The sequence below is a fragment of the Peribacillus sp. TE19612 genome, assembly GCF_056279465.1.
The window spans coordinates 1-57,671 of the sequence record NZ_JBWCCL010000006.1 but is presented as its reverse complement, the minus strand read 5'-3'; the positions used below and the strand labels follow the sequence as shown (position 1 = coordinate 57,671).

Sequence of the window (57,671 nt, the reverse complement as noted above, 5' to 3'; positions counted from 1 at the left end):
GAGGCCGGGTCATTGAGATATATGGACCTGAAAGCTCCGGTAAAACGACTGTAGCATTACATGCCATTGCAGAGGTACAAAAGACTGGCGGGACGGCTGCATTCATTGATGCCGAGCATGCTTTAGATCCAGCATATTCAGAAAAACTTGGTGTGAATATCGATGAGTTACTGCTTTCACAGCCTGATACGGGTGAACAAGCCTTAGAGATTGCTGAAGCGTTAGTTCGAAGCGGAGCGGTAGATATCATTGTCATTGACTCGGTGGCAGCACTTGTTCCTAAAGCTGAAATCGAAGGCGAAATGGGAGATTCCCATATGGGTCTCCAAGCCCGGATGATGTCTCAGGCACTTAGAAAACTGTCTGGTTCCATTAATAAATCAAATACCATTGCCATTTTCATTAACCAAGTCCGTGAAAAAATCGGTGTTATGTTTGGGAATCCAGAAACGACTCCGGGAGGCCGGGCATTGAAGTTCTATTCAACTGTTCGTCTGGAAGTGCGCCGTGCGGAGCAATTAAAACAAGGCAATGAAATCGTGGGTAATAAAACGAAAATCAAAGTTGTAAAAAACAAGGTTGCTCCACCATTCCGCCAAGCAGAAGTTGACATCATGTATGGTCAAGGGATTTCACAGGAAGGTGAAATCATCGATATGGGTGCAGACCTTGATATCGTCCTTAAAAGCGGCTCATGGTATTCATACAATGAAGAGCGTGTCGGACAAGGCCGTGAAAATGCGAAGCTGTTCCTGAAAGAAAATCAGGATATCGCTCAGGAAATTTCTCAGAAAATCAGAGATCACTATAATCTTGATGGAGAGCATGAATTACCACCAGAAGAAAATGAAACAGAAGAGCATTTTGAATTGCTTGATTAATGATATTTGGAAAAGGCCTAAGCTTATTCGCTTAGGCCTTTTCTGTATATTTTAAGAAAAATGCGAAATTTTCAGCGGATTAAATGGCATTGTAATCAGATTTACAGACTTCTTCCATAATGAATGCTGTACATTATGATGGTTGATATTAAGAAAACTTGAATAATCATTGATACATAAGGGACAAACGCTTGACAATAAAAATTCTCAACTATACAATTAATATGTATATTTTACAATTTTTCAAACTAAAATTTTGAAAATTAAGTGCTGTATATTGAATTTATGTGCAATGTACTTGCCGACAGTTCAACATTTTATGTAAAAAGTTCATAGCAAGGGGAGGTGAAACGATGGAACCCATGACAATCATCTTCACTTTGCTTGGCCTAATCGTCGGTGCAGTTGTTGGTTATTTTATTCACAAATCAAAATTTGAGAGTAGAATAGCAGGGGCAAAGGGCTCTGCAGAACACATCCTTGAGGATGCAAAACGTGAAGCGGAAGCACTTAAGAAAGAAGCCTTGTTGGAAGCAAAAGATGAAATTCATAAAGTTCGTGCCGATTCGGATCGGGAAGCCCGTGAAAGAAGGAACGAATTACAAAAACAAGAAAATCGGTTATTGCAAAGAGAAGAGAATCTGGACCGTAAGGATGAAACGTTAGACAAACGTGAGAGCCTTTTGGAGAAAAAAGATGATTCTCTAAACCAAAGACAACAGCATATTGAAGAGATGGAAAGCAAAGTGGAAGAGATGGTTCGTAAGCAGCAAACAGAGCTTGAACGTGTTTCCGGTTTAACTCGTGAAGAGGCTAAAGCAATCATTATAGACCGAATGGAAAACGAGCTTGCTCACGATGTAGCGCTTATGATTAAAGAAAGTGATACCCGTGCCAAAGAAGAAGCTGATAAAAAAGCAAAAGAAGTCCTTTCTCTTGCCATTCAGCGTTGTGCGGCTGATCATGTTGCAGAGACCACCGTTTCTGTAGTAAATCTTCCAAACGATGAAATGAAAGGACGGATAATCGGACGTGAAGGACGAAATATCCGGACGTTAGAAACGCTAACAGGTATTGACCTTATTATTGATGATACTCCTGAAGCTGTCATTTTATCTGGATTCGATCCAATTAGACGGGAAACGGCACGCTTGGCTCTTGAGAAACTTGTTCAGGACGGACGGATCCATCCGGCTCGCATTGAAGAAATGGTTGACAAAGCAAGACGTGAGGTAGATGAACATATTCGTGAAATTGGTGAACAGACTACTTTTGAAGTTGGAGTTCACGGTCTCCATCCAGATCTCATCAAAATACTAGGACGTTTGAAATTCCGTACCAGTTATGGGCAAAACGTACTTAAACATTCAATTGAAGTGGCCCAGCTTTCAGGTTTACTGGCCGCTGAGCTTGGTGAGGATGAAGTTCTTGCCCGTCGTGCAGGTTTATTGCATGATATTGGGAAAGCGATCGATCATGAAGTGGAAGGCAGTCACGTTGAAATTGGCGTTGAATTAGCAACCAAATATAAAGAGCATCCAACTGTCATTAACAGCATCGCTTCACATCATGGCGATACGGAACCAACTTCCATCATTTCAGTGCTTGTGGCTGCCGCTGATGCATTATCAGCTGCAAGACCGGGAGCTAGAAGTGAAACGCTTGAAAATTACATTAGAAGACTTGAAAAGCTTGAGGAAATTTCCGAGTCCTATGATGGAGTGGAAAAATCTTTTGCGATTCAAGCCGGACGAGAAGTGCGGATTCTAGTGAAACCAGAACAAATCGATGATCTTTCGGCACATCGACTCGCACGTGATATCCGGAAAAGGATTGAAGAAGAGCTCGATTACCCAGGTCATATAAAAGTCACGGTCATCCGTGAAACAAGAGCAGTTGAATATGCCAAATAATTGTTAGTGAAAGACGAAGTGGTGCAAACCACTTCGTCTTTTCTTTTTCCGATATGAATCGTTAAGCGTAATTCTTATAATTACCCCAAATTATGTTACAATACATACTTGAATAATTCATATAATTAGGTGAATCCAGAAAGGGTTTTACAATGAAATTGCTATTTATAGGGGATGTAGTGGGATCTCCAGGTCGTGACATGATCCAAGAATACCTTCCTAAGTTAAAAGAAAAGTATCGTCCGCATATCACGGTCATCAATGGCGAGAATGCAGCAAGTGGCCGGGGGATTACAGAAAAGATTTACCGCTGTTTTTTAGAGTGGGGAGCGCAGGCAGTGACCATGGGAAACCATACATGGGATAATCGTGATATTTTCAACTTTATTGATGAAGCGAAATATCTTGTCCGTCCAGCAAACTTTCCAGACGGGGTACCCGGAGAAGGTATGAAATTTTTAAAATTGAACCAGCATGAAATAGCGGTCATCAATTTGCAAGCGAGAACGTTCATGCCGGATTTGGACTGTCCGTTCAAAAAGGCGGAAGAACTAGTGGCGGAGGCTCGAAAAAAGACACCGATCATCTTTGTCGATTTTCATGGTGAAGCGACAAGTGAAAAGCAAGCCATGGGGTGGTTCCTGGATGGTAAGGTTACAGCCGTCGTTGGTACACACACACACGTCCAGACAGCCGATAACCGTATATTACCTGCAGGCACCGCTTACATATCAGATGTAGGCATGACAGGACCATATGATGCCATCCTTGGTATGGAAAGAGAGGCAGTCATCCATCGGTTCCTGACCAGCCTGCCAGTTCGTTTCGAAGTCCCAAAAGAGGGACGGACCCTATTAAGTGGGGTTCTCCTTGAAATTGATGAGAAAACTGGCAAGGCAAAGAAGATAGAAAGGATCCTGATTAACGAAGATCATCCCTTTTACCATTGATTCGAACGGATGGACAGTCAAACTGCCATCCGTTTTTCCATTCTTTAATAAATGGTGTACAATCCCGGTTTTCTTTGTCATACAAGTTTTACTTGATGAATATAGTAGCAGTGGAAAGTGTTATAACTATTGAGCCAAGTTAGAATCGGCAGGGAAAACAAGGAGGACTAGGAATGGAAATATTAAAAGTTTCAGCAAAATCTAATCCTAATTCTGTAGCAGGCGCACTAGCGGGAGTGCTCAGGGAAAGAGGAGCAGCCGAAATTCAAGCAATCGGTGCAGGTGCGTTAAATCAAGCCGTCAAGGCAGTAGCAATCGCAAGAGGGTTTGTCGCACCTAGTGGAGTTGACTTGATTTGTATTCCTGCCTTTACAGATATACTTATTGATGGCGAAGAGAGAACGGCAATAAAACTAATCATTGAACCAAGATAATTGCATGTTTGGGTGTCCTGTTTGTCGGATGGCGAGCAGGCACTTTTTTGTCGTGACTTCCAAATGACGAAAGGTCCGTGTCGCTTTATAATGGTATATATAATCATAAAAAAGTACAGGAAGGGGGATTACATTGGAGATTTTTGATGCACATTGTGATGTGCTGATGAAGATGTTCATCGATCCGGATATTTCTTTTACAAATAGTGATAAATTACATATAACAAAGCGGGGTTTATTGGACGAAGGGGGAAAAGTCCAGTGTTTTGCCATATATATTCCTGAAAAAGTCCACCCTGATATGAGATTTCAAGCGGCTTTGGCGATGGTGGATATTTTTCATGAAAAGATTTTGTCGGAGCCGGAATTGAAATTTATAAAGACCAAGGCAGACATCGAATCTTTAAAAGAAAAGGAAATCGGTGCAATGCTAACTTTGGAGGGGTGCGATTGCATTGGGAATGATTTGTTGAAACTGAAAACCCTTATTCATCTTGGAGTATCCTCTGTAGGTCTGACTTGGAATTACGCTAACTTGGTAGCGGATGGAGCATTGGAAACAAGAGGGGGCGGCTTGACAGGATTTGGAACGGAGGTGGTCGCGCTACTGAACGAGAAGTCAATTTGGTGTGATTTATCCCATTTATCTGAAGCTGGATTTTGGGACACCCTAAAGTTGGCGAAATTCCCGATCGCCTCCCATTCGAATGCTTATCATCTTTGTCCGCATCCGCGAAATTTAAAGGATGGGCAGATAAAAGCCCTTTTACAGAAAAATGGGGTGATCGGCGTAACCTTTGTCCCGCAATTTCTAGCAAATGGCCCGGTTACGATAAAGGATATCTTGAAACATATAGAGCATATATGCAGTTTAGGCGGGGAAAGACAAATTGGATTAGGGTCCGACTTCGATGGAATCGATCATATGGTAGAGAATTTAACGTCATATAAGGATTATCATAACTTAATAAATGAATTGAACAGGCATTATTCCAGTGAGTTTGTAAAAGGTCTCCTTTTTGATAATTTCACTCGTAATTTTCCGCTTGAAAAGGATATATCTTAAGTGATTTTCAATTCTTACTATATAGATATGAATAAATATTCTGAAAATATAAAAAATAAAAGCAAAAAGGTTGCAATTTGATGATTTAACCGATAGAATTGAAAGCGTTTAGTACACCTTTCCTAAATTAGAACGATAATTATACATAGTTGAATGTTCTAAGAGAGGTGCGGTTAAATGCATTTATATACGAACGTCCTAAAGGAGTGTAAGACATGATCAATCAACTTTCATGGAAAGTTGGCGGACAACAAGGTGAAGGTATTGAAAGTACAGGAGAAATATTCTGTATTGCCCTCAATCGCTTAGGTTATTACTTGTATGGCTACCGTCATTTCTCATCCCGAATCAAGGGTGGACACACGAATAACAAAATTCGTGTAAGTACTACGGAAACTCGTGCTATCTCTGATGATTTAGACATCTTAGTTGCTTTTGACCAAGAAACAATTGACGTCAATTATAAAGAATTACATGAGGGTGGCATCATAATTGCAGATGCAAAATTCAAACCTGTCTGCCCAGAAGATACAAAGGCAGAATTATATATTGTTCCTTTTACGGAAATAGCAGCCGAATTAGGAACATCATTAATGAAAAATATGGTCGCCATCGGTGCGACATGTGCTGTTCTCGGAATGGAAATTTCCGTATTCAACGATGTGGTTGATGAAATATTCGGCCGTAAAGGTGAAGAAATCGTTAAGAAGAATATGGATGCCATTACTGCCGGATATAAGGCAATGGAAGTGTTGCTTGGAGAAAAACTGGGCGCAATGGAGCTGGAAAAGGCAGACGGTCAAAAACGAATGTTCATGATCGGAAACGATGCTATCGCTTTAGGCGCAGTTGCAGGCGGTTGCCGCTTCATGGCAGCTTACCCGATTACTCCGGCTTCGGAAATTATGGAATACTTAATTAAGAAACTTCCTCAATTTGGCGGGACGGTCATACAGACTGAAGATGAAATCGCGGCAGCCACAATGGCAATCGGTGCGAACTATGGCGGTGTACGTGCCATCACAGCTTCAGCTGGACCTGGGCTTTCCTTGAAAATGGAGGCGATTGGTTTAGCGGGCATTACCGAAACGCCAATTGTCATCGTCGATACTCAACGTGGAGGTCCATCTACGGGACTTCCTACAAAACAGGAGCAATCCGATTTAATGGCCATGATTTATGGTACACATGGTGAAATACCTAAAATCGTCATGGCTCCGAGTACTGTTGAGGAAGCTTTTTATGATACGGCAGAAGCATTCAACCTTGCAGAGGAATATCAATGTCCGGTTATCGTTTTATCCGACTTACAGCTATCATTAGGTAAACAGACGGTTCAGCCGCTTGATTACGGCAAAGTGGAGATAAGACGCGGAAAATTGGTTGACTTTGAAATTGAAGAGCCTGAAAACAAATCTTACTTCAAGCGTTATGAAGTAACGGAAGATGGAGTCTCACCACGGGTAGTGCCTGGTATGAAAAATGGAATTCACCATGTTACGGGTGTTGAACATGATGAAACGGGCAGACCTTCCGAGACGGCCTTGAATCGCAAATTGCAAATGGATAAACGGATGCGTAAGCTGAATAATTTAACTAACACATTCCAAACACCAGTATACAAAAACACACCGCATGAAGAAGCGGATTTATTAATTCTTGGTTTTAACTCAACACGCGGGACGATTGATGAAGCGATTGGCCGTTTAGAAACGGATGGAATGAAAGTGAATCATGCGCAAATCCGTTTGATTCATCCTTTCCCAGCTGATGAAGTCCTTTCATTGGTGCAAAGTGCTAAGAAAGTAGTAGTTATTGAAAATAATGCGACTGGACAATTGGCTAATATTATCAAGATGAATGTCGGACATGTTAATAAAATAAAAAGCATCCTAAAATATGATGGCAACCCATTCCTCCCGCATGAAATTCACACACAATGCAAGGAGATGTTCGAATATGGCAACGTTTAAAGATTTTCGGAATGATGTAAAACCAAACTGGTGTCCTGGCTGCGGAGATTTCTCCGTTCAGGCTGCCATGCAGCGTGCGGCAGCCAATGTGGGATTGGAGCCGGAGAATTTGGCCGTTGTTTCCGGTATCGGCTGTTCAGGGCGTATATCCGGTTACATCAAGTCATATGGTTTCCACGGCATCCATGGCCGCTCACTGCCAATTGCCCAAGGAGTAAAAATGGCCAACCGTGAATTGACCGTTATAGCTTCAGGCGGTGACGGAGATGGTTTTGCAATCGGGATGGGACACACCATCCATGCGATCCGCCGTAATATCGACATTACGTATATTGTCATGGATAACCAAATTTATGGATTGACAAAAGGCCAGACTTCTCCTAGATCCGCTGCTGGATTTAAAACGAAATCCACTCCAGAAGGATCAATAGAACAGGCTGTTTCACCTATGGAATTAGCATTGTCAGCTGGCGCTACGTTTGTCGCCCAAAGCTTTTCCACTGACTTGAAAGATCTTACTGCGATCATTGAAGCAGGGATAAACCATAAAGGATTCTCCTTTATCAATGTTTTCTCTCCTTGCGTAACATACAATAAGATCAATACGTATGATTGGTTTAAACAAAACTTAACTAAATTGAACAGTATTGAAGGCTATGATTCTTCAAATAAAGAACAGGCCATGCAGACTTTGATGCAGCATGACAGCCTTGTGACGGGGATCATTTATCAAGATTCTTCACGCCCTTCGTACCAGGAATTAGTGCCAGGGTATGCTGAAGATTCGTTAAATAAATCAGATCTGTCACTGGATCAAGCGCATTTTGATAAGCTTGTTGCTGAATTTATGTAAAAGTTAAAAGGTTCACCCCTTAAGATGGGGTGAACCTTTTTTTGTGATTAACTGGAAAGCTCAAGTAGAGAGAATCACTAGCCTCCTTGGATTAGCTTACCACCAACCGTTATTGAATCCACAGCCGAAGAAATTGCAACGATTCCTTCTGCGACAATTGCGGTCCCGATCACGGTCTCGATCACGGTCCCGATCGCGGTCGCGCCTATTGCAGCCCTTCACAGCACGACAAAAATCGTCTGCGATTCTATCGTTATCGCGGTCCCGATCGCGGTCCCGATCGCGGTCCCGATCACGATCCCGGTCCCGATCACGATCCCGGTCCCGATCACGATCCCGGTCCCGATCACGATCCCGGTCGCGGTCGCGCCTATTGCAGCCCCTCACAGCACGACAAAAATCGTCTGCGATTCTATCGTTATCTCTGTCCCGATCGCGGTCCCGATCATGATTATTGCATCCACATGACATATAAGTCACTCCTTCATTGTTTTTGTTGTACAAGATATCTTATTCGAGAGCGGACAAGATGCTATAGAAACATGGCCCATTTAACAAAAATGTACGAATGCCTAAAAATCATCATTATTAATGTGAAAAGGCCGGTACAAAAGGGATTATGGTATTTTTGTGATTGATTTTTCATATCTTTACATATTAAGGTAGATGAAAAAGAACAGCCCTATTTCAGGGGGAATGTACATGTTGAGAGGTAAAATGAATGCCATCGTCAAACACCACCGAGGTTTTGGGGCACAATTACAAGTTGTCGATATACCGGCCATTCGTGATGACGAGGTTTTGATTCGAGTGAAGATGACCTCGATCTGCGGAACGGATATTCATATTTTCACCTGGGATGAATGGTCACAAGGAAGGGTGAGCCCGCCATACGTATTTGGGCACGAATTTGCTGGGGAAGTAATCGAGATAGGAGCAAGTGTCAGCAATGTTTCGGTTGGTGATTGTGTATCTGCCGAAACACATATCGTTTGCGGTACATGCAGGCAGTGCTTAAGCGGGCAATTCCATATCTGTAAAAAAACAAACATTATCGGTGTTGATAAACAAGGGTGCTTTGCAGAGTATATAGCTCTGCCAGCCAAGAATTTATGGAAAAATCCAAGTGATATGCCACTCGATATAGCTTCCATCCAAGAACCGATGGGGAATGCCGTCCATTCAGTGCTAGCTGGCGAGGTGCTGGGTAAAACGGTGGCAATAATCGGTTGTGGTCCAATTGGGCTTATGGCGATTGCTGTAGCAAAGGCCGCAGGTGCTGATAAAGTAATCGCTCTTGATATTAATGATTATCGACTTCAGCTAGCCAAAAAGATGGGTGCCACACACCTCATTCATTCAATTAATCAGGATCCAGTGGAAATCACGAAAAGCATTACAAGTGGGGATGGGGTAGATGTTGTTTGTGAAATGAGCGGTAACCCTGCAGCTATCCAACAAGGGTTCAAGATGGCGACCAATGGTGGAAGAATATCCATTCTAAGTCTGCCTTCTAAGCCCGTTACGATTAATATAACAGAGGATATCGTATTCAAGGGTCTTACTGTCCAAGGGATAACTGGAAGGAAGATGTTTTCAACCTGGCAACAGGTTTCAAGTCTGCTTGAAAGTGGCAAGGTTGATGTAAAACCAATGATTACCCATCGGTTTTTACTTAGTGATTTTGAAAAGGGCTTTGAACTGATGATCAAAGGTCAGTGTGGTAAGGTTCTCCTTATACCTTGAACACCTGATAAGGTGAAAATTGCATGGTCTTCATTTGAAAAATCTTGAAAGGGGAAAGCGTCATCCGAAAATGATAAGAAGAGGCTAACTTCGTCATAGCCTCTTCTTTCATGTTCTTATTTTCAATATTTGTGAAAAATTTCTTACAATTGAAGAAGCCACGACAGAATGATTGTTTCTTGCTGTTAAAAGCTTTATACTATGATAATGTGGATATATCACACTTAATAGCTAATATTTACTGGAAATTCTTAAAAAGGAATCCGTATAAATCCATTTGAAGATAGGTCTTGGAATAGTTGGTGAAAGAAATAAACTAACTATTTTGAAAGGAGATTAACTATGAACGAGAAACAACGATTAGAATCACAACAAGTACAGGCTGAGAATCCAGCGGACAAAAAATCCGAAAAGGACTTCAGTAAGTACTTTCAAGCCGTTTATATTCCGCCTTCCTTAAAGGATGCGAAAAAGCGAGGAAAAGAAGAAGTAGAATATCATGATGACTTTGCCATTCCTGAAGGTTTCCGCGGAATGGGAGAAGGTAAAAAGTTTTACATTCGTACTTTTGGCTGTCAAATGAACGAACATGATACAGAAGTCATGGCGGGCATCTTTATGGCACTTGGTTATCAGGCGACAGACTCGGTGGATGATGCTAACGTCATTTTACTTAACACTTGTGCGATTCGGGAAGGCGCAGAGAATAAAGTGTTCGGTGAATTGGGGCATTTAAAATCATTGAAATTGGAAAAGCCGGATCTATTGCTTGGGGTTTGCGGCTGTATGTCACAAGAGGAGACAGTTGTAAAGCGGATTCTAGAGAAGCACCATTTTGTAGATATGATTTTCGGAACGCATAATATCCACCGCCTGCCGCAAATTCTTAATGAAGCGTATCTTTCCAAGGAAATGGTCATTGAGGTTTGGTCTAAAGAAGGTGATGTAATCGAGAACCTTCCGAAAGTGCGTAAAGGAAAAACCAAGGCATGGGTCAATATCATGTATGGCTGCGATAAGTTTTGTACATACTGCATCGTACCGTACACGAGAGGGAAAGAAAGAAGCCGCAGGCCTGGAGATATCATCCAGGAAGTCCGTCATTTAGCGGCACAGGGTTACAAGGAAATAACCTTGCTTGGACAGAATGTGAATGCTTACGGTAAAGATTTTACGGATATCGATTATCGTTTCGGCGATTTGATGGATGAAATCCGTAAAATTGACATTCCGCGTATTCGTTTTACGACAAGCCATCCCCGTGATTTTGATGATCATTTGATTGAAGTACTGGCTAAAGGCGGAAATCTCGTTGACCATATCCATCTTCCAGTTCAATCGGGAAGTACGGAAACACTTAAAATCATGGCCCGTAAGTATACACGCGAACAATATTTAGAGCTAGTTAAAAAAATCAAGGAAGCTATCCCAAGTGCATCGCTAACCACGGACATCATTGTAGGCTATCCGAATGAAACGGAAGAGCACTTTGAAGAAACGATGTCATTATACCGTGAAGTTGGTTTCGATGCAGCATATACTTACATCTACTCACCACGTGAGGGAACACCGGCTGCGAAAATGCAGGATAATGTACCGATGGAAGTGAAAAAGGAACGTCTGCAACGCTTGAATGCCCTTGTAAATGAAACGTGCGCATTGAAAATGAAAGAGTATGATGGACAGATTGTTGAAGTGCTCGTTGAAGGCGAAAGCAAGAAGAATGCGGAAGTATTAGCAGGTTATACAACGAAAAATAAGCTCGTGAACTTCAAAGGACCAAAATCCGCTATTGGCAAAATCGTAAAAGTGAAAATCACCGGAACGAAAACATGGTCATTAAATGGGGATATGGTTGAAGAAGCAACGGCGATTGAGGTGGAGTAATATGACTAAATATACTAAAGATGACATTCTGAACAAAGCGGCCGAGCTTGCTGAAATGATCGCCAGCACGGAAGAAGTCGATTTCTTTAAACGGGCAGAAGCTCACATCAATGAAAATCAAAAAATCCGTGAAATGATCGCCAGCATCAAGAGTTTGCAAAAACAGGCTGTAAACTTCCAACATTACGGCAAAGAGAAAGCATACAGTCAAGTGCAGGCCAAAATTGATGCACTGGAAAAACAATTGGATGAACTTCCGATCGTGCAAGAATTCAAACAATCCCAAGTGGATGTAAATGATCTTTTACAAATGGTCTCTTCACAGGTATCGAATAAGGTGACGGACCTGATTATTGAATCGACCGAAGGCGATGTCCTTCGAGGTGAGACAGGTTCACAGGTACAAGCAGGCGGCGGAAGCTGTTCATGAATATTAAAAAAGCCCTTCTGGTTTCAGAAGGGCTTTTTTAATATGCGGAAATCCTTATACAGTGCCCATTCGTGACACATATCCCAAAACATGAGCATAAAATAACCTAGGTTTAAAACATTACAGCAGTTTTCAAACAATTAAAATTCTACGCACACTAGACTTTTACCACGCATAGGATGAATGGAAACTGTATGAGGAGGGTTCGCTAGCATGTCACAATATAGAGAGATAATTACTAAAGCGGTGGTGGCAAAAGGACGTAAATTCACTAAGTCCTCTCACACCATTTGCCCGGCTCATCATCCTTCTAGCATTCTAGGTTGTTGGATCATCAACCATAAATACGATGCAAAGAAAGTCGGCAAAAAGGTAGAAATTCACGGCAGCTACGAAATCAACGTCTGGTATTCTTATAACCAAAATTCAAAGACGGAAGTTGTAACTGAAAAAGTGCAATATACCGACGTTATTTCGCTGAAATACCGTGATCCCGATTGTCTTGATGACCATGAAATCGTTGCAAAAGCTGTCCAACAGCCGAATTGTTTAGAAGCTTGCATCTCCCCATGTGGACAAAAAATCATTGTCCATGTGGAAAGGGAATTCTTTGTGGAAGTCGTCGGCGAAACGAAAATTTGTGTCGCTGTAAGTCCAGATGGCCGCTGTGAGGATGACTGGGGCTCTGATTTCGATGATGAGGATTTCGAAGATTTAGATCCGGATTTCCTTGATGAATTCGAAGACGAATAGAATATAGAAATTAATACCGGATGACATTCCCTTCATCCGGTTTTATTTAATTTGAAGCGGGACAAGTCCCTATGGCTTTGCGGATACAGCTAGCTTAAAATGGTAAAGGATAATTGATTTACCATGCAATTTCGAATACAGGCCATGTTGCATTTTCGTATGTTATAATGAAGGACATAAATGTGTAATAGATTATAGTTTGGAAAGGTTTTGAAGGAATGGCTGGATATACTCCGATGATACAGCAATATTTAAAAATTAAGGCAGAGTATCAGGATGCCTTTTTATTTTTTCGTTTAGGCGATTTTTATGAAATGTTTTTTGACGATGCACTGAATGCATCCCAAGAGCTCGAAATCACATTAACGAGCCGAGAAGGCGGTAGTGAAGAGCGAATTCCGATGTGCGGCATTCCGTATCACTCGGCTGCTAATTATATTGATATATTGATAGAAAAAGGTTTTAAAGTAGCTATTTGTGAACAAACCGAAGATCCGAAGCAAGCCAAAGGTGTGGTACGCAGGGAAGTTGTCCAGCTGATTACCCCGGGAACGAAAATGGATAGTAAGGGTCTTCGTGAAAAGGAAAATAATTATATTGCCACCATCACTTATTTTACTGATGGTCAGTTTGGCTTTGGATACAATGATTTATCGACAGGGGAAAATAAGGTTACATTGATTGAGAGTTTCGAGGAAGTTCTGAATGAATTTGCCATCCTTGGTGCGAGTGAAGTGGTCATTGCCGAGGATTTCAATGAAGAATGGAAAAAAATGCTTCAAGAACGGGGCGCAGCCGCTCTATCCCTAGAGAGTAATTTGGTTCAAAGCGAGTCATTCGCTCCATTGCTTCATTTGTTAAAAGACCAGAAACTGGCGACAACGACCTCACGTTTATTGAATTATCTATACCGTACCCAAAAACGCAGCCTGGATCATTTACAGCCAGTGCTTGCATATGAAACATCACAATATATGAAAATTGATTATTATAGCAAACGTAATTTGGAATTAACTGAAACCATTCGTTCCAAAGGTAAAAAAGGCTCATTACTATGGCTGCTTGATGAAACAAAAACAGCCATGGGCGGAAGGATGTTGAAGCAATGGATTGATAGACCGCTCATTAATAAAAAACAGATCGAGCGGAGACAAAGCCTTGTTGAAACCCTGAAAAATCAATACTTCGAACGACAAGACTTACGTGAACGCCTGAAGGAAGTGTACGACTTGGAGCGGCTTGCCGGAAGGGTGGCCTTCGGGAATGTAAACGCTCGGGACTTGATTCAATTGAAACGTTCCTTGCAACAGGTGCCGGTCATTCGTGAAATCGTGAAGTCAATGGCTTCCAATCAGGATATTTCAATCCTTGCCGATAAATTGGATCCTTGTGAAGAAGTGACGGATTTACTTGAAACGGCGCTTGTAGAAAACCCTCCATTGTCCGTGAAGGAAGGGAATATCATTCAGGATGGTTTCCATAAGGAACTGGATACATACAGGGATGCCAGCAGAAACGGGAAAACTTGGATTGCACAGCTTGAACGCGAAGAGCGGGAACGCACCGGGATCAAATCCTTGAAAATCGGATATAATCGTGTATTTGGCTATTACATTGAAGTCACACGAGCAAATTTGCATCTGCTTGAAGAAGGCCGTTATGAACGGAAGCAGACTTTAACGAATGCCGAACGTTATATCACACCTGAATTGAAAGAAAAGGAAGCTTTGATTTTACAAGCAGAAGAAAAAAGCATCAGTTTGGAGTATGACTTATTCCTCAATCTTCGTGAAGAGGTCAAAAGCTATATCCCTCGCTTACAGGATTTGGCGAAAGGCGTCAGTGAACTGGATGTCCTGCAGTGCTTTGCGACGATTAGTGAAGAACGCCATTATGTGAAGCCTGTCTTTTCCGATGATCGAAGAATCGTACTGAAGGAAGGCAGGCATCCAGTGGTCGAGAAAGTCCTTCAATCACAGGAATATGTCCCCAATGACTGCTTTATGGATGGAGATCGGGAGTTACTCTTGATCACAGGGCCCAATATGTCGGGTAAAAGTACGTATATGCGTCAAATAGCGCTAACATCGATTTTAGCGCAAATTGGATGCTTCGTATCCGCAAGTATAGCTGAATTACCTATTTTTGATAAGGTATTTACCAGGATTGGCGCGGCAGATGATTTGATTTCCGGTCAAAGTACATTCATGGTCGAGATGCTTGAAGCAAGAAATGCCATCATGAATGCGACAGAAAACAGTTTGATATTATTTGATGAAATAGGCCGGGGAACATCAACTTATGATGGGATGGCGCTTGCTCAGGCCATCATTGAATTTATTCATGAGGAAATTGGGGCAAAGACACTCTTTTCGACTCATTATCACGAATTGACTGTATTGGCAACGGAACTCCCAAAATTGAAAAATATCCATGTAAGTGCCATTGAGCAAAATGGAAATGTCGTTTTCCTTCATAAAATTAAAGAAGGGCCAGCAGATAAAAGCTATGGAATACATGTGGCTAAGCTTGCTGATTTACCGGAGCAGTTAATAGATCGGGCGGCTGCTATTTTAGCCCAGCTAGAGAATGAAAATGGACAGGCAAAGGCGATTCCTGAACAGCCTGCTGCTGAAAAAGCATCTATTGACGAAGCTGCCCCTGTGACATCCGTCAATGAGGCACAGCTTTCCTTCTTTGGAGAAGAAGCTCCTAAAGGAAGGGTGAATTCTTCACCAAAGGAAAAAAAGGTGCTGGATGACATAAAATCACTGGATATCCTTGAAATGACGCCGCTTGAGGCAATGAATACCCTTTATAAATTACAAAAGAAACTTAAATGAGAATTAAAGCGAGGCGATAAAAATGGGAAAAATCATACAGCTTGATGAGGCTTTATCTAATAAAATCGCAGCTGGCGAAGTTGTTGAACGCCCAGCCTCAGTCGTTAAGGAACTTGTGGAAAACGCAATAGATGCAAACAGTACCATTATAGAGATTGAATTGGTGGAGGCTGGACTTGGTTCCATTCGGATCGTGGATAATGGCGATGGGATTTTACCTGATGACATAGAAGCGGCATTTAAACGTCACGCCACTAGTAAAATAAAAGATGAAAATGACCTCTTCCGAATCCGAACACTTGGCTTCCGCGGTGAAGCCATGCCCAGTATTGCTTCAGTTTCCCGTTTTGAAATGAAAAGCAGCACTGGCGAAGGAGTAGGAACGCGCATACTTCTTGAAGGAGGCATGGTTAAGGAACTTGAGGCTTCATCCAGCCGTAAAGGAACGGATATCCTGGTTTCCGACTTGTTTTTTAATACCCCTGCAAGGTTGAAATATATGAAAACCATTCATACCGAGCTAGGAAATATTACGGATGTCGCTAACAGGCTCGCACTTTCACATCCGGATGTTTCTATACGGTTAACACACAATGAGAAGCGTATCCTCCATACGAATGGTAACGGTGATGTCAGGCAGGTGCTGGCGGCAATCTATGGTACGAATATTGCCAAAAAGATGATTTCGGTTCAGGCAAGCTCCTTGGATTTCAAATTATCCGGATATATCGTCATGCCCGAGATCACCCGGGCTTCAAGGAATTACATTTCAACCATGATAAACGGACGCTTCATTAAAAACTATGCGCTCGTGAAAGCAATCCTGGATGGGTATCATACACTTCTTCCAATTGGACGTTTTCCAATCGCTTTGCTGAATATCGAAATGGATCCGATTCTTGTCGATGTCAATGTACATCCATCCAAAATGGAGGTAAGGCTCAGCAAGGAACAGGAATTGTACAGTCTTGTATCGGAAACGATTAAATCTTCGTTTAAAAAGATGTCTCTAATACCAAGTGGATATACACCAGCAGCAAAGCCGGAACAGGTGAAAAGTGAGCAAACCACTCTGGAATTGGACCATGTTGTGGAAAGCGGCAAGCGGGTCCTGGAAGAAGCCAAGAAAGAAGCTTCCCTCTTGAAGGATACCTTGATACGGGAAAAGCAGGAACAAAAGAATTACGTGGATCATAATGAAGATTTCAATCTTGAACCAATAAAGGAAATAATCTATAGCACTGAACAGCAGCAAATGGAAGATGTCTATGTACCGGTCTTACAAGATGATGAAAGCAAACCATATTTCGAGTCAGCTGAAAAGTTTACAACCTACACTGTCGAACAAGAGGAGGAAATCGAGGCGAATGAACCGGAAAGCCGCATCCCTCCGATGTACCCGATTGGGCAAATGCATGGAACATATATTTTCGCCCAAAACGAAAAGGGCTTGTATATCATAGACCAGCATGCTGCCCAGGAACGGATCAAATACGAATACTTTAAAGAAAAAGTCGGTCGAGTTGAAAACGAGCTACAGGATATGCTGGTCCCCATCACCCTTGAATTTTCAACTGACCAATGCATCCGGATAAATGAATATCGGAATGAGTTGGAAAAAGTCGGCGTCTTTTTAGAGGAGTTTGGCTATAATGCCTATATTGTCCGATCGCATCCACAATGGTTCCCTAAAGGAATTGAACAGGAAATCCTTGAGGAAATGATAGAACAATTGCTATCGATGAAAAAGGTCGACATCAAAAAATTGCGCGAAGAAGCAGCCATCATGATGAGCTGTAAAGCCTCCATAAAGGCAAACCGTCATCTGCGCAATGACGAAATCCAAGCACTATTGGATGAACTGAGGCGGACAACAGATCCCTTCACATGCCCTCATGGAAGACCTATCATCATCTCATATTCCATATATGAAATGGAAAAAATGTTCAAACGGATCATGTAATTAAAAGCGATGGAGAACCCTTGTGTAATGGGGTTCTCCGTTGCTTTTTTAGTTAAATGACCACAAAATGACCACATTTATGGGTCCATGCTCTTTTTTCCTGGAGCTTTTGTAAAGTTTTCTGCTGAAGAGTCCTGATTTTGAATGTGCTAATCTTTCTGATACCACTTTAGCATTTTCTCCGATCTCCAACATTATAGTTGCAATTTTATAGAACTGGATTGAACACTTTGATATGGATAGGTACCTTTATAGAGTAGAAAAGCTCTGAGCCAACCGTAAAATTGAAGTGAATCATCTGTTGTTTTAGATGGGGGTCCATTTGAGATTTCTTATATTATAAGAAGAAACTCGGTAGAATATAAAGAGAAGATAACTGATAATTGTATCCAAGCGTATCATGAATGGCCATAAATCACATTAGGTCACTACCATAATATAAGATGTGGCGAAGTGAAAAAAACGGATCATGTAATTATAAGCAATGGAGAACCCTTATGTAATGGGGTTCTCCATTGCTTTTTTCGATTCCGATTTATTAGTTGTATAGGCCCTCGAACAGGGGTAATCATGCTCCCAATATATATCTTCAATAATAATAATACGGGGGATTGGGCTGATATTGATAGTTGTATGCCGGAGCAGTATACATTTGGTTATCATAGTGATTAATAAATTGAGGATATTGCTGCATGTCTTCTTCGGCCGCTCGATGGCAGTTGGCTGGCGGACCGATGAATGTTGATGGCTGTACTGGTGCAATTGCTTTTTTCCATTGGTTTTCATCCATACAATAAGTATGGGCCATAATATTTGCAGGCGTCAATTTCAAGATATCTGAACCGAGGATCACCTCAGGTGTTGGTGCATTAAAAATGGCGAGCAGATGAGTATTATCCGCATTAGCCACTTCATAATGCCACCAACCTTGTGGGACGTTGGCTACTTGACCGGGTTTAATGGGATAATTTTGAATTTGCTTTGTGAATGGATTCAGTAATGAAACGGTTGCCGCTCCAGAAATGCAATACACTAGCTCGGCTGCATTTTGGTGATAATGCGGTTCTACGACATTGTCTGTGCTGAGGTAAATATCTAATAATGAAACATTTTCGAGGGTGTTCAATTGTTTGACACCTAATACATTAATATAGTTTTGATTGTCTTTTTTCATGAAATTGCTTTTATTGATATCGAAAAAGAATTGTGTGGATGGTGAAGTATAGTCCATATAGGAGACCATGAATTTATCATTCCTTTTTTTAAGACTTGATTTTTCAGGATATGTTATATTTTATTTTAATGTGAAATAACCCAGTGCGTTATTTCCTATGGAGCTGGTAAGGGGTGCTGATGATGCTGTGATTAAATGAATGATAGGCCGTGACTTCGTGTAACGAATTATTTGTAGTTATTATATCAATATTATTTTATATTTTTTAAAACTGAAACTACTAAACTGAATTTTTAATATTATCAAACTTTTGATGAACATAATTTTCCCATTGCGTGACTTTAAATTACAGTGATATAATGTTCTCTGTGATTTTAAAGTTTAACATAGGAAGTGGCTAAATTGTCGAACAATTCAAAAGAGAGTAAATTCGTCCCGTACGTCTCTGCATCTAAATCTCTACCGGAATTGACTGCAACTGCAATCATTCTAGGGATCATTCTTGCAATCGTATTCGGGGCGGCAAATGCATACTTAGGCCTACTTATTGGTTTAACTGTCTCTGCTTCAATACCCGCGGCGGTAATTTCAATGGCCATATTAAGAGGGGTTTTTCGCAGGGATTCAATATTAGAAAACAATATTGTGCAAACGATGACCACGGCAGGTGAGGCCATTGGTGCCGGTGCTGTATTTACCATTCCGGCATTATTCATGTGGGACATGGACGTGAGTCAAGCATTCATCATTTTCGTAGTATTAACTGGGGGATTTTTAGGGGTCTTCATGATGGTTCCCCTTCGCCAGCTTTTGATTGTAAGGGAGCATGAAACATTACCTTATCCAGAAGGTACGGCATGTGCCGAGGTCCTGAAGTCAGGAGAAAAGGGTGGTACAAGCGCCAAGCTAATCGGAGCCGGTTTGGTAATTGGCGGTGTTGTTAAAGGGCTTGGTGATGGATTTAAGCTTTTCAAGACAGAGGTTGAAACAGGGATCACGAATTTTAAAAATGCAGTGGTTGGTCTTGATGCCTTTCCTTCCCTTTTGGGTGTAGGGTACATTATTGGACCGCGTGTTGCAGGACAAATGCTAGGTGGGGGTTTATTAGCCTGGGTCGTTTTAATACCGGCCATCAGCTTTTTTGGCGGAAACAATGGGACAGCCATTTTCCCTTCTGATGTACCGATCGGAGAATTGGATGCATGGGGAATTTGGGATAATTATATTCGCTATATTGGCGCTGGTGCCGTTGCAACGGGCGGATTGATCACTTTGATCAAAACATTACCAATACTTTTCAGTTCAGTTATTGATACTCTTAAAGGAGTAAAAGCCAATAAAGGACAACTAAAATCGGGTTCTATCCGTACAGAACAAGACATACCGGCTAAATACGTTTGGTTGGGTACGATCATCGTAATTTTAATCATTGCTTTCACACCTATAACAGATGTAGGAATCATCGGTGCGATTGCAATCGCGATTTTTGGATTTTTATTCGTGACAGTGGCTTCAAGGGTTGTTGGAATCGTCGGAAGTTCTTCTTCCCCTGTTTCTGGAATGACGATCGCTACTCTTTTGATAGTAGCGATTGTCTATAAGGCAACTGGTTTTACTGGTACGACTGGAATGGTAGCCGCTTTAACCGTCGCTGCGATCATTTGTACAGCACTTGCGGTTTCTGGTGATGTTTCTCAAGATCTAAAAACAGGATATATCGTCGGCGGAACACCATGGAAACAACAAGTTGCCATGATGATCGGTGTTGTTGCGTCGGCTTCTGTCATTGGTTTTATCCTGGTTCTTATGGATAACGCATATACGATGGGGTCTGCAGAACTGCCTGCACCTAAAGCGGCACTTATGAAAATACTTGCCGAAGGTGTTCTAGGGGGTGATTTACCTTGGACTCTGATCTTTATCGGTGCGGCTATTTCCATTACATTAGAGTTTTTCGGTCTGAATTCACTTGTTGTTGCAGTGGGCATTTACTTGCCGGTTCATACCAGTGCCCCAATCATGATCGGTGGATTTATTCGATTCTTCGTTGAGTTCTTCTCGAAAACAAAAGAAGCGCTTAAAGCACGGGTTGACAGAGGTGTATTATTTGCCTCTGGTTTAATAGCGGGTGAATCATTGATTGGTGTTCTTATTGCCATATTGATCGCAGCAGGTGTCCAAGTTCCGGCTGCGGCTAAATTAGCCAGCAATTTGCTACCATTCTTATTATTCCTTGCTCTAGCTGGATTGCTTTGGTTCGTATCCAGCAAAGGGAAAAAAGAAGATGCTTCGTAAACGCCAATCAAAAAAGAGGAACCTGTTAACCATGGTTCCCCTTTTGGAAAGACGCGTCACTATGGTGCAAGAATCTTCGGAAGCAACTTTTTTGGTCATTCAAAGGACCAATTTTGTGGAACGAATGACCATTCGTTTCTTAAAACAGCCATCAGTCCGTAAAATCAAGCTTGATAAGTTTGGAGCATATGCCATTAAACAGATGGAGTTTCAAAGGAATGTAAATCAGATCTCTGAAGCGATGAGTGAACATTTTGGCGAGGAAGCAGAACCAGCCTTACCGAGGTTGATGAAATTCCTGGAAATTCTAGAGGTTCATGATTGGATCATATGGGATGATGAAGAATAAAAATGAAAAAAAAGCTGAAGCACTTCTGGGTGCTTCGGCTTTTTACTGTTTTGGTACAAAATTTACCACATCTGCAATTTATGAAATTAGACTAAAGGTATAATTATTTGTAATAACTTTATATGCGTTGTATTCTTGTACTGTTAGTCATGATTAATAAAGCAAAACTATTCACATTTTGAAGAGCAGGTGGGTTATCATGGGAAGAGTACAAGGTAAAGTAGCATTAGTGACAGGTGGAGCTTCAGGTATTGGGTTATCCATATCGACACTAATGGCTAAAGAAGGCGCAAAAGTCGTGATTGCTGATTTTAATGAAGCAGGAGCAAAAGAAGCGGCCGAAAACATAAAAAAACAAGGTGGGGAAGCAGCTGGAGTATTTTTGGATGCTGGACAAGCAGACTCCATCCAGGCAGCAGTCGACTTTACCATTGAACAATATAGTACGGTTACGGTACTCGTTAATAATGTGGGTTTAACTAACCTGCATAAAGATCTGGATGTCGTGAACTTAGATTTGGAAGAATGGGATCGACTTATGGACGTGAATTTAAAAAGTGTGCTATTGGGAAGCAGGTTTGCGATTCCTCACATGATTAAAGCGGGAGGTGGTTCGATTATCAATACGGCCTCCATGGCTGGATTTACAGGTGACTCCGTACGATCCGCATATGGTGCGTCCAAAGCGGGGGTAGTGAATTTGACTCGTTATATCGCTGCACAGTATGGTAAAGATCATATTCGTTGTAATGGAGTGGCACCAGGTCTCATTTTAACTCCTGCAGCGAAAAATAATATGCCTCAGGCCGTACTCGATATTTTTGGCAAATTCAATGCATTGCCATATCATGGTGAAGCGGATGATATCGGTTATACCGTACTATTCCTTGCATCTGACGAGTCCAAATTCATTACAGGTCAGACGATCCAAGTGGAAGGCGGTCATTATATAGCCAACCCAAGCATCTCTGATTTTAATGATTATGTAACGAAAGCAAAATCCAATTAATTGTCTGGACATTCATAAAACAAAACCTTACCCTGGATAAGATCAACCCTTTCCGGGGTTTTTAGTTAGGAAGCCCTTTATTTAAAAAACATGAAGCAGGTGCATATAACAATGAAAGTAAAAAATTATGATGAAATGCTGAACATCAGGACGGAAGGTGAACAAAAAAATTTCAATGATTCTTTGCATTATCATCGATATGAACCTACGCCATACAGCGCATTAGAACATTTATTCAAAGAATATCCACTGAAAAGAAATGATCGCATTGTGGATTTTGGATGCGGTAAAGGACGCTTGAATTTTTTGATCCATCACTTCTATCAATCATCTGTGGTTGGCGTGGAAATGAATGAAAATTTCTATAAAGAAGCGATCGAGAATCTGAATGGCTACATGAAAAAAAGGAAAAACGACAATAACAATATAGAATTCCACTGTTGCTTGGCAGAAGAATATGATATTGATACGCAAGACAATCATTTTTATTTCTTTAATCCGTTCTCGGTACAGATTTTCATGAAAATCATCCATAACATTTTACGTTCCTTTGAAAAAGAACCGCGAAAAATCGAACTGATATTATATTATGCTTCACAGGATTATATTTTTTTCCTCGAAAATCAAACCGCTTTCGAGCTGAAAAACGAAGTGATGTTACCTGGCTTGACTGAATCTAATCCTTTTGAGAAATTCGTCATATACCAATTGTTATATTGAATGGATATTGGTTTTTCGGTGATAAAAACACCCAAGCAATCTCTCATGGATGCTTGGGTGCAAAGAGTGAAGTCAATAAAGGCGCTTAATTTAAAGCGGATTGTAAAATCCTTATTACTTTTTTTCTTTTTGCATGCTCCTATTTCATTTTTTATCACTTTAATTTTATGCCCTTCCATTTCCAAGGATGAATCACTTTGTCTATGAAGAGCGAGGTTCTAGTTTATAGTTTGTAAGCCATAGTGAACATAAAAAAATTAATTCAAATGCATTGGTAACAGCCGAACTTTCTATGGGAATAGGAATGGCACTTCCAACTATCATGACTATAACCCCTAAAAGCATCCAAATCCAACGTGTTCTTATAAAAATGTAGATGCTAATCACCAATAATATAAAGGTGACAATAAGCACCATTAAAGGTGGGCCCGAAGATTCCTCACTAACATATCTTAAGACTCCATACTCGTAGATTGGTACAAATGTCTTATGCATATTTTCAATAAATTCATAGATGATAAGCCCAGCTGTAAGGAAAAGGAAAAAGTAGGGTGCTATCGTTTTTTTTGTAAAAGGAATATGTATCCTTTTTGCCATTCCCCATCCAAACAAGATCAATGTGGGAGTGATAAATCCATGACTCCAAAAACGTAATGCATTTAATGACTCTAACAAAGGGCCATCACCAATGAACTTTCCCGAGGCAATAATTAAGTTATCCACGATAAGCCCGAAAGTAACTAGAAGAAGAAAGCTTGAATACGAAAAGAGTTTGCGGTCCTGTCGAAGTAACACCATTCCCATGATAAAAAGAATCATATAAACGATTGAATAACAAAAATATAAAATAGTATCCAACTACATCACCCCCTATATTGTTTTTTCCTATAATAGAACAAAACATAAAAGTGCCCTTTTAAATATAATTTTAGTTTATTGTGAAATTCATATTCAGGAAAGATTGTAAATACCTATATCAGAGAATATAATAGGTAGGCTTTATATGTGCTTTTTATAAGTATCAAGGGTCTACATAAGAAACTTTATATTTAAACAAGGATGGAAGCATTGCATCAAAAATGCATAAATAGCGATATTACTGTTAAGCAGCCATTGAAAAACGTGGTAACCAGCTTCTTTCGCGCCTTGATTCTTTTTTAGATTAAGTATAGATGACTTATCCGTCTACATGAGGAAAATGACATAAGATATTCAAAAGAGAAGGAAGTCCCATAAGGAAATGAAGAGCAATACCAGTATCTATGTGCGTTAGTGAAAGTACTTAGAAATAAATTTTAGGGATAGTGAGGTGTAAAATGAAAAAAGTTATGAAATATATTCTCGTTAGTATAATTCTATTAATGATTATCGCTTTCGGCGCCTTTTATATATGGTCAGAACAAACATACAAACCATCAGATGAATTGTATGCGTTAGTTGGAAAGGGGGATATAAAAAAGGAAAATGGGTTTGTCACATTCGAACCAACAAAAAACAAGAAAGTGGGCATTGTCCTGTATCCAGGTGCTAAGGTTGAGCCCGAAGCATACGGTTATTATGCAAAAGAATTAGCGAAAGAGGGATATACAGTCGTTATCCCGGATGTAAGGTTCAATTTCGCTTTGTTTGATAAAAATAAAGCGACGGAAGCTAAAGATGCATATCCAGCAGTGGAGAAATGGTACGTTGCCGGACACTCGTTAGGAGGAGTGGCCGCCACCGCATATGCTTATGAAAATCCAAAAGAGGTGGAAGGGATTATCCTCCTCGGTTCATATCCCAGTGACTCGAATGACTTTTCAAAAATGAAAGTTCCTATGCTATCGTTATATGCAGAATATGATGGGCTATCTACAGTAGAGAAGATTATGAAGACAAAGCACTTACTATCTAAAGAGGCAAACATGCATATGATAGCGGGGGGAAACCACGGTCAATTTGGTGTATACGGAAAGCAAAAGGGAGATCATGAAGCGACTATCTCAGCTAAGAAACAACAAGAAGAGATGATAGCTGTCACAAAAAAATGGCTTGATCAGAATGGGGAATAAGCCTTATTAAATGCCCTCAATGAATTAAAATTGATGGCATTTTAATACCGAAATATATTTTGACTTGGAAAGAAAGACAAAAGAAACGGATGGATTCTGGGGATACAAAGATCGAAGCAATCAGACCAAACTGTAGACAAACTCAACGAAAATGAAATTTTTGTCTATAGTTTTTTTGAGTGATTATAAGGAATGTGGCTGCGATATCAGCTGAGGTGGCAGAAGCTTCTCTTCGTTAAGAGATGGGTTCTTTGGCCAGTCATGTGCCATTTTTGAATCTTGCCATGTCCAATTGGGCATCCTTCTTTTTTAATTTCAGGAAAGATAAACATCACCTGAATCTAAAATTATTTATCCCCTTTTAGTAGTCTAACTCAAAGCATGCTTTCTTTTCATATCCGAATATCGTTTAAACATTTTTTGTCAGTTAGCCTTCAGAGGTAAGGATACATTAATATAGCAATTAGAAGATGGCGATTGAGTACTATGGCAAATTTAAAGTTAGACGGTTGACATGGGCCATTACCATTCATTCCTAACCAAATAACTTCAAGGGGAAATAAAGTTTTCGAGAGTGCTCCAGAGATGCCTACTGATATAACCAGCGTGTTTCCATAAAATGCTACTATTCCATTTTTCTTTTCTTTAAAACCCATTTTACTAATATTGATAAAGTAAACAATCCACCAGCAGTAAGTGACACAGCCGATATTACTTCCTGCCCTGTAAGGGAGAGGGCTTTCGCCAAATCTACTGAATATGAAAGTGATGAGACTGTCAGTAATTTTGATAGGCAAGCTATCAGGATAAATCTTCTGAAAGAAACGCCGCCTATTCCCGCACCGAGGCAAATGATTTCATCTGGTAGAATCGGGATAATGAACAGAAGGAACAGGATGGCGGTTTCATTTTTTTTCACATACTCCTGATAGCTTTGCAAGTGCTTTTCTTTAACTAATTTTATTGCAAGCTTTTGCCCTCCAATTCTAGCTAAAAGGAACATGGTTGCTATTCCGGAAATAGTTCCTGAATAGCCTAGGTATGCTGCGTTAAATGAGCCTAATACTGCACTGCCAGCAGGAATCGTCACAGCTTCAGGCAAGGGCAGCACGATTGGCTGAAGGAAACAAATAAGGAGGAAAAGGAGCTTGCCCATTAGGGTACTTCCTCCTAAGACGCTCTTCAAGCTGTTTGCATCTGTCAGCACCAAAAACTTCGTTGTATAAAAGATCAAACAGACTATAATCAGTAATATGCTCAAGTTCACTAAGGCGAGCCTCGTAAGTTTTAAATAGTTTACTTTTTTCCTAATTATCAAGACAAGATCAATAGACAGAATGACTATTAAAATGACTGTAACTATAATTTTATAAATTATCAGCAACGATGGCAAAAACACATACACGCACACGGCTGCAAAAGCGACCATCAATAAATGCGTCCACAATTCAGGCAGTTTCTTTTCAAGAATCACAGAATTCTTTCTCCTTTAGGTGAATTTCCTTTGTGTGATTAAGTGTACTGGCTAAGCCATCTTTAGAAAACGGACCTGGGATTTAACGAATAGTAAGACCTGAGGCTTAGATTTCTTGTGGATCTGCCAAAAATCTAAATGCAGCAACCTGCTTTGCAAGATCTCCGATTAATCATTTGCCCTTTTTTATTAAGAGTGTTATTGAGATTAAGGATGCTATAAATATGATATAACCAAAAAAAACGGAAGAAACCCCGTACTTGTATGAAATTCTTAAACCCTTATGAAATCCCCTTTGAATTTTCGCCTAAAGTTAAGGTTTTGGGGCTCTACGCGCCACTATGTTAGACCATTTTTGGATCTCACCATGTCCAATTGGCTATCTTCTTCAAATTAATGGAAGCCTTCATTTTACGAACCAAATGGTTCGGTGGACCCAGTTGATTTAAAGTAATCACTTCAAGTTGATCTCTTTGAATGGAATCATGTTTAGAAAGCATTCTCATCACCTCAAGTTTTAATACTTCTATTTTAAAGCAAAAATGACTCTAGGCAAAAGTGTTCTATCTAAAAGGTAAGCCGAAGATGATTGGAACGGAAGGTACGAGACTCCTGCGGGAAAAGCGCGACTAGGGGAGACCCCGCAGGCGAAAGCCGAGGAGGCTCCCCGACCGCCCGCGGAAAGCGGGTGCCCTACGTTCCAATCGACGTCCAAATGTACAAGCCATAAAAATAGACAAACTCGATTTTCATCGAGTTTGTCTACAGTCTGAACCCCCGTTCTTGTATGACGGGGTTCAGTTTATCGCAAAAGTCCTTCGGAATTAAAGAGCCGCGCCAAATCGAACTAAGTTTATTTTATGAGTAATAAGCACTTAAGCAATATTCAATTTACAACATATTGTGAATTCTTTTGGGGCTCATATTGTTTTTCTATATAAATTTGATGCCAAGTCATAAACGTCAAAATGGTCCAGAGCTTCCGGCTGTTGTCCGCTTTATTATTTACATGGTTTTCAAGTAATTTCATAATTTGCGCTTTGTTAAAAAGATAGTCAGTCGGGCTTTCCTGGATTAACCTTACTGCCCAATCGTATAATTCATCCTTCAACCAATGTCGTATCGGAACAGGAAAGCCTAGCTTTTTTCTGCTCCATACATGTTCCGGCACTATCCCGCGGGCAGCTTTTCGAAGCATATATTTGGTCGTTCCATTTCTAACCTTTTGATCCATATTAAGTTTTGATGCCGTATTGAAAACGCATTTATCCAAAAAGGGAACTCTCACCTCTAAAGAATTCGCCATGGACATTTTATCAGCCTTCAATAAAATATCACCTTTTAGCCAAGTTTGAATATCAATGTTTTGCATTTGGGTTATAGGATCATACCCCAAAGAATTTGAATAGATGGGATTTGTCACTTTCTCATTTTCTAGTCCGTTGAGATAATTCACAAGTAATAGTTTTTTCTCTTTCTCGCCGAATATGTTTGCGTTCCCGATATATCGGTTTTCTAAAGGTGTCACTCCACGCTCTATAAAACTCTTTCCTCTAACACCTTCTGGCAAAACAGAGGAAATCGCCTTCAACACTTTGTTCAATGGTGTTGGAAAATAGGAAAACATGCGCAGGGAATGGGGCTCCCGGTATATATTATATCCGCCGAATAATTCATCTGCCCCCTCACCGGGCAAGGCGACCTTGACGTGTTTTTTAGCTTCCCGGGCGACAAAATATAGTGGAACGGCAGCAGGGTCCGCTAAAGGGTCATCCATATGCCAGATGATCTTTGGAAGTTCCGCCAAAAATTCTTCAGGACTTATAATATAACTTATATTTTCTACATTCAGTGCGGCTGCTGTTTCCTGTGCAACGTTTATTTCACTATATCCATCTCTTTCGAACCCAACAGAAAAAGTTTTGATCTTAGGGTTAATCTCTTTTGCGATGGAGCAGATAAATGATGAATCAATCCCACCCGATAAAAATGATCCAACTGGAACATCACTTCTCATATGGACGTTTACAATCCATCAGAGTGTCTTGTATTTCTTTTATGACTTTTGAATCGTCTATATTGGAAGGGTGAAAAATAGGTTTCCAGAACCTTTTTATATCCATTTTCTTTCCAGGTTCTTTAGTGAAGTAATGCCCAGGTAATAATTTTTCAATATTCTTGGATAGGGTCGATGGTTCTGGAACATATTGAAAACTGAGAAAATGCTGTAATGAATTCATATCCAGCTCTTCATTCATGGCTGTCAAAATACTCTTTTTTTCTGATGCAAAATAAGTAACATCATCTTGCTCACAATAGAAAAAAGGCTTGATTCCAAAGTGGTCCCTTGCACCAAAAAGCTTTAGCTCGATTTTATCCCAAATGACAAAAGAGAACATGCCTCGCAATTTCTGGACAGTTTGCTCTTTTTGGCTACTAAAGAGGGCCAATATTACTTCCGTATCAGAATCTGTCGTAAACTTATATCCTTCATCAATGAGTTCTTTTCTTAGTTCAATATAATTATAGATTTCGCCATTGAAAATGATCCAATATCTTTCATTTTCATATGAAAGGGGTTGGTTACCATTATCTATATCGATTATGCTTAATCTCCTAAATCCAAAATTCACAAACTCATCAAAGAAATATCCTTCATCATCCGGTCCCCTATGGGTAATGATCGTGTTCATCTTTTGAATCGTTTCTTTCATATTTGAATTTATGGCTTTCGGATATTCGTGAATACATCCAACAAAACCGCACATAAAATCCACCTGCCTAATTAATTAATTCTTTTATGAATATTTTTAAAAAATAGGTATAAAGTTGAATGCCATTAAGTAGAATGGAATCTCCTAGTCTTCAAGATTAGGTGATTATGATATATTTGTCAAATTTACTCATAAAATGAATGTATTTGTAATTATGTAAATATGTATAAGATGCGCAACAAAAAGAGGCAATCGTTATGATTGCCTCTAAAAGAAAAATAAGTTTGCATGCAGTTTTTATTAAAAAAACGTTCCAGTTGATTGGAGGGAATTCAACGTTCCAATCTTACAAACACTAAAAAAATCGAGTTTGTCTACAGACTATGATGCCTTAATTAATAAGGCATCCGTCTTATTTCAATAGTTCCGCTCGATGACAAAGTGAGCACGATCGCCTCTAAAGAGAGTTTTAGAGAATTCAATGACCGAGCCGTCATTCTCATATGTGTAAGTTTCCAATGAAAAACAAGGTGAGCCGTTCGGTACGTCCAATTTGTCAGAAATAGAATCGTCGGCAAGAGAAAACTCCAAGTGTTCGACCGTTTTTTTTACTTTTAAATTGAATTGTGTCTCAAGTACTTTAAAGAGTGATTTTTCGCAGGCTTCGATATTAAGCCCGGGTGTTTTATACCAAGGGAGAAAGGCAATTTCATATTGAAGGGGGATATCGTTTACGTAACGTATCCGTTCCAGTTTATTTACGGGGTCTCCAATATTTTGTTTGAAAAGCTTGGCAAGGGTAGCGTTTGCTTCAATCACCTTTAAGCTAATGACCTTTGTCGAAGGGTTTTTTCCTTGCATCGTGACTTGCTCAGAGAACTTTTCAACCGTGCTTGAAAGAAATTGCTTCACTTTATTTTCCGAAACGAAAGTCCCTTTGCCCTGAACACGGTAGATGTAGCCTTCGACGTTTAATTGCTGTAAGGCCGTGCGAACTGTTGTCCTGCTTACTCCGTATATTTTACAAAATTCTGCCTCAGTCGGTAATTTTGTATTTGTTTGATATTCGCCATTTTTTATGAGATCGATAATCGATTCCTTGACTATGGAATGTAATGCCGCTTCTTTATTCATGGTCTCCACAGTGATTCCTCCTATGTTCATTCCCAATATATACATATAGATTATCTCGGATAAGTTCAATAATCAACTTTAATTCACAAATTTGTAGTAACAAATTAAAAATTGTGTTGATATTTTCTCAATTTGTAACTACAATGTATGTATGGAGGCAATAATACCCATTTCACTCAAGGGGAAGTGATAAAAAAGTAACATCGGTTATTTATAAGAAAGCGGTTTCAACTCACTTGAAAATACTGAATAATCAATCATTAAAAAGGGGGGTAATTTAAATGAATATATTATTATGTTGTTCTGCAGGGATGTCTACTAGTTTATTAGTTACCAAGATGGAGGAAAGCGCTAAAAAACAAGGGGTAGAATGTCATATATGGGCTGTCGGTTCTACAGAAGTGAATAATGAAATAGATAAAGCTGATGTGATTTTGCTAGGTCCGCAGGTTAGATACCTTCTTTCCAAGTTACAGGAAGCGGGGAAAGAAAAGGGAATTCCTGTCGCAACCATCAATCCGATGTTCTATGGACTATGTAATGGTGAAGAAGTGCTAAAACAAGCCACTACTTTAATAAAAGGAGAATAAGGATATGATGACTTTTATTGATAAGTATATTATGCCTGGGGCGGTAAAGGTAGGAAATAACCGGCATTTGCTTGCAATTCGTGACGCATTGATTGGAATGATAGCGATTACAATGATCGGGTCATTCGCCGTCCTGTTTAATAATCTAGGGCAAGTCATCAAGCCTTACGGAAGAATGATGGAGGCCATCTTCGGTCCTGCATGGAATACGCTCGGCGGTGATATTTGGTTTGGAACATTTGCATTCATGACGGTATTCGCTGTATTCGGCATTTCTTATAAATTGGCACGATCATACGGTGACGATGGTTTTGAAGCGATGCTGGTATCCGCAGCCTGTTTCTTCTTACTATTGCCTCAAATCGGAAATGTCACTTTAACCATCGATGATAAGGATGTTACTGGCGGGGCATGGGGTTTTGTAAGCGTAAACTATTTTAATGCTACAGCCCTCTTTACAGGAATTGTCGTTGCCTTGATAGCCACTGAAATATTTGTGAGACTTTCCCGGGTAAAATATTTAGTCATCAAGCTTCCTGATGGAGTTCCTCCTGCGGTTGCCCGTTCATTTGCAAAGTTAGTGCCGGGTATGGCAACGATCTTTATCGCTGGTATATTCGGACTGCTGTTCCGTAAAGCTACGGATGGGCAGGTATTGAATGACTGGTTGAGTAAAGTGATCGTATCTCCATTACAAAGTGCAGTAGATTCATTGCCATTCGCTATTTTACTAGTATTTCTTGTTCATTTATTATGGATGATCGGTTTGCATGGACCCAATATCCTTGGCGGGATAACGACACCGCTTTTTGAAAGTTCAGGAGTGAAAAATATCGATTTATATGCAAAAGGCGTCAAAGACATGGACCAATACGGGGTATTGGCGGGTTCTTTCCTGGATGCATTTGTTTATTTAGGCGGATCTGGTGCAACACTGGGCCTCATCATTGCAATGATCATTGCCGGCCGGAAACGGTATAAACAGATGATTGCACTCGGAGGGGCGCCAGGAGTGTTCCAGATTAACGAACCCATTCTTTTCGGATTGCCTATCGTTCTGAATCCAATGTGGTTCATCCCATTTGTTCTCGGCCCAGTAATTACAACGGTGATCTCTTATATCGCGGTAAGCAGCGGAATGGTTTTCCCGATCGTCGCTAAGATTCCATGGGTTACCCCGCCGATTGTGGGTGGATTCCTGGCCACAGGCGGACATGTATCTGGAGCGGTCCTGGCTGCAATCAATCTAGTCATTTCAACAGCTATTTATTTACCATTCGTTTATGCTCAAGTGAAGATAGACACCAAAAATGAAACAAAGCTTACAAAAGATTCAGAAACGCTAAGCCTTTAAGAAAGTAGTGATGAAAAATGGAAAAAGAAGAATTATACCAGCTATCCTTTCAATTGATTTTATATAGCGGGAATGCGAGAAGCTTTGCAATGGAAGCGTTGCAGGAGGCAAAGAAGAAGGATTTTGATTCTGCCCGTTTGAAAATCGCCGAGGCGGAAACGGAATTACTGCAAGCCCATAAATACCAAACCCAATTAATCCATGCTGAGGCAGGCGGGGACTCTTTTGATCTTCCCATTATCCTGGTGCATGCACAAGATCATTTAATGACAGCGATGACTATGAAGGATCTTGCAATTGAAATGATCGATCTACGCGAAGAATTTTTACATGCAGATGCTGTGAAGGAGAGGACTGCTGAATGAGCAAGGGGTTGAAGATCGTCACGATTGGCGGAGGTTCGAGCTATACGCCTGAACTGATCGAAGGTTTCATCAAATATCATGAAGAACTTCCTGTGAGTGAAATTTGGCTCGTGGACATCGAAGCGGGAAAGGAAAAGCTTGAAATTGTCGGGAATTTGGCAAGAAGGATGATTGAAAAGGCTGGTGTGAATATTGAAGTCCATCTCACGCTGGATAGAAAGAAAGCGCTTAAAGGCGCTGATTATGTAACAACCCAGCTGCGGGTTGGCCAGCTCGCAGCCAGGGCTCTTGATGAAAAGATTCCATTGAAACACGGAGTGATCGGACAGGAGACGAATGGACCAGGCGGGCTTTTCAAGGCCTTTAGAACGATTCCCGTCATTCTGGATATTGCTCATGAGATGGAGGAATTATGTCCGGAAGCATGGCTGATTAACTTCACGAATCCTGCAGGAATGGTAACGGAAGCAGTTCTGCGTCACAGTAATATTTCCAAAATCATCGGACTCTGCAATGTGCCGATTGGGATGGAACGAGGTGTTGCGGATTTGATGGATGTAGAGCCATCAAGGGTCCGTATCGACTTTGCTGGGTTGAACCATATGGTTTACGGCTTGGATGTATTCGTTGATGGCGAGAGTGTCAAAGATCAAATCATCCAGTTGATTACGGATCCAGCTAAAGCTGTCACGATGAAGAATATCCATGCAATGGGCTGGGAGCCGGAATTCCTTAGAGCGTTGAACCTGTTTCCGTGTCCATACCACAACTACTATTATAAAACGGGTGATGTGCTGGCCCAAGAATTGAAGGATGCGGAAAAAGGGGAAACACGTGCAGAGGTCGTTCAAAGACTTGAAGCAGGCTTATTCGAGCTATACAAAGACCAGGATCTGGCTATCAAGCCGCCGCAGCTTGAAGAGCGCGGAGGTGCCTACTACAGTGATGCGGCTGTGCGTTTGATTTGCTCGATGCATACGGATAAGCGAGATATTCAAGCGGTGAATACGGTCAACCATGGTGCGATTGAAGGCATCCCGTACGGATCGGCGATTGAAACCAGTTGCGTGATAACTAAGGATGGTCCTAAACCAATCAATGTAGGAGAGCTTCCTGTCGCTGTCCGCGGATTAATTCAGCAAATCAAATCCTTTGAAAGGGTAGCCATCGAAGCTGCAATTTCGGGGGACTATGATACTGCGTTGCTTGCCATGACGATCAATCCACTCGTTCCAAGCGACCGGGTTGCAAAACTTATCTTGGATGAAATGCTGGAGGCACATAAAGATTATTTGCCGCAGTTTTTTGAAAAAAAGGAGTTACAGGATAATTTATCATGATAGAAGTCCTTGTAAATGCAGATGATTTCGGGTTAACTAAAGCGGTGAATTATGGGATTTTGGATAGCCACAAATATGGAATTGTCAATTCGACAACGATCATGATGAATGCGAAAGCAACGGAGCATGCGATTGAAATCGCCAAGAAAACACCATCGTTGAAGGTAGGTATTCACTTAGTCCTGACATGGGGGAAACCTTTGTTGAGTGATGTTCCGAGTTTGGTTGACGAATCTGGTTTCTTTAAGATGCAAGGTACGGTATATGGGGATCCTGCCGGCATTTCCTTGAGCGAATTGGAGAGGGAGTGGTCAGCACAAATCGTAAGATTCTTGGAATTTGGCCTATTCCCGACTCATTTCGACAGCCATCATCATGTACACGGGATCAAAGCATTTATACCGGTTATTAAAAAGCTGTCAGATAAATATGGATTGCCAGTGCGTAATGCCGGAAGGCACCTTGCAGGGATTCAAACCGTTACAGATGTATTCCTGGATGATTTTTATGGAGAAATGGTGGTTGAAGATTACTTTCAAAACTTGAAAGGGAGGACAATGGATGGGGAGAGTGTGGAGATAATGACCCATCCTGCTTATATGGATGAAGAATTGATGGAAGTCTCCTCTTATAATGATATACGCTTGAAAGAAACCAGGATTTTGACAAAGGCTAAATTACCTGAGGGATTTTCACTTAGATTCAGCATCAACCAAGTAAAGATTTGATTTCAAAAGAGGACCATTCATCAAAAGATGAATGGTCCTCTTTTATTGTGCTTTATCTTAGAATTAATAAGCCAGGCTGAATAGGGCTTTGATGTGTGATAGGTAGCGAACATTACTTGCTTCTTTCATCAATGTAGCCGGCAGGCCTTTAAGGGACGTGTTATTGGCCCCAACGGTTGCCACCGCATCCTTACGGCCTAGGCTCGCAAGTGTACCTGAGTTTACAGGTGAGAATTCTTCAAGTTTCTTGCCTTCAAAGGCTGCATATAGGTTGTATCCAACAAGCTCACCCATTTGCCAAGCATTTTGTGCAGTAGGAGCGTATGGACGGCCGCCTTCTGGAGGGAACGCAACGGCACTGTCGCCGACAACGAATACGTCATTATGGGATTTGGATTGCAAATACTCATTGACGGTTGCTTTGCCGCGATCCACTTCAAGGCCTGATTCGCCTACGATAGGAAGAGCCGCAACTCCGCCTGTCCAAACAAGCGTATTGGCCGTTATCGTTTGTCCGTCTTTCAATTCGATTTGATTTCCTTTAACACCCGTTACAGGCAGACCTGTCAAGAATTCAACGCCGCGTGCTTCCAAGCTTGTCATGGCACGTTCGATTAAGTGATCAGGCAGGACCGGAAGGATTTTTGGACCAGCTTCCACAAGCTTGATTTTCAAGTCCTTGAAGTCCACTCCGAACTTTTTGGCGATTTTAGGGAAATGATCCACGATTTCACCGATTAACTCAACGCCCGTCAATCCGCCGCCGCCAATCACGATGGTTGCGTCCGCTTCATTATTCGTTTGAGAATATTCGCGGATGCGATCTTCGATATGTTTGTAAATCTTGTTAGCATCATTTACGGATTTCAAGACCATGCTGTTTTCCTCAAGTCCCGGAATGCCGAAGAATCCTGTTTGGCTTCCCAAAGCAACAACCAGGGCATCATAAGATAATGTGGAACCATTGGCAAGTTTCACTTCTTTATTATCAACCGAGAATGACTCCACTTTGGAAATGACAAGGTCGATATCTTTTCCTTTGAAAAGCTTTTCCAACGGAATGGAAACGGCTTGTTCAGAAATGGATCCGCCTGCAAGACGGTGCAATTCGGTGATGATTTGGTGCGTTGGAAATTGGTTCACCACTGTAACCTGCACTTCATCTTTATTGTAATATTCACGTACGGATAAGGCAGATAGTAATCCTGCGTAACCTGCACCTAAGATGACGATTTGTTTTGACATAGTTAATCCCCCGTCCTTACTGATTGAAAGTTTATCAAATTATTTTTGGTTTTTACGTTCTGAAGAGACTTCAAGAAAAGCTTGGGCGAAACGGAAAAGCTTTTGTGCTTGCGGATCTTTCATCATTTTTAACAAACCAAAAAGACCGATCACATCATTATTCGCTTCTGCACGATCCTTAGCTTCGATGGCATTTGCCGCAAGCCCTTTCACTGAATGGACCACAGGTGTCGCGATCTCCGAAATGGCGCTGACCGTATCATTTTTCAACACATCATCAGTTGCAACCGATTGAGCGAAATCATAAGACTTTGTTAAAATATTCACTAACTCAGTCAGTTTTGGTAACTGCTCGACTAAAGTGTTCAATGATTCCTGAACCTCAGGCTTTAAAAGCTGATCTAGGATATCCAATTGCTCTTGGTTTGCAGAAATATTAAGTGTTTCATGTTCAGGTTTTGAGATTACATCTACCATATCTAATTCCCCTTTAAACTTAATTATTTTGATTTATGTTTTTTCCGCCGATACTACTAATCATACGACTCTAATCTCTTAATTTCAAATATTTCTTTTGTGATACGAATATAATTTTATCGTAATAATTAAGAGTTATTTGGTGGTTTTTTTGATTTATCTTAATATTCCAAAAGAATATTAAGGTTATTCTGGTTATAATACCTTAAATAAAGAGGGGTATTAGAGACATTCTACCTTGTCATTCCTATAATAATAGACCTATAGCAGAAACCTTTTTATTTTGCTTGTATGTTTGTTTTGCTATAATGTCCATAATCTTTGACGGAATGGGCCTCGAGAATATTTTATCTGATTTAGGGTATATACTATTATCGGAATTGGAGTTGATGCCCTTGGTAGAACGAAGGATGTTAAAGGTACGTGGTGAGATTATCGAAATATCCTCTAGGTATAATGAAAAATATAGTAAATGGAATTGTACAGCTAAAGTTCCTAATAGTTCCATCATTGCTTATTGTCGTGACAAGAATAAGCTTCGTGCTGAGACAGTTTCTATGAGCAGGTTATTAATTACGTATGAAGACTATAAAATTGTTTGATAAATAGAGAAAAGGCGCCCAATCTTGAAGATGAAGTGGGCGCCTATTTATAGAATAATATTTTTATCTGCGAAATCGGGAATATATCTTCGAAAATGGAGATATATCATCGAAAACTTCTGATTTATCTGCGAAAGTATACGATTTATCGATTTTTCGACAAAACTTCGATTAAAAAAAGCTATTTTCTTAGTGAAAAGCAACGAAATTGTCAAAAAATATATCAGAAAATACTGAAAAGGATAGTAAAATTATGTTAATATATTTAAAAAAAGTATTATTTTCTAAAGTAATAATGAATAATTTATATTTAAAGGATCTCCATTATGAAAAGGTATTTATAAACAGCAATTAGTTCAATTGATTTTACTACAATAAAATGAAATGGAGTCGATACAATGGTGAGTATTACTGGATATGGGAAAGCGAGAGAAGAAGCAGTGAATAATTTTCAGGAATTTGTGGGTTTTGAAATTCCTGAAGATTATAAACAATTTCTCCTTAAGTATAATGGCGGCACAACTACGGTTCAAAACTGTAAGTTTTATGTGGATGGATTAGACACACTTGTATGCTTACATGCACTTTATGGATTAGAGCTTCTAGATAAAGAACTGGATTTACAGAAATGGCATGAAGAAAACAGAGAAGACTTACATAAGAATTGTATTATAATAGGTAATGATACATGTGCAGGTAAAATTTTGCTGATAAATAATGAAGAAGAAAAGGGAGTTTACTTCTGGGATCAGGGTTGGTATTCGGATCCATCAAGCCAGGATGAAAACATTTATAAAGTTGCATCGAGTTTTAAATCCTTCATTGAGGGATTGAAAGTCCCGGAGGAAATCTAATTTTATTGTAATCCCCTTGATTGGCTCATGCCATTCAAGGGTTTTTATTGTCATGTTAATGAGGAGATAAAAATGTATAAAATATTATTGGTTGAAGACGATCTCAAAATAGCAGGAATCTTGGTCAATTATTTAAAAAGGTACGGGTATGAGGTTTTTGAAGTGAAGCAACTGGACCAAGTTTTTGCGGAGTTCCAAGATATAAAGCCAGATTTGGTTTTATTGGATATTAATCTGCCCTATTATGATGGGTTCCATTGGTGTCGGCTAATAAGGACGGTTTCGAAGGTTCCTGTCATATTCATCTCTGCAAGGACAGATGAAATGAACCAAGTCATGGCCATTGAATACGGGGGAGATGACTATTTAACAAAACCGTTTCATTTGGAAGTGGTGTTAGCGAAAATAAAGAGTGTCCTACGTAGGGTGTATGGTGAATATGCGGATATATCTTCATTCCACCAACAAGTAAAGGAAATGGAGGGATTAACGCTTTATACGGAAAAAGCGACGATCGAATATCAAGACAATCAGATAAATTTAACTCAAAATGAGTTGAAATTATTGAGTTGTTTACTACGACAGTATGACACCATTGTCTCTTGTGAAGAATTACTTGAGGCATTATGGAATGATGATTCATTTGTTGATGACAATACATTGACCGTCAATGTCACAAGGGTACGGAGAAAACTTGAGGATATTGGCGTCAAGCATGCCATAACAACTAGCAGGGGAAAAGGATATCGACTAAAAATAGTGCAAGGTGAAGAAATGTGAAACTGAAATCCTTTATAAAAGACCGTCTTTATTTTATATTTTATACCGTTCTACTGGTAAGCCTGCTTATCATTGCTTATGCATTAGCCGTTCTGGAAGCGGGGAATCACATATCGATTTCAAATATCATCTATTTAATTATTCTCGCGTTGTTTATGATGCTTATATTTTTAGCGGCCGATTACATAAGGCAATACCGTTTCCTTAATCAATTAGCAAGGATGAAGCAAGAACCGAGCTTGTCTTTTGAATATGTCGAAGCCTTTAGGGAACCTTTAACAAATGAACAAAAGTTGTGGATGGAACTTTTTCAACAAATGAACAAGGTAACTATTGGGCAGTTACAAGAACAAATCAAACAGAAGGAACAATATGAGCTGTTGATTCATCAATGGGTTCATCAAATGAAGACACCTGTTTCAGTCATTTCCTTACTGATTCAAGAAGGCAAAAGGACATTTTCGAATGAGCCGATGAAGGATTATCTTAAAGAGATAGAAGAAGAGAATGATCGATTTCGCAGAGGGCTGGAAATAATATTGCATGGAGCAAGGCTGCAGCGTTTTTCAGAGGATGTAAAATCGGAGCGGGTTGACTTAATTAATCTGGTCAAGCAAGTAATTAACGAGGAAAAAAAACAGTTCATCAAACGGTTCATATATCCCAGGCTTGAAACGGAGCTTGAGAATGTATATGTGCATTCGGATCGTAAGTGGCTCCACTTCGCCATTAGTCAGGTTGTCTTTAATGCACTGAAGTATTCACGGCAGGAAGAGCATGACAGCATAACGTTCAATATCATTGAAAAAGAGTCGGAGATTTTCCTTAGGATAACAGATCAGGGAATTGGAATAGTCCCACAAGATGTAAAACGGGTGTTTGATCCATTTTTTACTGGTGAGAACGGGCGAGTCAAACAAGAATCAACCGGAATGGGACTATATCTAGTAAAGGAAATCGTTAACAGACTTGGGCATGTCGTTACCATCCAATCGACTGTATCCGAAGGGACTACTGTGGAGTTTCTCTTTAAGACAAATACCTTACATGAAAGGTGACAGAATTGTAAGGGTGTTAAACGAATATGTAATAAACTTCGATGGGAGCCTCCCGCTTTATTCATTATACTTACGGTAAGAAAGGGAGGTAGAAGGATGTCAATTTTAAAAGCAGAACAATTATCCAAAACTTATTTTCAAAAGCAGGGGAATTTATTTCATAAGGCGTTACATAATTTCACCATGAATGTACAGAAAGGGGAATTTGTCGGCGTGATGGGTCCATCTGGCAGCGGGAAAACCACTTTGCTTAACTTAATGGCCACGATTGATAAGCCCACCACAGGTAAAGTCGTTCTAAATGATCAAAATCCCAATGAATTAAACAATCAGGACCTGGCATTATTTCGCAGGAGGGAAATTGGATTTGTTTTTCAGGACTTCAACCTTCTTGATACACTTACCGTTCGTGAAAATATCCTCCTTCCTTTAGCGTTAGATCATTATAAACTGCAGGAAATGGAATATAGGGTAAATCAGTTGGCGAACCTCCTTGGTATAGAAGGGATTTTAGAAAAGCGGACTTTTGAAATTTCCGGAGGTCAGCAGCAACGAACGGCTTGTGCAAGAGCGATGATTCATGAACCTTCCATTATTTTAGCGGATGAACCTACTGGTAATTTGGATTCCAAATCTGCCAAGCAGGTAATGGATACCCTCACGACACTTCAGGAAAAAAAAGGAGCAACCATTCTCATGGTCACTCATGACCCGACTGCCGCCAGTTTCTGTGACCGTATCCTATTCATAAAGGATGGCAGGTTCTTTTCGGAGGTTCACAGCGGAGGGGAAAGGAAGAGCTTCCATCAAAGGATTTTAGATACGTTAAGCGTTTTGGGAGGAGTCTATCATGAACATCCGACTTCTCGCTAAGAGAAATATTCAAGGAAATGCTCAACGTTATCTAGCTTATTTTTTCAGTATCGTCCTTTCCGTCTCAATCTTTTTTATTTACGCATCGTTTATCTTTCATCCAGATGTGGTCCATGCGAATATTCCAGGGGGAAAGCTAATTAGCAGGGGACTTATTGCAGCTGAAATAGTGATCATCATATTTTCAGTTTTTTTTATCGCTTATTCCAATGCAGCATTTATACAGCCGCGAAAAAAAGAGTTTGGGCTGCTGACACTGCTTGGAATGTCCAAATCCCAACTTAGAAAACTGATTTACCTGGAGCAAACGATGGTTTCCCTCATATCTATCATGATTGGAGTAGGCTTAGGGTTTTTGTTCTCAAAGTTATTCTTAATGGCAGTTTCTTGGTTATTGGCTGTAGAGCAACCAATATCATTTGTCTTTGTTCCTGAGGCCTTTGTTTATACAATTGTTGGTTTCGTTTTACTATTTCAGCTATTATCGCTCCTATCATTGTTCCAAATAGGAAATGCGGAGGTAGTCGATTTACTAAAAGATAAACAAAAACCCAAAAAGACTCCCTTCGTTTCAAAGTGGTTAATTGCATTATCAGCAGTTTGCTTAAGCATTTCTTATTATTTGGCAGGCACGATGTCGTTGAACAATTCTTATATTCGAGTAATGCCCATAGTATTTTTCGTACTGATCGGCACCTATTTTTTATTCAGCCAAAGCATTGTCGCTCTATGCAGCAGGCTTTACCGGAAGAAGAAAAGCTTATATGGCGGAACAAATTTAATTACTCAAACAAACCTGATCTTTAATATTAAGGACTATTCCAGGTTATTCTTTTTGACCTCGATCATTACAGCCGTGATTTTGACAGCTGCAGGAACACTTTTCATGTTCAGTGCAGATTTAAAAAAGCAAGGGATGGATAACATTCCGCAATCAATTGGCTGGATTGAAAATGATGCCTCCGTTTATTCAGTTATTGAACCATCCGCAGTGGAGAAAATATTAAAGGAAGATGGATTCAAGATCCTTTACGAAGTAAATATGACTGGTGTGCCCATCACCCACATGCTACCCCATATGAGAACGGGAGAATCCAGTGAAAATAGGTCATTATTAATCTCGGAAAGTGATTATAACAATACGGCTGCATTACGAAAAATTGAACCAGCAAAGTTATCTGGAAAAGAAGCATTATACATTTTTCCTTATGGAGGACTGGACTATCAATTCGTCCATAAGGGAGAACAAAAGGAGCTGCACTTTGGCAATCGAACCATTCAGGTAACAATGATTGGTCAGCGCAATCAATCGATAGTCGCACCCATAAAAGCGGCAACGACCTTGATGGTGGTTGATGATCAGCTGTATCATGAAATCACTGCTGATGTGCCATTAAAAGAGATGGCAAGAGTACGGGGGTATGAAGTTAAAGGTTGGGAAGAATCAATGGAAACATCTAGTGAAATCGAACAAATGTCTAATAATCCTAATCATAATCAACTGCAAACAAGAGCTCCGATTTATCAAGAAATGAAACAGGGTAGCATATTGATTCTTTTTATAGGCTTGTTTGTCAGTCTATTATTCTTTATCGTCCAAGGGAGCATGATGTATCTGCGAGTTTTTACGAATTTAGAAGATAAAAAAATCCAAATCCATGCCCTTCATCGATTGGGGTTGACAAAAAAAGAAATACGGCAAATTTTAAGTGCCGAAATACGCATCCTCTTTTTCGCTCCTTTTCTGATAGGGGTGATTCATGCCATAGTCGCCTACGTGGCATTAAGAAATTTATTGGGATCGAATTTGTTTGTCTACTCGGCCATGGTCATCGCAACGTATTTTCTTTTTCAACTGCTGTACTATCAAGTAACTAAAAAGATGTATGGGCGGGCAGTCATCAATTCGATTAAATAGAAGCTATCATATGTAAATGGAATCAGGGAATCAGTCCTCGATTCCATTTTCTTTTTCAGGAGGTCTTCTCATTGAAACGGCATTTTCATTGATGATAAATTAGTTAATATGCACTATTGAAAGAGGAGTAATCTGCTATTGCACAAACCATATGAATTATGGTGTGATTTTACAGGTGAATCTTTTACAATCTTTTAATATTTTCATATAAAGGGTAAAATTATTTATTTTAAGCAAGAATATCGAACCCCGCATCATTTATTTTTAACATTTTCACATACACAATTATACTAAAAAAATTATTTTGTGGAAATAAAATAATTTATTGGAAATTATTAATAATAGACGTGGTTTAGATTAAAACATAAAAGGTCATATGATCAAAAAAATAGTGGGTGATCTGTTAATTACTTGATTTATTATAGTATTATATGCCTGGGGTTATAGAGAATATTAGATTTTTCCCTATTTCTTTATCCCTTAATATAGTAAACTCAGAATAGGTTCGTTAACTTTTAGCTGCTAGAGATGAGGTAAGTTTAATCCTATGAAAAATAAAAAGTTAAGGGCACTTCTTTATTTGACCATACTTTTATTGATAGTTTTCATTCTTCTAAATATGTTTTCAACATATTTAAGCATTAAAAATTCTGTGCAAAAATCCGTTGCTAATCAAAACTTGGTAGCTGCTAGATCTATAGCCGACTCGATGGATATGGAGGCCTATCAGCGATTTCTCAATAACCAAGTAAAGAGCCAGGATTATAAGGATATAAAAGCTTACTTAGAGGATGCCCGTGAAAAAATAGGAGCACTATATGTTTATACCATCATGATTGATAATCCCACAGTATCCAAGTGTATGATTACTGGATTTTCTAAAGATCATAAAGGGGATTTTCCTATCGGTGGTGCATGTACTGTTCCGCCGGAGCAGGTCAAACAGGGGTATGAAGGCAAAAGCTTCATTACCGGGATTCTAGAAGATCCGGAGTATGGTGAGTATTTGACTGTGGGAGTGCCAATGAAAAATCAAGAAGGCGACATTATTGGTTTTTTGGGCATTGATGTGAGCGCGGAAGATATTAATGCCATTAACGGCAAGGTATTGAAAAGCAGCATTGCCATTCTTGTTTATAATGGTGGATTTGTCATCATGCTGTTGGTTACCTTTTTTGTCATTCAAAAATGGTATCAAAAGGAACTGACACGTGAAGTGGGGGATACGGAAGATACGTATCAATCGGAATTTCAATCTCTATTTGCTTCAGTCCGCTCATTAAGGCATGATTTTTCCAATCATATTCAGGTGATACATGGACTGCTTAAATTAGAGGAGAACGCAAAAGCACTCGAATACTTAACAGGGCTTTCAAAAGAAGTGCATTCAATTGAATCGATGAAATTGGATGTGATTCATCCGGGCTTATCTGTCCTGTTGGAGACCAAAAGGCTCTCGGCCCAGAATTATAATATCGATATTGAAATTGATGTTTCACCCAAATCCTTCAATCGGATCAAAACAATCGATTTGATAAAATTATTATCAAATGTTATCGACAATGCTATTGAGGCAACAATTGAATTGCCAGAGCAAGAACGCCGAATGAATATTGCCTGCAAAGCTGATGATGAAAAGTATACGTTTATGGTCACGAACACAGGACCAATGATTTCGGAATTAGATCTGGAGAATATATTCGCCAGCGGTTTTTCAACCAAAAAGGCACAAAAGGGCAAAGTTCGCGGACAAGGATTGTTCATCGTCAAAGACTTAGTGAACAGATATGATGGAGAGATTTATGTACAATCCTCTGAAAAAGAAACAACCGTTACGATGATCATTCCCGTAAATGGAAAAATGGGCTAAATTGATCCAAAGGAAACACATTTGATAAGAAGGTATGATCCCTCAAAGGAATCATACCTTTTTTATATAAAGGTGACGATTATTACAAGTGAAAAATTGAATAAAAGTACCTCAATTGGACATAATGGGTAGATGTTTAGCTGCTCTCAACGAGATTATGATAAGATAGGGAAAAAATCATATAAGGCAGTGAGATTGTGAAACAACAAAAAGGAAAACTTCTCGTTATCATTGGACCGACTGCTGTTGGGAAGACAAAGATGAGCATTGAGATGGCAAAGTTATTTAATGGTGAAATTATTAGCGGAGACTCCATGCAGGTTTATAAGGGGATGGATATTGGTACTGCAAAAATCAAGAGGGAAGAAACAGAAGGAATCCCCCATTATTTACTTGATATTAAAGAACCTGATGAACCATTTAGTGCAGCAGAGTTCCAGGAGCGAGCCAATGCTTGTATCGAGGATATCCAAAGCAGAGGTAAACTTCCCATTATCGTCGGCGGAACAGGATTATACATACAATCAGTCATCTATGATTATCAATTTTCGGAGGCTCCATCCAACCCTGTTTATAGGGAGGGACTTGAAAAACAGGTAAGGGAGTCAGGAATCGATCCTGTTTTTGAACAATTACGCAGCGTTGACCCTGAAAGCGCGAATCGGATTCACCCCAATAATGTAAGAAGGGTGATCAGGGCACTTGAGATTTTTCATTGTACTGGTAAAACGATGAGTGAGCAGCTAAATGAACAGCCTACAGAATTGAAATATGATACGTGCATCATTGGATTGACAATGGAACGTGAAAAGTTATATCAACGCATCGATCAACGTGTTGATGTCATGGTAGAACAAGGGCTGATTCAAGAGGTGGAGTCATTTCATGAAAAAGGTTTGAGGGATTGCCAATCGATCCAGGCTATAGGCTATAAAGAAATTTATGATTATTTTGATGGAAGGGCTTCATTGGATGAAGCCGTTGAGACATTAAAGCAAAACTCCCGTCGATACGCAAAAAGGCAATTGACCTGGTTCCGGAATAAAATGGATGTAATTTGGTTTGATATGACCGATCTCGAGGGTTTTCCAAAAAAAATACATGAAATATCTGGATTAATAGCAGGAAAGCTTTTCGGTGAAGGCGAATACATAAATTTAGAGAGAAAAGAGGAGGACTAATACATGAAACAATCAGTAAATATTCAAGATCAGTTTCTTAATCAATTACGTAAAGATGGTACGTATGTGACGGTATTTTTATTAAACGGGTTCCAGATTAGAGGACAAGTGAAAGGGTTCGATAATTTTACCGTTTTATTTGAATCGGAGGGCAAGCAGCAATTAGTCTATAAACATGCGATTTCTACATTTGCTCCACAACGTAATGTTCAGATCGATTACGAAGTGAAGGAATAATCATATATATGAATGTAAAAAACAGGTTTAGCTTATAGCGACCTGTTTTTTTTTGCATGCCCTTCTCTGTCCTTTTTCAAAGAATCGATAATTTTACGTACCTTATTTGAATATATATCAAGGGACGGATTATTTTCCGGGAAACCGCAGGAAATGACATTACCCCTAATATATTGGTGAACGGGAATGGGATTTGTCGTAATAAATCCTCCAATGAAAAAATCCTGTCAGAATAAGTCGCTTTTCAAGAAGGGAATGGGGCTTAATCACGAAAGGAATAAACGAATTTTCCGATGGAATAATTTTGGCTATGCAGCATTTGCCATGCCATCATAAAAAATTGTGGTGTTAGAGTCAGGGTCCAAGATGGAGAGGTGAATGAAATGGAACAACCGATCCGTATGAAAAATAACGGGCAAATTAATATTGTGTTTAATGCGGAAAACAGAAAAGCGCTACAAAAGGATCTGCCGATAAAAGAAATTTTGGTGCAGGAAATCCCCCACCAGCATGTGGCATTGAAAGAGATTGAGGATGAACTGAAATCGCTGGTTGGAATGGAAGAAATGAAACGGATGATAAAAGAGATATATGCCTGGATTTACATCAATAAACAACGTGAGGCAAAGGGGCTGAAGACTGGCCGGCAAGCGCTGCATATGATGTTTAAAGGAAATCCGGGAACAGGGAAAACAACGGTTGCACGTTTAATTGGGAAGTTGTTTCAAAAAATGAATGTACTTTCGAAAGGGCATTTAATTGAAGCGGAGAGGGCAGATTTAGTCGGGGAATACATTGGTCATACTGCCCAAAAAACCAGGGATTTAATTAAGAAGGCCATTGGCGGAATCTTATTTATTGATGAAGCCTATTCCTTGGGAAGAGGCGGCGAAAAGGATTTTGGTAAAGAAGCCATAGATACCCTTGTCAAGCATATGGAGGATCGGCAGCATGAATTCATTTTGATCCTTGCTGGATATTCGAGGGAAATGGAATATTTCCTAAGTCTTAATCCTGGCCTTCATTCCAGGTTCCCGCTCGTTATTGATTTTCCGGATTATACGATTGAACAGTTAATGGAAATAGCCGATCGGATGCTGCAGGAAAAGGAGTATCTTATGAATCGGGATGCCGAAAGGAAATTAAGGGAACATTTAATCATATTACGTTCATTCCGGGGACCTATTTCATTCTCTAACGGTCGTTATATCCGCAATATAATAGAAAAGTCAATTAGGGCGCAGGCGATGCGGCTTTTACTGGAAGATTCATTTGAAAAATCCGATTTATTGACGCTTACCAGCCAAGATTTGATTTTCGAGGATGAAGAGAAAGAATGACATGGAAAAGCCCACCAAGATGGCGGGCTTTTCAAATTTATGTTTTAGGCACCCATTTTTTATTAGGAAGATGCCAATTATTGGTGTAAGAAAGGACTCGCAATATCGTGATGACGGCAAAGAGCGAATAAAGCTGCCATGATTGGGATAAAACACCACTGCCTAAAGCCAAGCCTGCAATGATGGCCCATACTGCGTAGATTTCTTTTCTGAAGACCAATGGCTTTCTTCCGGCCAGCACGTCACGGAGTATCCCGCCGCCGCATCCGGTTAATGCAGCTGATACTATAATGGCGCTTATTGGATGATTAAGTTCCACGGCATACATCGCCCCTTGGATGGCAAAGGCTGAGAGGCCAATGGCATCACTGAGATTTCCCCATCTGTCCCAGTGCTTTGATAGGTTTGTAGGAAAAACAAAAACGATGGTGATGGATACTAAAGCGATGACAAAATAGAAACTTTGATCCCATAAAGCTGAAACGGGGACGCCGATCAACAGATTGCGGATTGCCCCGCCGCCAAAGGCGGTTATGATTCCTAAAATATAAACTCCTAAAATATCATACTCTTCTTCCATGGCGATGATGGTTCCGCTTATAGCGAATGCAATCGTACCTATGAAGCTTAATACTTCCCATGTCATATGAATGTCCCTCTATGTCTTTTCGATTTTGATGGTAAAGCCAAATTTGATTTTAGCATGGTATCGCAATTTTTAAAACGGTTAAAAGCTTCGTTTGGAGGAAATTTTTATATATTCAATTTTTTTGTTATGATTAACTGAAATCTACCAGAAGGTGGTGCATGTGATTTGGAAGAAGCAATAAAGGAAACGGCTGTCTTGATTGGGTGTCAAACAACTGAGACCAGTGAACATTTTGAATATTCACTCGATGAACTGGCTTCTTTGGCGAAGACTGCGAATGCTGAGGTTTTAATGACCATCTCCCAGAAAAGGGAAAGCGTCGATCCGGCTACATATATAGGAAAAGGAAAAGTGGAAGAACTCCGGAATCTGGAAGAGGAACTGGAGCCGGATTTATTTATCTTTAATGATGAATTATCCCCGAGCCAGATTCGGAACCTTTCGAAACAATTGGAGGCAAGGGTCATAGACCGGACACAGCTAATATTGGATATATTTGCTCAGCGGGCTCGATCCAGGGAAGGGAAGCTGCAGGTTGAACTTGCTCAGCTCCAATATTTATTGCCGCGTTTGGTTGGACAGGGGACGGCAATGTCCAGGCTAGGAGGCGGAATCGGCACAAGGGGACCAGGGGAGACGAAGCTGGAAAGCGACCGCCGCCACATCCGTGGAAAAATAGATGAAATAAAACAGCAATTAAGTGGAATAGTGAAGCATCGTGAACGCTATCGTGATAGAAGGAAACGTAATAAGACCTTTCAAATAGCACTTGTGGGATACACGAATGCAGGTAAATCAACGCTGTTCAACCGTTTGACGGAGGCGGATTCATATGAAGAGAACCAATTATTCGCTACGCTGGATCCCATGACACGAAAGGCGATTCTTCCTAGCGGATTTACCGTGCTGCTGACGGATACGGTTGGATTCATACAAGATTTGCCGACATCTTTAATTGCCGCATTCCGCTCTACCTTGGAAGAGGTGAAAGAAGCGGATCTGCTGTTACATGTGGTCGATTCCTCAAGTACCGATTACTTTAATCATCAGAAAACGGTGCAGGATTTGCTAAATGACTTAGATGTCCCTTCCATTCCACAGCTAACGTTGTATAATAAGAAAGATAAGGTTCACGCTGATTTTGTGAGATCAGCCAGTCGTGCTTCATTAATGATCAGTGCCTATGAACAATCGGATCTGAATGAAATCATGGAAGAAATTGAAAAGTACGTGATTGAAGAAATGATCCCGTATCATGTTTTCCTGCCATCGAGTGAGGGTAAACTATTATCACAGCTGAAAAATGAAACCATATTGCGCACTCTCTCCTTTAATGAAGAATCGGAAAGATATGAATGCAAAGGTTTTTGTCTAGCTGATCATCCAATAACCGGGCAGCTGGAGAAATATTCATTATAAAGGGGAATTTTGATGTATCAGCAGTTAACAAATGGAGAAGTGTTGAAAAACATTGCCCAGGAAGTGGAAGCAATGATTTCTCCATTACATAAGCAAGTGGACGAACGAATCGAAGAAAATCAATTTCGCGTATTACAAAGTTATCAAGCACATAAAGTGAGTGATTCCCACTTCATCCCGACTACTGGGTATGGATACGATGATATGGGCCGAGATACGCTGGAATTGATATACGCAGATGTTTTCGGAGCGGAAGCTGGATTGGTGCGCCCCCAAATTATATCAGGCACACACGCCATCTCCACCGCTCTTTTCGGCATATTGCGCCCAGGGGATGAATTGTTATACATAACTGGAAAGCCGTATGATACTTTGGAAGAAATCGTCGGTATCCGGGGGACGGGTATTGGATCTTTACGTGATTTTCAGATCAGCTATAAGGCCGTTCCGTTGGCGGAAACTGGAACCGTTGATTTCGAAGCCGTCAAACATGCCATTCAACCGAATACGAAGATGATCGGTATACAACGATCAAAAGGGTATGCTACACGTCCTTCCTTTACGATTGATGAAATAAAGGAAATGATTGCCTTTGTTAAAGAGATTAACCCGGAAATCGTCGTGTTCGTGGATAATTGTTATGGAGAGTTTGTTGAGACACAAGAACCATGTCATGTCGGAGCGGATTTAATGGCTGGTTCACTCATTAAAAATCCTGGCGGCGGGATAGTGAAAACCGGTGGATACATTGTTGGTAAAAAGGACCTGGTTGAAGCTTGCTCTTACCGGTTAACATCACCAGGAATAGGGGCTGAAGCAGGTGCTTCGCTTTATAGTCTGCAGGAAATGTACCAAGGATTCTTCCTGGCACCGCATGTCGTGGGCCAAGCTGTTAAAGGAGCGATGTTCACAGCGGCCTTTTTAGAAAAGCTCGGTATGAATACATCCCCAAAATGGGATGCGAAGCGAACTGACTTGATTCAATCCGTTCAATTTGATGAACGGGATAAGATGGTTGCCTTCTGTCAGGCCATCCAATATGCATCACCAATCAATTCACATGTGACACCATATCCTGCCTATATGCCGGGATATGAGGACGATGTAATCATGGCTGCAGGCACCTTTATACAGGGGGCTAGCATTGAACTGACGGCAGATGGTCCGACAAGGGCTCCATATGTTGCTTATGTTCAAGGCGGATTGACATACGCCCATGTTAAAATGGCTGTATTGACTGCTGTGAATGCACTAATGGACAAAAAGCTGATTCAATTGTAATTGAAATTAAATAAGTTATGTTATGGGAATCCAGATACAATTGGATTCCAGTAAGAATAATAGTCATAATATTTGTGTAGTAAAAAATCATTTAATTTTTCTGATAAAATCACGTCATAAAATGTAACATCATATTGACAAGTTTAATAACATGATATAAGATTATTTTAAGATAAACAAAAGGAGGATGCTAAGAATGAGCGGCAACAACATTCGGCGTTCGATGCCTCTTTTTTCCATCGGAATCGTCATGCAGTTAACTGAGTTGTCTGCACGCCAAATTCGGTATTACGAAGAGCATCAACTTATTACTCCTATGAGAACAGATGGAAATCGTCGGGTCTTTTCATTAAATGACATCGATCGACTGCTTGAGATTAAAGATTTAATCGAACAAGGAGTCAATCTGGCCGGCATTAAAAAGATTTTCACTGTAAAGGAACAGAATTTACCTAAAACTCAAGAATTAGAACAAGCGGAAAAAATAAGGCATGACCTTAGTGACGAGGAGCTTCGCAAGCTTCTGCGTGCCGAGCTTTTACAAGGAAGCAAGCATCGAACATCTCTTAGACAAGGGGACATGTCCCGTTTTTTCCAATAAAAAATATGATTTATGAATTATTAGGGGGAATAGAAATTGGCAAAGTTCACACGTGAAGACATCACTCGTTTAGCGAAAGAAGAAAATGTTAAGTACATTCGTTTACAATTCACTGACATTTTAGGGACAATTAAAAACGTTGAAATCCCAGTCAGTCAATTAGAAAAAGCACTTGATAATAAAATGATGTTTGACGGATCTTCCATTGAAGGCTTCGTTCGTATCGAAGAGTCTGATATGTACCTATATCCTGATCTAAATACATGGGTTATCTTCCCTTGGACTTCCGAAAAAGGTAAAGTGGCACGTTTGATCTGTGATATTTACAATACGGATGGAACTCCTTTTGATGGAGATCCACGTGCAAACCTAAAACGTGTCCTTGCAGAAGCAAGAGAAATGGGCTTCACAGATTTCAATCTTGGACCTGAACCTGAATTCTTCCTATTCAAACTGGATGCAGCAGGCGAGCCGACGCTGGAATTGAACGATAAAGGCGGATACTTTGACCTTGCACCTACTGACCTAGGAGAAAACTGCCGTCGTGATATCGTTCTTGAGCTTGAAGAAATGGGATTTGAAATCGAAGCATCCCACCATGAAGTAGCTCCAGGACAACATGAAATTGACTTTAAATATGCAGATGCGATTTCAGCTTGTGATAACATCCAAACATTTAAATTGGTTGTTAAAACGATTGCCCGCAAACATGGTTTACACGCAACATTCATGCCAAAACCATTGTTCGGTGTTAACGGATCTGGAATGCATTGTAACGTTTCTCTATTCAAAGGCAACGAAAACGCATTTTATGATAAAGAAGGTAAATTGGAATTAAGCAAAACAGCTGAGCAATTCATCGCAGGTATCATTAAGCATGCTCCAAGCTTCACTGCGGTAACAAACCCAACTGTTAACTCATACAAACGTCTAGTTCCTGGTTACGAAGCTCCTTGTTATGTTGCATGGTCTGCTAAAAACCGTAGCCCGCTAATCCGTATCCCAGCTTCACGCGGAGTAAGTACTCGCGTAGAGGTACGTAGTGTCGATCCAGCAGCAAACCCATACTTGGCACTTGCCGTTCTGCTAAAAGCTGGTCTTGACGGTATCAAGAACGACTTGACTCCTCCAGCTCCAGTTGATCGCAACATCTATGTAATGAATAAAGAAGAACGTGAAGAAGTAGGTATCGTTGATCTACCAGCTACTTTATATGCTGCATTGGAAACATTAAAATCTGATGAAGTCATTAAAGAAGCATTAGGTGAACATTTACTTGAACACTTCGTCGAAGCAAAAGAAATCGAGTGGGATATGTTCCGTACACAAGTTCACCCATGGGAACGCGAACAATATATGTCAATGTATTAATATCTCAAACCCTTGGCACCTTTGGTGTCAGGGGCTTTTCTATTTCGGGCATTCATTCAAAAAATCTAATGAAGTTATCAACTGCCCGATAAATGCCCGATCAAAAAAATTATTCAAGGACATTTTTCATATGCTCCTCGAATTTATCCATTGTGTCATGTTCAATTTTTTTACTAATATGTGAGTATACATCTGCTGTGATTTGCATACTGCCATGACCTAAACGCTCTTGAATGTATTTCATGCTTGCGCCTGCCTCTAACTGTAATACTGCATGCGTATGTCGAGTAGAGTGAATAGGCAAAGAGGGGAGCTCTGCTTTTTTTAAGATACGAGCAAATGAATAAAAAAAGGCTTGATTTTGGCATGTAGTTACCATCATTTCTGCATAATACTAAATTAAGTTCATGATAGTAATCTTCTTGTAATGCTAATTTGTTTTGGTTTTGATACTTCTTGTGAAAAAGTAAATCATTTGTAAGGGACTGACTAATTGTGATTACACGTTTTGAATGATAAGTTTTAACATCGCCAAAGGTTTTACTTTGATCCTTACTTGCTTCTTGAAAATCAAGAGATTTATTAATATTAATTGTTTTTTCTTTTAGGTCAATGTCTTTCCATTGTAAGGCGGCTGCTTCACCTTTACGTAGACCGGTTTCAATAAGGACTTTATAAAATATCCAGTAAATATATCCATATTCATGGGATGCTTTTAAAAAACTAGAAATATTTTCAGAATCGATAAACTTTAGTTCACTGTTTTTATGTTCACCTTTAATCGTAACTCCAGAGCAAGGGTTCATTTTAATTTCTAATATTAAGGCCTTTTCTAATGCATTGTACATTGTACCATGTATGATCTCTATTGTTCTTCTACTATATTTCTTTTCAGTTAGTTCATTAATAAATTTTTGATACATTATGGGCTTTACATTTTTAAGTAATATGTTTTTGAAATATGGAATAATGTGTTTTTCAATGTTACGCTTGTGTAATTCAAATGTATTTTTGGCTACAGTACCACGTTTATATTCATTTAGCCACGCATTCAAATACGTCATTAATGATTCAGGTGTAATTTCGTAGCCTTCGCGAATCATTCCTTCCATTTCTTCAGCTGCTAGTTGGGCTTCTTTCTTACTTTCAAATCCTTTTTTAGATTTTTCTTTAGTCTTTCTTGTTATTGGATCCTGATAGTAGATTCGATATTCCCAAAAATCTTTGTTTTGGCCTTTCTTTTTGTATTTATAATATTTAGCCATATTTCCTCTCCTTCTTTTCAAAAATATTGAGTGGATTCAATTGAATAATAAGGTTTTGATGATAAATATAATCGCCGTATTTTTCAATATATCTCTCTAAGGCTTCTTGTAAAAACCTCTCAGTAACGTTTAAAAACTCAGCAACTTCAAAGGGATTTGAACAACCATATTTATAAGCCTCAACAAAGCAAGAAAGAGGCAAAACCTTACTGTATGCCCATTGTCTAGCTGTTTTTTCGAAGGAAAGCTGTCGTTACTGAATACAACAGGGAATGCAGAGATGCACCTAGGTTCCGATGCTACAAGTCCATACGTTCAATCAATAACTGTATTCAACCGTACATATTCTCCAGCAGCTAATATGTATGTAACATCGTCTGGGGTTATTGGTCGGACAACGTCAGCCACTAAATATAAGTTAGAAATTGAGGATTCGAAGGTTGACCCGTACAAGATATTAGACCTTAATCCTAAAACATGGTATGACAAATCAGCTACGGAAGCTTATGCCGATGCACTTACAAGGGAGCATGCTGGTGAGGTTGTTGATTGGGCAGAACTTGATATTCCCCAATTAGAACGAGTTTCAGGCTTAATCGCTGAAGATGTTATAGCGGCAGGACTTCCGGAATATGCGACATTCGAATTTAATGAAGATGGAACTCGCGAAGTAGAGGGGCTAATGTATGACCGCCTTTGGACTTTGCTTATTCCTGTTGTACGTGATCAGAAAGAGGAAATCACTTTACTAAAAGAACAAGTCAAGTCTCAAGATGAGAAGATATCCAACCTAGAAGCACGACTAGCAGCTTTAGAAGCAAAGATAAATATATAGAGAGAGAATTTATTAAAGGGGGTCATGGACATTGGAGGAGAATTCTATGGACACATGGCAACAGGCGGTTAAAAATGATATCGATGAATTAAAGGCTGATAGGGTATTAATGAAACAGGATATCAGAAACCTTCAAGACAAATCTCTGCTTCATGATCACGACATTCGAGAAATGAAAACAGACTTAACTGATATTAAAGTTGATACGAAATGGTTACGGAGAACAATTACTAACGCTCTAATTGTTGCGTTAATTGGTGGAGCCGTAGCCATTTTTTATGCAGCAATTAAAAACATTTAGGGAGGAATATTTATGGATAACATAAAACAATATGTAGCAATGATTGGCGGTGCTCTCGGGGCACTGCTTTTATTTTTTCAATCGCTAGGTTATCAGGTTGAATGGTTCAATGAAAATACAATCAACTCATTTATTAACTTCCTTACTGCTGTTGTCCCTCTCAGGGTTTGCTTTATATGGAGTATATAAGAATCAATATTTAGTGACTAAGAAAGCTCAAAAACAAGAAGAAGTCTTGAAAAAGAATGGATTAAAATAAGCTGCCCATCGGGTGGCTTTTTATTATGAATTTAAATTAAAAGGAGACGATGGAAAATGAATTTTACTAAACTTCATCAATTGGTTGATAAAAGAGGTAAATTAATATCCAAAGGCATTTATTCAAAACGCACAAAAGCAATTACCCACCGAGTTTGGCACCATTCCTTAACAAAGAAAGATTTGGGTGGTTCTGATGCTGCAAGCTTCGCGGGTTACCATGTAAACACGCTGGGGTGGCCGGGGATAGGGTATACATTTGTTATCGAGCCTAAGAATGTTTTTAACACACCAAACGGTAAAAGAGCTCGGATTGTATATGCGAACGATATCGACCGCAGGACCTATCATGTGGGGAATAGCAATCAGTTCTCTCTAGGTATCTGTGTTGCTGGAGATTATTGATATGACACTATGGATGATGCCTCACTTGCCAGTATTGCTGAACTTCATGCTGCACTTGTTAAAGATGGAATTGGGAAATATGATAAGGCCCATAATGAAATGCCAGGTTATAGTTGGAAAGCATGTTGTCAGTATAACTACAGAGATGCTTTTGATTGGAAAGGTTCAAAAACTCCAGCCAAACCAGCACCGGCTCCTGATGTTTATACAATCCAAGAAGGTGATACTTTATGGAGCATTGCACATAAGGATGGAACAGGCGGGGTTCAAGTTGAAGATTTAATAAAAGCGAATCCTGGTATCGATCCAACTAAATTAAAAATAGGTCAGAAAATCAATTTTGGAAATGCTAAAGAGGTTATTGTACAACCAGATATAAAAGAGGATGACGGAATTTCGAACAGTGGAGATGAAACAATCAGATCCATTCAAAAAACTTTAAATATCCGTTATGGAACGGGCCTAATTGTGGATGGATTTAATGGCCCTAAAACCAAATCATCATTTATCAAAGCACTACAAACTGAACTTAATAAACAATTTAATAAAAAGTTAGTTGTGGATGGAAAGTGGGGAGCTAAAACTAAGGCTGCAATTGTCACTGTCGAAAAAGGTGCAAAAGGGAATCTTACATGGATTCTACAGGCTGCACTGTACAATGAAGGATATAACCCTGGATCACTTGATTCTATTTTTGGAAAAAATACCGAGTCGGCTTTGTATAAGTTCCAGAAAGATAAAAAGATAACTGCAGATAAGAAGGCAGGCAAAGCTACCTTCACGGAATTGTTTGCTGCATAATAAAAAGCGAGGAATATAAAGGATTTTACACGGTAACAATACTAATGTGAGAAGCCCTGACAAGTCTCGCCAGTTGTAAAACCTTCACTTATGGAGAGGGTTTTATCTTTTTTTGTAGGATGAATAAAAGGTAATCGAATGGATAAAGTATCAAATGTGTTAATACTTCCAATTGACACTCCTTTTCCAAAAGCCCTTCTCTAATGAGGGGCTTTTTTATTTCAATGCATATAAAATCATTAATTGGATAAAATATTATTTTGGTTTCCAACAACACTCCTTCAGACAAAAAAGCTCTTCTCTTAAACGAGAAGTTTTTTTTTATTCACAGGAATATTAAGTAATTAAAGGAATACAATTAATTTATGTGTTACCCTGCGCTCTTTAGGTTTGAACTTCTTCTCCTTCAATCGAGAGGGGTTTTTTTTTGTAGGATGAATAATAAATAATTGAATGGAAATAACTAAATTATTGTACTATTCCCAATGGTACCTCCATTGTTAAAAGCGCTTTTCTTTAGTAAGAGGGGCTTTTTAATTACATGGGTATATAATGTATTAAATGAGGCAATATAATATTAAGGCTTTTCCACCTTTGACTTAAAAGTCCTTACTCTTTGTGAGTAGGGGCTTTTTTGCTTTGTAGAATGAATATAAATTAATTGAATGAATACACTTTCAATAACCCTGGAAAATCATCTCTTTCTCTTCATACCCTTCTCAAAATCGAGAAGAGTTTTTTTATTAAATTGGAATATTTTGTTATTGAATAGGGGCTATGATATTATTGTGCTACCCCCTAAGTGTACGATTTAATGCCCTTATTCGTATTGAGTAGGGGCTATTTTTTGTTAAAATTAAAAGGCGTTGGTGAATTTCTTAATGAACTAAAGAGGCAGCATTCCTGTAATAACTGAAAATGAGGTTTGAACGAAAAAAGACCTCTTGATAAGATGAATGTGTCCTGAGCTGGCCAGCTAAAAAGGACAATACATCTATTTGGAGGTCTCAAAATGAATTATAACCAAAATCATAAAATCTCTCAAATTACTTCTGAAACCT

General features: G+C 39.7%; 50 protein-coding genes and 2 pseudogenes (1 of these 52 running past the window's edge). 42 read left to right on the top strand and 10 right to left on the bottom strand.

Going from position 1 to position 57,671, the window contains the following annotated elements:
• The 13 genes from recA to mutL all read left to right on the top strand — a co-directional run.
• Nucleotides 1-881: the 3' portion of a recombinase RecA gene (gene recA / locus ACZ9AO_RS12200; RefSeq protein ID WP_034313522.1), read on the top strand. It extends 166 nt beyond the left edge of the window; the window shows 881 of its 1,047 coding nt (coding positions 167-1,047); its start codon lies off the left edge, out of view; it ends in the stop codon at nucleotides 879-881.
• A gap of 353 nt (nucleotides 882-1,234) precedes the next feature.
• Complete coding sequence (gene rny / locus ACZ9AO_RS12195; RefSeq protein ID WP_034313519.1) at nucleotides 1,235-2,794, top strand: ribonuclease Y; 1,560 nt, start codon at nucleotides 1,235-1,237, stop codon at nucleotides 2,792-2,794.
• A gap of 152 nt (nucleotides 2,795-2,946) precedes the next feature.
• Nucleotides 2,947-3,744, top strand: coding sequence for a TIGR00282 family metallophosphoesterase (locus tag ACZ9AO_RS12190; protein WP_476109156.1), 798 nt, complete (start codon nucleotides 2,947-2,949; stop codon nucleotides 3,742-3,744).
• A 173-nt stretch (nucleotides 3,745-3,917) separates the two neighbouring features.
• On the top strand, nucleotides 3,918-4,178 hold the full coding sequence (gene spoVS, locus ACZ9AO_RS12185; protein ID WP_029281188.1) for a stage V sporulation protein SpoVS: 261 nt from the start codon (nucleotides 3,918-3,920) through the stop codon (nucleotides 4,176-4,178).
• A 133-nt stretch (nucleotides 4,179-4,311) separates the two neighbouring features.
• Nucleotides 4,312-5,244 carry a dipeptidase gene (locus tag ACZ9AO_RS12180; protein ID WP_476109155.1) on the top strand — a complete coding sequence of 311 codons (933 nt, stop codon included), beginning with the start codon at nucleotides 4,312-4,314 and terminating at the stop codon, nucleotides 5,242-5,244.
• A 215-nt stretch (nucleotides 5,245-5,459) separates the two neighbouring features.
• On the top strand, nucleotides 5,460-7,217 hold the full coding sequence (locus tag ACZ9AO_RS12175) for a 2-oxoacid:acceptor oxidoreductase subunit alpha (protein ID WP_034313511.1): 1,758 nt from the start codon (nucleotides 5,460-5,462) through the stop codon (nucleotides 7,215-7,217).
• Nucleotides 7,204-8,070, top strand: coding sequence for a 2-oxoacid:ferredoxin oxidoreductase subunit beta (locus tag ACZ9AO_RS12170; RefSeq protein ID WP_476109154.1), 867 nt, complete (start codon nucleotides 7,204-7,206; stop codon nucleotides 8,068-8,070). The genes ACZ9AO_RS12175 and ACZ9AO_RS12170 overlap by 14 nt, the downstream gene beginning before the upstream one ends.
• 702 nt (nucleotides 8,071-8,772) lie before the next feature.
• Nucleotides 8,773-9,816 carry an L-threonine 3-dehydrogenase gene (tdh, locus tag ACZ9AO_RS12165; protein WP_476109153.1) on the top strand — a complete coding sequence of 348 codons (1,044 nt, stop codon included), beginning with the start codon at nucleotides 8,773-8,775 and terminating at the stop codon, nucleotides 9,814-9,816.
• A gap of 342 nt (nucleotides 9,817-10,158) precedes the next feature.
• Nucleotides 10,159-11,703, top strand: coding sequence for a tRNA (N6-isopentenyl adenosine(37)-C2)-methylthiotransferase MiaB (miaB, locus tag ACZ9AO_RS12160; RefSeq protein WP_048684706.1), 1,545 nt, complete (start codon nucleotides 10,159-10,161; stop codon nucleotides 11,701-11,703).
• A gap of 1 nt (nucleotide 11,704) precedes the next feature.
• Nucleotides 11,705-12,133, top strand: a complete 429-nt coding sequence (locus ACZ9AO_RS12155) for a YlbF/YmcA family competence regulator (protein ID WP_034313499.1) — start codon at nucleotides 11,705-11,707, stop codon at nucleotides 12,131-12,133.
• A 213-nt stretch (nucleotides 12,134-12,346) separates the two neighbouring features.
• Entirely contained in the window at nucleotides 12,347-12,886 is a 540-nt protein-coding gene (locus ACZ9AO_RS12150; RefSeq protein WP_034313495.1) for an outer spore coat protein CotE, read from the top strand.
• A gap of 218 nt (nucleotides 12,887-13,104) precedes the next feature.
• Entirely contained in the window at nucleotides 13,105-15,729 is a 2,625-nt protein-coding gene (gene mutS / locus ACZ9AO_RS12145; RefSeq protein WP_252269255.1) for a DNA mismatch repair protein MutS, read from the top strand.
• A gap of 22 nt (nucleotides 15,730-15,751) precedes the next feature.
• Nucleotides 15,752-17,692 (top strand): DNA mismatch repair endonuclease MutL, encoded by a 1,941-nt coding sequence (gene mutL / locus ACZ9AO_RS12140; RefSeq protein WP_476109152.1) that lies wholly within the window; start codon nucleotides 15,752-15,754, stop codon nucleotides 17,690-17,692.
• A 589-nt stretch (nucleotides 17,693-18,281) separates the two neighbouring features.
• Here the strand turns inward: mutL and ACZ9AO_RS12135 are convergent.
• Nucleotides 18,282-18,935, bottom strand: coding sequence for a cupin domain-containing protein (locus ACZ9AO_RS12135; protein ID WP_476109151.1), 654 nt, complete (start codon nucleotides 18,933-18,935; stop codon nucleotides 18,282-18,284).
• Nucleotides 18,936-19,268: 333 nt separating this feature from the next.
• Here ACZ9AO_RS12135 and ACZ9AO_RS12130 point away from each other — a divergent pair, with 333 nt between their 5' ends.
• From ACZ9AO_RS12130 to ACZ9AO_RS12115, 4 genes are all read left to right on the top strand, one after another.
• Nucleotides 19,269-21,161, top strand: coding sequence for an OPT family oligopeptide transporter (locus tag ACZ9AO_RS12130; protein ID WP_048684698.1), 1,893 nt, complete (start codon nucleotides 19,269-19,271; stop codon nucleotides 21,159-21,161).
• The gene (locus ACZ9AO_RS12125) at nucleotides 21,151-21,510 is read left to right on the top strand and encodes a PqqD family protein (protein WP_476109150.1); all 360 of its coding nucleotides are present in this window, start codon (nucleotides 21,151-21,153) and stop codon (nucleotides 21,508-21,510) included. The genes ACZ9AO_RS12130 and ACZ9AO_RS12125 overlap by 11 nt, the downstream gene beginning before the upstream one ends.
• Before the next feature lie 199 nt (nucleotides 21,511-21,709).
• Nucleotides 21,710-22,519: an SDR family NAD(P)-dependent oxidoreductase gene (locus tag ACZ9AO_RS12120; RefSeq protein WP_476109149.1), complete on the top strand. Its 810-nt coding sequence runs from the start codon at nucleotides 21,710-21,712 to the stop codon at nucleotides 22,517-22,519.
• Between the two features lie 111 nt (nucleotides 22,520-22,630).
• Complete coding sequence (locus tag ACZ9AO_RS12115; protein WP_476109148.1) at nucleotides 22,631-23,239, top strand: methyltransferase domain-containing protein; 609 nt, start codon at nucleotides 22,631-22,633, stop codon at nucleotides 23,237-23,239.
• A 201-nt stretch (nucleotides 23,240-23,440) separates the two neighbouring features.
• On the opposite strand, the gene ACZ9AO_RS12110 is transcribed toward ACZ9AO_RS12115, so the two are convergent.
• Nucleotides 23,441-24,097, bottom strand: a complete 657-nt coding sequence (locus ACZ9AO_RS12110) for a hypothetical protein (protein ID WP_476109147.1) — start codon at nucleotides 24,095-24,097, stop codon at nucleotides 23,441-23,443.
• Nucleotides 24,098-24,555: 458 nt separating this feature from the next.
• Between ACZ9AO_RS12110 and ACZ9AO_RS12105 the strand changes: the two genes are divergently transcribed.
• On the top strand, nucleotides 24,556-25,290 hold the full coding sequence (locus ACZ9AO_RS12105) for an alpha/beta fold hydrolase (protein ID WP_476109146.1): 735 nt from the start codon (nucleotides 24,556-24,558) through the stop codon (nucleotides 25,288-25,290).
• A 625-nt stretch (nucleotides 25,291-25,915) separates the two neighbouring features.
• Here ACZ9AO_RS12105 and ACZ9AO_RS12100 read toward each other — a convergent pair.
• The 4 genes and pseudogenes from ACZ9AO_RS12100 to ACZ9AO_RS12085 all read right to left on the bottom strand — a co-directional run bounded on the left by ACZ9AO_RS12100 (nucleotide 25,916) and on the right by ACZ9AO_RS12085 (nucleotide 30,612).
• On the bottom strand, nucleotides 25,916-26,764 hold the full coding sequence (locus ACZ9AO_RS12100) for a TVP38/TMEM64 family protein (protein ID WP_476109145.1): 849 nt from the start codon (nucleotides 26,762-26,764) through the stop codon (nucleotides 25,916-25,918).
• Between the two features lie 362 nt (nucleotides 26,765-27,126).
• On the bottom strand, nucleotides 27,127-27,264 hold the full coding sequence (locus tag ACZ9AO_RS12095; protein ID WP_476109144.1) for a hypothetical protein: 138 nt from the start codon (nucleotides 27,262-27,264) through the stop codon (nucleotides 27,127-27,129).
• A 386-nt stretch (nucleotides 27,265-27,650) separates the two neighbouring features.
• Nucleotides 27,651-29,532: pseudogene (gene asnB, locus ACZ9AO_RS12090) on the bottom strand (asparagine synthase (glutamine-hydrolyzing)).
• 363 nt (nucleotides 29,533-29,895) lie between these two features.
• The gene (locus tag ACZ9AO_RS12085) at nucleotides 29,896-30,612 is read right to left on the bottom strand and encodes a GntR family transcriptional regulator (protein WP_063596531.1); all 717 of its coding nucleotides are present in this window, start codon (nucleotides 30,610-30,612) and stop codon (nucleotides 29,896-29,898) included.
• A gap of 281 nt (nucleotides 30,613-30,893) precedes the next feature.
• Between ACZ9AO_RS12085 and ACZ9AO_RS12080 the strand changes: the two genes are divergently transcribed.
• From ACZ9AO_RS12080 to chbG, 5 genes are read left to right on the top strand one after another with little or no spacing between them, the layout of a single operon-like run.
• Complete coding sequence (locus ACZ9AO_RS12080) at nucleotides 30,894-31,202, top strand: PTS sugar transporter subunit IIB (RefSeq protein WP_048684685.1); 309 nt, start codon at nucleotides 30,894-30,896, stop codon at nucleotides 31,200-31,202.
• Nucleotides 31,203-31,206: 4 nt separating this feature from the next.
• Nucleotides 31,207-32,556 (top strand): PTS sugar transporter subunit IIC, encoded by a 1,350-nt coding sequence (locus ACZ9AO_RS12075; RefSeq protein ID WP_034313464.1) that lies wholly within the window; start codon nucleotides 31,207-31,209, stop codon nucleotides 32,554-32,556.
• 17 nt (nucleotides 32,557-32,573) lie between these two features.
• Nucleotides 32,574-32,921 carry a PTS sugar transporter subunit IIA gene (locus ACZ9AO_RS12070; protein ID WP_095678825.1) on the top strand — a complete coding sequence of 116 codons (348 nt, stop codon included), beginning with the start codon at nucleotides 32,574-32,576 and terminating at the stop codon, nucleotides 32,919-32,921.
• The gene (locus ACZ9AO_RS12065) at nucleotides 32,918-34,261 is read left to right on the top strand and encodes a 6-phospho-beta-glucosidase (protein ID WP_048684678.1); all 1,344 of its coding nucleotides are present in this window, start codon (nucleotides 32,918-32,920) and stop codon (nucleotides 34,259-34,261) included. Before ACZ9AO_RS12070 ends, ACZ9AO_RS12065 begins: the two co-directional genes overlap by 4 nt.
• Nucleotides 34,258-34,989, top strand: coding sequence for a chitin disaccharide deacetylase (gene chbG / locus ACZ9AO_RS12060; RefSeq protein WP_476109143.1), 732 nt, complete (start codon nucleotides 34,258-34,260; stop codon nucleotides 34,987-34,989). The genes ACZ9AO_RS12065 and chbG overlap by 4 nt, the downstream gene beginning before the upstream one ends.
• A gap of 63 nt (nucleotides 34,990-35,052) precedes the next feature.
• Here the strand turns inward: chbG and ACZ9AO_RS12055 are convergent, their stop codons facing one another.
• Both ACZ9AO_RS12055 and ACZ9AO_RS12050 read right to left on the bottom strand, forming a co-directional pair.
• Complete coding sequence (locus ACZ9AO_RS12055; RefSeq protein ID WP_063594794.1) at nucleotides 35,053-36,234, bottom strand: NAD(P)/FAD-dependent oxidoreductase; 1,182 nt, start codon at nucleotides 36,232-36,234, stop codon at nucleotides 35,053-35,055.
• A gap of 39 nt (nucleotides 36,235-36,273) precedes the next feature.
• Nucleotides 36,274-36,711, bottom strand: a complete 438-nt coding sequence (locus ACZ9AO_RS12050; RefSeq protein WP_048883030.1) for a helical membrane plugin domain-containing protein — start codon at nucleotides 36,709-36,711, stop codon at nucleotides 36,274-36,276.
• 1,003 nt (nucleotides 36,712-37,714) lie between these two features.
• Between ACZ9AO_RS12050 and ACZ9AO_RS12045 the strand changes: the two genes are divergently transcribed.
• The 9 genes from ACZ9AO_RS12045 (at nucleotide 37,715) to spoVK (ending at nucleotide 47,424) form a co-directional block, all read left to right on the top strand.
• Nucleotides 37,715-38,167, top strand: coding sequence for an SMI1/KNR4 family protein (locus ACZ9AO_RS12045; RefSeq protein ID WP_476109142.1), 453 nt, complete (start codon nucleotides 37,715-37,717; stop codon nucleotides 38,165-38,167).
• A 72-nt stretch (nucleotides 38,168-38,239) separates the two neighbouring features.
• Nucleotides 38,240-38,947 carry a response regulator transcription factor gene (locus ACZ9AO_RS12040; RefSeq protein ID WP_476109141.1) on the top strand — a complete coding sequence of 236 codons (708 nt, stop codon included), beginning with the start codon at nucleotides 38,240-38,242 and terminating at the stop codon, nucleotides 38,945-38,947.
• Nucleotides 38,944-40,005 carry a sensor histidine kinase gene (locus ACZ9AO_RS12035; protein WP_251542515.1) on the top strand — a complete coding sequence of 354 codons (1,062 nt, stop codon included), beginning with the start codon at nucleotides 38,944-38,946 and terminating at the stop codon, nucleotides 40,003-40,005. The genes ACZ9AO_RS12040 and ACZ9AO_RS12035 overlap by 4 nt, the downstream gene beginning before the upstream one ends.
• A gap of 96 nt (nucleotides 40,006-40,101) precedes the next feature.
• Nucleotides 40,102-40,878, top strand: coding sequence for an ABC transporter ATP-binding protein (locus ACZ9AO_RS12030; protein WP_251542517.1), 777 nt, complete (start codon nucleotides 40,102-40,104; stop codon nucleotides 40,876-40,878).
• Nucleotides 40,856-42,796, top strand: coding sequence for an FtsX-like permease family protein (locus ACZ9AO_RS12025; RefSeq protein WP_476109140.1), 1,941 nt, complete (start codon nucleotides 40,856-40,858; stop codon nucleotides 42,794-42,796). The genes ACZ9AO_RS12030 and ACZ9AO_RS12025 overlap by 23 nt, the downstream gene beginning before the upstream one ends.
• Nucleotides 42,797-43,343: 547 nt before the next feature.
• Nucleotides 43,344-44,666, top strand: a complete 1,323-nt coding sequence (locus tag ACZ9AO_RS12020; RefSeq protein ID WP_251542520.1) for a sensor histidine kinase — start codon at nucleotides 43,344-43,346, stop codon at nucleotides 44,664-44,666.
• 260 nt (nucleotides 44,667-44,926) lie between these two features.
• Nucleotides 44,927-45,847, top strand: a complete 921-nt coding sequence (miaA, locus tag ACZ9AO_RS12015) for a tRNA (adenosine(37)-N6)-dimethylallyltransferase MiaA (RefSeq protein ID WP_476109231.1) — start codon at nucleotides 44,927-44,929, stop codon at nucleotides 45,845-45,847.
• A gap of 3 nt (nucleotides 45,848-45,850) precedes the next feature.
• Nucleotides 45,851-46,084 (top strand): RNA chaperone Hfq, encoded by a 234-nt coding sequence (gene hfq / locus ACZ9AO_RS12010; protein WP_034313436.1) that lies wholly within the window; start codon nucleotides 45,851-45,853, stop codon nucleotides 46,082-46,084.
• A 383-nt stretch (nucleotides 46,085-46,467) separates the two neighbouring features.
• Entirely contained in the window at nucleotides 46,468-47,424 is a 957-nt protein-coding gene (gene spoVK / locus ACZ9AO_RS12005; protein WP_034313433.1) for a stage V sporulation protein K, read from the top strand.
• A 37-nt stretch (nucleotides 47,425-47,461) separates the two neighbouring features.
• Here spoVK and ACZ9AO_RS12000 read toward each other — a convergent pair whose 3' ends face one another.
• A complete protein-coding gene (locus ACZ9AO_RS12000) occupies nucleotides 47,462-48,070 on the bottom strand; it encodes a trimeric intracellular cation channel family protein (protein WP_057276371.1) in 609 nt (202 codons plus the stop codon).
• 168 nt (nucleotides 48,071-48,238) lie between these two features.
• Here ACZ9AO_RS12000 and hflX point away from each other — a divergent pair, with 168 nt between their 5' ends.
• From hflX to glnA, 4 genes are all read left to right on the top strand, one after another.
• Nucleotides 48,239-49,492 carry a GTPase HflX gene (hflX, locus tag ACZ9AO_RS11995; RefSeq protein ID WP_048680932.1) on the top strand — a complete coding sequence of 418 codons (1,254 nt, stop codon included), beginning with the start codon at nucleotides 48,239-48,241 and terminating at the stop codon, nucleotides 49,490-49,492.
• A 12-nt stretch (nucleotides 49,493-49,504) separates the two neighbouring features.
• Nucleotides 49,505-50,773, top strand: coding sequence for a methionine gamma-lyase family protein (locus tag ACZ9AO_RS11990; RefSeq protein WP_048680936.1), 1,269 nt, complete (start codon nucleotides 49,505-49,507; stop codon nucleotides 50,771-50,773).
• 196 nt (nucleotides 50,774-50,969) lie between these two features.
• Complete coding sequence (locus ACZ9AO_RS11985) at nucleotides 50,970-51,374, top strand: MerR family transcriptional regulator (protein ID WP_048680941.1); 405 nt, start codon at nucleotides 50,970-50,972, stop codon at nucleotides 51,372-51,374.
• 36 nt (nucleotides 51,375-51,410) lie between these two features.
• On the top strand, nucleotides 51,411-52,745 hold the full coding sequence (glnA, locus tag ACZ9AO_RS11980) for a type I glutamate--ammonia ligase (protein ID WP_034313424.1): 1,335 nt from the start codon (nucleotides 51,411-51,413) through the stop codon (nucleotides 52,743-52,745).
• 109 nt (nucleotides 52,746-52,854) lie between these two features.
• Here glnA and ACZ9AO_RS11975 read toward each other — a convergent pair.
• Nucleotides 52,855-54,010 (bottom strand): annotated as a pseudogene (locus ACZ9AO_RS11975) (site-specific integrase).
• A 220-nt stretch (nucleotides 54,011-54,230) separates the two neighbouring features.
• On the opposite strand from ACZ9AO_RS11975, the gene ACZ9AO_RS11970 reads away from it, so the two are divergent.
• The 6 genes from ACZ9AO_RS11970 (at nucleotide 54,231) to ACZ9AO_RS11945 (ending at nucleotide 56,610) form a co-directional block, all read left to right on the top strand.
• Nucleotides 54,231-54,845 (top strand): hypothetical protein, encoded by a 615-nt coding sequence (locus tag ACZ9AO_RS11970; protein WP_476109139.1) that lies wholly within the window; start codon nucleotides 54,231-54,233, stop codon nucleotides 54,843-54,845.
• 46 nt (nucleotides 54,846-54,891) lie between these two features.
• Nucleotides 54,892-55,146, top strand: coding sequence for a hemolysin XhlA family protein (locus ACZ9AO_RS11965; RefSeq protein ID WP_476109138.1), 255 nt, complete (start codon nucleotides 54,892-54,894; stop codon nucleotides 55,144-55,146).
• A 12-nt stretch (nucleotides 55,147-55,158) separates the two neighbouring features.
• On the top strand, nucleotides 55,159-55,335 hold the full coding sequence (locus ACZ9AO_RS11960; RefSeq protein ID WP_476109237.1) for a hypothetical protein: 177 nt from the start codon (nucleotides 55,159-55,161) through the stop codon (nucleotides 55,333-55,335).
• Complete coding sequence (locus ACZ9AO_RS11955) at nucleotides 55,298-55,405, top strand: phage holin (protein WP_476109230.1); 108 nt, start codon at nucleotides 55,298-55,300, stop codon at nucleotides 55,403-55,405. Before ACZ9AO_RS11960 ends, ACZ9AO_RS11955 begins: the two co-directional genes overlap by 38 nt.
• A 56-nt stretch (nucleotides 55,406-55,461) precedes the next feature.
• The gene (locus ACZ9AO_RS11950) at nucleotides 55,462-55,809 is read left to right on the top strand and encodes a peptidoglycan recognition protein family protein (RefSeq protein WP_476109137.1); all 348 of its coding nucleotides are present in this window, start codon (nucleotides 55,462-55,464) and stop codon (nucleotides 55,807-55,809) included.
• Nucleotides 55,810-55,908: 99 nt separating this feature from the next.
• Nucleotides 55,909-56,610, top strand: coding sequence for a peptidoglycan-binding protein (locus tag ACZ9AO_RS11945; RefSeq protein WP_476109136.1), 702 nt, complete (start codon nucleotides 55,909-55,911; stop codon nucleotides 56,608-56,610).
• Nucleotides 56,611-57,671: the final 1,061 nt, after the last annotated feature.

What these genes read in the sequence shown, in the direction of transcription:
- rny (WP_034313519.1), top strand. Translation starts at nt 1,235, where the DNA reads ATGGAACCCATGACAATCATCTTCACTTTGCTTGGCCTAATCGTCGGT.
- ACZ9AO_RS12190 (WP_476109156.1), top strand. Translation starts at nt 2,947, where the DNA reads ATGAAATTGCTATTTATAGGGGATGTAGTGGGATCTCCAGGTCGTGAC.
- spoVS (WP_029281188.1), top strand. Translation starts at nt 3,918, where the DNA reads ATGGAAATATTAAAAGTTTCAGCAAAATCTAATCCTAATTCTGTAGCA.
- ACZ9AO_RS12175 (WP_034313511.1), top strand. Translation starts at nt 5,460, where the DNA reads ATGATCAATCAACTTTCATGGAAAGTTGGCGGACAACAAGGTGAAGGT.
- ACZ9AO_RS12170 (WP_476109154.1), top strand. Translation starts at nt 7,204, where the DNA reads ATGGCAACGTTTAAAGATTTTCGGAATGATGTAAAACCAAACTGGTGT.
- tdh (WP_476109153.1), top strand. Translation starts at nt 8,773, where the DNA reads ATGTTGAGAGGTAAAATGAATGCCATCGTCAAACACCACCGAGGTTTT.
- miaB (WP_048684706.1), top strand. Translation starts at nt 10,159, where the DNA reads ATGAACGAGAAACAACGATTAGAATCACAACAAGTACAGGCTGAGAAT.
- ACZ9AO_RS12155 (WP_034313499.1), top strand. Translation starts at nt 11,705, where the DNA reads ATGACTAAATATACTAAAGATGACATTCTGAACAAAGCGGCCGAGCTT.
- ACZ9AO_RS12150 (WP_034313495.1), top strand. Translation starts at nt 12,347, where the DNA reads ATGTCACAATATAGAGAGATAATTACTAAAGCGGTGGTGGCAAAAGGA.
- mutS (WP_252269255.1), top strand. Translation starts at nt 13,105, where the DNA reads ATGGCTGGATATACTCCGATGATACAGCAATATTTAAAAATTAAGGCA.
- mutL (WP_476109152.1), top strand. Translation starts at nt 15,752, where the DNA reads ATGGGAAAAATCATACAGCTTGATGAGGCTTTATCTAATAAAATCGCA.
- ACZ9AO_RS12135 (WP_476109151.1), bottom strand. Translation starts at nt 18,935, where the DNA reads ATGGTCTCCTATATGGACTATACTTCACCATCCACACAATTCTTTTTC.
- ACZ9AO_RS12125 (WP_476109150.1), top strand. Translation starts at nt 21,151, where the DNA reads ATGCTTCGTAAACGCCAATCAAAAAAGAGGAACCTGTTAACCATGGTT.
- ACZ9AO_RS12120 (WP_476109149.1), top strand. Translation starts at nt 21,710, where the DNA reads ATGGGAAGAGTACAAGGTAAAGTAGCATTAGTGACAGGTGGAGCTTCA.
- ACZ9AO_RS12115 (WP_476109148.1), top strand. Translation starts at nt 22,631, where the DNA reads ATGAAAGTAAAAAATTATGATGAAATGCTGAACATCAGGACGGAAGGT.
- ACZ9AO_RS12105 (WP_476109146.1), top strand. Translation starts at nt 24,556, where the DNA reads ATGAAAAAAGTTATGAAATATATTCTCGTTAGTATAATTCTATTAATG.
- ACZ9AO_RS12095 (WP_476109144.1), bottom strand. Translation starts at nt 27,264, where the DNA reads ATGCTTTCTAAACATGATTCCATTCAAAGAGATCAACTTGAAGTGATT.
- ACZ9AO_RS12085 (WP_063596531.1), bottom strand. Translation starts at nt 30,612, where the DNA reads ATGAATAAAGAAGCGGCATTACATTCCATAGTCAAGGAATCGATTATC.
- ACZ9AO_RS12080 (WP_048684685.1), top strand. Translation starts at nt 30,894, where the DNA reads ATGAATATATTATTATGTTGTTCTGCAGGGATGTCTACTAGTTTATTA.
- ACZ9AO_RS12075 (WP_034313464.1), top strand. Translation starts at nt 31,207, where the DNA reads ATGATGACTTTTATTGATAAGTATATTATGCCTGGGGCGGTAAAGGTA.
- ACZ9AO_RS12070 (WP_095678825.1), top strand. Translation starts at nt 32,574, where the DNA reads ATGGAAAAAGAAGAATTATACCAGCTATCCTTTCAATTGATTTTATAT.
- ACZ9AO_RS12065 (WP_048684678.1), top strand. Translation starts at nt 32,918, where the DNA reads ATGAGCAAGGGGTTGAAGATCGTCACGATTGGCGGAGGTTCGAGCTAT.
- chbG (WP_476109143.1), top strand. Translation starts at nt 34,258, where the DNA reads ATGATAGAAGTCCTTGTAAATGCAGATGATTTCGGGTTAACTAAAGCG.
- ACZ9AO_RS12055 (WP_063594794.1), bottom strand. Translation starts at nt 36,234, where the DNA reads ATGTCAAAACAAATCGTCATCTTAGGTGCAGGTTACGCAGGATTACTA.
- ACZ9AO_RS12050 (WP_048883030.1), bottom strand. Translation starts at nt 36,711, where the DNA reads ATGGTAGATGTAATCTCAAAACCTGAACATGAAACACTTAATATTTCT.
- ACZ9AO_RS12040 (WP_476109141.1), top strand. Translation starts at nt 38,240, where the DNA reads ATGTATAAAATATTATTGGTTGAAGACGATCTCAAAATAGCAGGAATC.
- ACZ9AO_RS12030 (WP_251542517.1), top strand. Translation starts at nt 40,102, where the DNA reads ATGTCAATTTTAAAAGCAGAACAATTATCCAAAACTTATTTTCAAAAG.
- ACZ9AO_RS12025 (WP_476109140.1), top strand. Translation starts at nt 40,856, where the DNA reads ATGAACATCCGACTTCTCGCTAAGAGAAATATTCAAGGAAATGCTCAA.
- ACZ9AO_RS12020 (WP_251542520.1), top strand. Translation starts at nt 43,344, where the DNA reads ATGAAAAATAAAAAGTTAAGGGCACTTCTTTATTTGACCATACTTTTA.
- miaA (WP_476109231.1), top strand. Translation starts at nt 44,927, where the DNA reads ATGAGCATTGAGATGGCAAAGTTATTTAATGGTGAAATTATTAGCGGA.
- hfq (WP_034313436.1), top strand. Translation starts at nt 45,851, where the DNA reads ATGAAACAATCAGTAAATATTCAAGATCAGTTTCTTAATCAATTACGT.
- spoVK (WP_034313433.1), top strand. Translation starts at nt 46,468, where the DNA reads ATGGAACAACCGATCCGTATGAAAAATAACGGGCAAATTAATATTGTG.
- ACZ9AO_RS12000 (WP_057276371.1), bottom strand. Translation starts at nt 48,070, where the DNA reads ATGACATGGGAAGTATTAAGCTTCATAGGTACGATTGCATTCGCTATA.
- ACZ9AO_RS11990 (WP_048680936.1), top strand. Translation starts at nt 49,505, where the DNA reads ATGTATCAGCAGTTAACAAATGGAGAAGTGTTGAAAAACATTGCCCAG.
- ACZ9AO_RS11985 (WP_048680941.1), top strand. Translation starts at nt 50,970, where the DNA reads ATGAGCGGCAACAACATTCGGCGTTCGATGCCTCTTTTTTCCATCGGA.
- ACZ9AO_RS11965 (WP_476109138.1), top strand. Translation starts at nt 54,892, where the DNA reads ATGGACACATGGCAACAGGCGGTTAAAAATGATATCGATGAATTAAAG.
- ACZ9AO_RS11960 (WP_476109237.1), top strand. Translation starts at nt 55,159, where the DNA reads ATGGATAACATAAAACAATATGTAGCAATGATTGGCGGTGCTCTCGGG.
- ACZ9AO_RS11950 (WP_476109137.1), top strand. Translation starts at nt 55,462, where the DNA reads ATGAATTTTACTAAACTTCATCAATTGGTTGATAAAAGAGGTAAATTA.
- ACZ9AO_RS11945 (WP_476109136.1), top strand. Translation starts at nt 55,909, where the DNA reads ATGCCAGGTTATAGTTGGAAAGCATGTTGTCAGTATAACTACAGAGAT.